Origin of the sequence: Chitinophaga solisilvae (genome assembly GCF_009928525.1) — a bacterium.
Classification (GTDB): domain Bacteria; phylum Bacteroidota; class Bacteroidia; order Chitinophagales; family Chitinophagaceae; genus Chitinophaga; species Chitinophaga solisilvae.
Genome location: NZ_JAABOK010000004.1, coordinates 346,029 through 403,699 on the forward strand (window position 1 = coordinate 346,029; position 57,671 = coordinate 403,699).

A 57,671-nucleotide genomic window follows, 5' to 3' on the forward strand; every position below is an offset into this window, starting at 1 on the left:
TTCCACCGGCTGGTGGCTGATGAACTGAAAGAGCAGATCGAACACCGGGTTGCGGCTGGGATCTCTTTTCAGCTGCAGCGATTCTACCAGTTCTTCAAAAGGATAATCCTGGTTTTCGAAAGCTGCCAACGCTGTTGTTTTTATCTCCAGCAGGAAATCTTCAAATGTTTTTTCTGCAGATGGATAGCTGCGGATAGCCAGCGTGTTGACGAACATGCCGATTACCTGTTCGAGGTCGGCATGGGTACGACCAGCTACCGGCGTGCCTATCACGATGTCTTCCAGCGAAGTGTATTTGGATACGAGTATATTGTACACCGCCAGCATCAGCATGTTCATGGTAATACCACGTGCAGCGATAAAGCCGGTCGCCTGTGTTACCAGATCCTCGCTGAGTTCCAGGACATGTACATTGCCGTCAAATGTCTGCGCAAGTGGCCTCGGCGCGTCAGATGGCAGGTCAATCACCGGCAGTTCGCCCTGCAGCTGCTGTAGCCAGTATTGTTTCTGTTTCGCTATAAGACCGTTGCCGGAAAGGGTTTGCTGCCAGGCTACATAGTCCTTGTATTGAACAGACAATGCGGGTAAGGCTGTATGGTTGTATAGCGCCCACAGTTCACGGAAGAAATTGCCGGTAGATACTTCATCGCTGATGATGTGATGTATATCATACAGCAGCAGATGATCTTCAGCAGATATTTCCATTACGGCGGCACGCAGCAGCGGCGCTTCTGCGAGGTTAAAGCTGCGGATGAAGGCAGCGGTGGCTGCTGAAGTATCTGCCTCGCTGCCGCGGGTACGTTCCAGGTGGAAGTTCACATGGTCGTGGATTACCTGTACCGGTTCGTCATTGACGAGTACGAAAGCGGTACGGAGACTTTCATGCCTGTCTGTCATCGCCTGGAAAGCTGCTTCCAGCCTGTCTGCATCCAATGGCCCCTGTATGCGTAAGCCACCGCAGATGTTATGGCTGATCTCTGCGCCCTTGAAATGACTGATGACAAACACTCTTTTCTGTGCAGAAGAGAGCGGGTAGTATTCCTGTACCGGCGCTTTCGGAATAGGTGTATAACTGCCGGCAACTGCCTGGTCGATATACGCTGCCAGCTTGCTGATAGTAGGATACCTGAATATATCTTTCAGAGAGATATTGGCTGCAGTAGCCTTGCGGATACGGGAAACCAGTACCATCGCGCGGAGCGACTGTCCGCCCATCTCGAAGAAATTATCATGCACGCCGATTTTATTTCTTTTCAGTATATCCTGCCAGATGGCCAGCAGCATCGTTTCTGCAGGTGTGGCAGGTACATCGTTTACGGCGCGTTGCTGATCGATATGGGAGAGCGGGTCCTGCAGTGCTTTTCTGTCTACCTTCCCGTTATGCGTTACCGGCAGCTGTTCCAGCGGAATGAACCAGGAAGGTATCATATGTTCCGGTAACTGCTGCTGCAACCTGTTTTTGATGTCTGTGGCGGGATTGCCGGAATGGCTGACATACCAGCACACCAGCTCTTTTTCCTGTTCAGCTCCGTATACGGTTACTACCACTTCTCTGATCTCCGGATCGCGGAGCAGCGCATTTTCAATTTCCTGCAGTTCTATCCGGAAACCGCGCACCTTCACCTGGTTATCGCTGCGGCCGATGAATTCGAGGTTGCCGTCCGGCAGCCATCGCGCAAGATCTCCGGTTCTGTAAACCCGTTCCCGGGTGTACGGATCGGTGATGAATTTCTGTGCCGTAATTTCCGGCTTGTTGATATAGCCTCTGGCCACACCTGTTCCGCCTATCCACAGCTCGCCCGCCTGCCCCGGTAAGGCACGTTGCTGCAGCGCATTGCTGATGAAATAGCTGTAGTTGACCAGCGGTTTACCCACCGGGGTATTACCTGCTGCCGGCAGCGCTGCAGAGGTAGTTTCATAGAAACCGGCGTCGATACAGGTTTCCGTAACACCGTAGCTGTTAAGTACGCGGATGCCGGGAGAAAGATGATCCACCAGTTTTTTGAAGGCAGGCAGAGAAATAGTGTCTGACCCTACAATCAGCAGCTTCAGCAGGGGGAGGTCCAGCCGTTCTTCGATGATGTAGTCCATCAACGGCATGACCAGTGCCGGCGTGGACTCCAGCACATTGATACCGTGCGTGGAAAGGAGGTCGTATACAGAAGCGGGATCCAGCCGGGTTTCAGCCGGACAGATCACCAGGCAACCACCGTTGCTGAGGATGCGTACCACATCGCCGGTGAATACGTCGAAGGAGAAACCAGCCATCTGCAACAGGCGCGGCGTAAACGTATCCAGCTGATATGCCATCCGCCAGGCGTGGTCAATATTGCTTAATGCACGATGTTCTACCATGACGCCTTTGGGATTGCCGGTAGTGCCGGAAGTATAGATCACATAGGCCAGCTGCTCCGGTAGAATAGTGACAGGCGCAGGCCGTGCACCGGTAGCGGAAATATCTTCTATCAGCACGGATGAAGGATGCATGGATGTCCAGGCAGACTGTGTCAGCAAAACTTTTGTTGCACAATCCTCCAGCATGTACCGGATTCTTTCCGGCGGATAGGAGGTGTCTATCGGCAGGTAGGCTGCTCCGGCCTTCAGTACGCCGAGTACTCCGACAATCATCCACTCGGAACGATCCACCATGATACCGACGATGTCTCCGGCTGTAATGCCCTGCTGCTGCAGGTATGCGGCTACTGCATCCGTGGCTTTGTCCAGCGCGGCGTAGGTGAGTTGTTGCTCTTTAAAAACTACTGCCACATTATCCGGATGCCGTTTTACCTGTGCGGCAAACAATTCAGGAATGTTCTTGTCTGTCTTACTGCCGTTGTGTATACCCATTTCATGAAGCTGCTGCAGCTCTGCTGTATGCAGGTATTGTACCTCTCGCAGCGGCATATCTGTCTGCAGTACCTGACTGAAGATATGTTGCAGGCGGTGAAGAAATCCTGCCCCGCTGAATATTTTTTCGTTGTAATCTAGTTTGAGCGTAAATCCGTCTGGCAGCTCCAGTACCCTTAACTCCAGCTGATTATCCAGTATGTGATAGACGCCACGGATAACGCCTGTTTTACTTGCTGTATCCGGTACTATGAAATGCTGATAGTTATAGTAGAAAGATAATTTCTCCTGCCCGATGATACTATTCTGTAATCCCAGGGAGATAAATCTCATATGGCCGGACGCCTTTTTCTGCTGATACAGATGGGCACATAGTTCCGGGAAAGTAGCGGTGTCCGTGAAAAAGGACCGTTCTATCAGCAACGGATATACGAAGGAGTGGGTTCCTGATCTGTTCATCTCCTCCTTGTTACGGCCTGCAATGTTCTCCCGGATACAGAAATCATAATCGGCTCCGCAGTAGTACCGGGTCAGCAGCGTAAAGGCTGCCTTGAAGAAGAGATGCGGCTGAATGCCGTGCTGTGCACAGTATTGCGATATCTGCCGTGCCGTGGCGCCGTTGACTTCCAGCTGCTCGTTGATGATGTTGTCTTCCGTTGCCAGCGCCCCGTTGTAGGTAAGCGGTTGCACGGCAGACAACCGCTGACGCCAGTAGGTTTCTACCGCTGCAGTATCAAATTTTGCCAGCTGTTCCATCACGCTGACGCGGAAAGGCGCCTGTGGTGTAAGGCTGACAGGCAATCCGGCCTGCAGCTCCTGATACGTTTTGTACGCTTTCTCAAACATCAGCCTGATAGTGATACCATCTGTAAATACGTGGTGCGCACTCATTAAAGCGATGTAATGCTGGTCGCTCACTTTAAGCAGGTAATGCTTAAAATACGGCAGCTCCAGGTCCTGGCTTTCGCCGTATTGCTCTACGACAGACAGTATACTGTTTTCAGCTGTTATTTTTCCGCTGATATCATCATACTGAAAATGCAGGGGCCCTTCCCTGAGCACGGCCTGATAGATAGTGCTCTCTTTGGTGATGAGCGCGGAACGCATGGTCACTTCCTGTTGTGTAATGGTTTTCATGGCTGCTTCCCATGCGGCAGCAGCTACCGGCTCATATATATCGAAGTAATAGAGCATGCGGAGCCGGTAGTTTTCCGGATCCAGCAGGCTGCTGATGGCAACATCGCGTTGTGTGGCATTCAGCGGATAGGCATCTTCATAGATGTTTTCATCCAGTTCCAGGTAGCGAAGCATCGCCTGGCTGTCTTCTACCGGCGGCGCATCCTGGCTGGCAGTATCTACTGCAGCGCTGATGGCTGCGATGGTTTGTGACGGCGCTGTGGCTATCGTACGGAGGATAGCGATGAAATTTTCCGCCATCTTTTCAATGGTGGATAATCTGAACAGGCTTTTGGCATAGCTGAAGATGAGCGCTATTTCTTCTCCGTCGGTAACAACGGATGCAGAGATGTCTGCTTTCACGCCTATATCGCTCCAGCCCATATCCACGGGATGAAGGGAGATATTGCCCGTCGCGGCCGGATGCGGCTCTGCATTGCGGTAACTGAAGAGGGTGCCGAACAGCGGATTGGCGTCTGTTGTCCGCACCAGTTCCAGCTTTTCCGCCAGTTCATCCATCGGGTACAGCTGATGATCCAGCGCGGTGAAGAAAGTATTCCGGAGCTGTTCCAGGAAAGCCGTGAAAGGTTGCTGCGGATCCAGGCTGGATTTAACCGGCAGCGTATTCACGAACATGCCCAGCAGATGATCCAGGTCAGGGTGAATACGGCCAGCCACCGGAGTGCCCACCACTATGTTCTGTTTGCCTGAATAGCTTGACAGCAGCAGGTTGTAGGCTGCCAGCGTCAGCAGGAAAAGAGAACTGCCCTGTTCGTTGACGAATTGTTTCAGCTGTGCAGCCAGGGTTTTATCTATATGTGTCAGGTGCAGACCGCCTTCCAGATTTTTTTCTTTGGAACGGGGATAGTCTGCAGGCAGTTCCAGCGACGTATCTTTATCTGCAAATAATTCCATCCAGTACTGCCGGTTCTTTTCAAAAGCATGGCTGCGGCTGTACTGCTGTAACCAGGCGGCATAATCGTGGAACTGTATTTTCAGCGGCTGGAGGGCCTCCCCGTGATACAGCGCCATCAGTTCCTGGAGGAAAACTTCCATGGAAATACCATCGCAGATGATATGGTGCGTGTCCAGCAGGAGGAAGCCCGCGTTGTTGCTTTGCTGAATGAACAGGCCCCGCAGCAATGGCGCCTGACTTAACTCAAACGGACGTACGAAATTATTGAAGTACTGCCGGGGATCAGGATGTGCATCCTGTATCACGGAGAGTGAGAAGGCGGCATCTGTAGTAATGTGCTGGCGGATGGTTTCATCCGTAAAGCTGAAACTGGTTCTGAGTACGGCATGTCTGGCGATCAGCTGCTGCAGTGCAGCTTCCAGTTTACCGGTATCCACTTCGCCTTTTACCTGCAGGATAGATGGCACGTTATAGTTGGTGGCGGCAGGATTCAGCATGTAACTGAGATACAGACCCGTTTGTGCAAAGGATGCGGGCGCCTGTGTGGCATCAGCAGCCACGGGGATTTCCAGCTGAACGGCTTTTTCTGTCTGCCTGATAAAGGCTGCCAGCTGCCGGATGCTGTTGTTGACGAACATCTGCCGTAACGGAATTTCTACCTGCAGTTCGCGGAGTATGATGGTGATGAGCCTGGCAGCTTTGAGGGAATGTCCGCCCAGCTGAAAGAAGTTATCCTTCACGCTGACAGGAGAAACATGCAAGAGCTCCTGCCAGATGGCCAGCAGCCTTTCTTCCAGGGCATCTGCGGGCATATCTTCGGCAGTAAGCACACGTATTTCTTCTTCCGGCCGTGGTAATCTGCGCATATCGGTTTTGCCGTTGGCAGTGACGGGTATGTCCTTCAGCAGCATAAACCTGGCGGGAATCATGTATTCCGGCAGGATACCGGCCAGGTAGGTATGCAGTTCTGTCATAACAACGGGCCCGGCAGGAACGATCCAGGCGCAGAGATATTTATTGCTGTATTCATCTTCCAGTGGCCCTACTACTACTTTATCCACCGCAGGATGATTCAGTAGTACGCTGGCTATTTCTCCCGGCTCTATGCGGTAACCGCGGATTTTTACCTGGTTATCTTTTCTGCCGATGAAGATGATATTACCATCCTGCGTCCATCTGCCCAGATCTCCGGAGCGGTACATCTTTTGTCCGCTATGGAAAGGATCTGCTACAAATTTCTCTGCCGTCAGCGCTTCGTTGTTAAGATAGCCGGAAGCGACGCCTGCACCAGCAATACATATTTCGCCCGGAACACCGGCAGGAACGGGTTGCAGGGCATCGTTCAGGATATATACCCGCTGATTGCCCACCGGTTTGCCGATGGATACATTTTCGCCGGAAGGAGGAAGGGGCTCATACCTGAGTGCGCTGCAGAAAACGGTGGTCTCTGCAGGACCATACGCATTGAGGATTTCCAGACCCGGAATAAGTGTGCAGTAGTTATACAGCAGCGTGTCTTTGATCGCTTCCACTCCCACGAATAATTTGTTGAGGGCAATGGGGGTATTGTTCTGCTGCAGCTGATCGTAGAGATCTTTCAGCAATACCGGTGGAATATAGGCATGGGTGATCTGCTGCTTTTTCAGGAATGCGGCCAGGCGGCCGGCATCAAACAGATCGTCTTCATCCAGCACTACCAGGGTAGCACCGCTGGTGAGCGTCATGAAGAATTCGACGATGCTGGCGTCAAAGGAGATGTTGGCAAGTGCCAGCACGCGGTCGGTGATGTTAATACCGGACCGGAAATGCTGCTGGTAGGTCAGTACCAGGTTAGCAGCGCTGCCCTGTTTTATCGCAATGCCTTTAGGACGGCCGGTGGAACCGGAGGAGTAGATGATATAGGCGGTATCATCCGGAGTATGCGCTACCGTGAAATCCGCCAGGGTATCATCGCCGGTAATACTGTCCAGCAGCAGGATGCGGCTGCTGTCGTTACGAAAGCAATCTGCTTTCTGCTGCATCACCTGCTGCGTGGTGAGGATCATTTTTGCCTGGCTGTCCTGCAATATAAAATGGATGCGGTCATCCGGGTAATTAGCATCCACGGGCAGGTAGGCTGCGCCGGATTTGAGAATACCCAGCATACCGGTAATCATCTTTTCAGAGCGGTCGCATACGAGTGCAACTACATCTCCTTTACCTATATTTCTTTCTTTCAGCAGGGTGGCTACCTGTAGCGCCTGAAGCTGTAGTTCGCTGTAGGAAAGGGTTTTGTTGCCATATACTACGGCCGGCTGTGCAGGATGCAGTGCTGCCTGTTTTTCGAACAACTGTGAAACAGTGAGATGCTGCTCCGGATAATCAACGGCAGTATCATTGAATGTTTCCAGCAACAACTGTTTTTCCGCGGCAGACAGAAAATCGATTCCTGCAACCGTGATGGCTGGTTGTGCGGTGATGACCTGCAGGATACTTTCCATATGCGTAGCCATCTGTGTAATAAACCAGGGAGCATAACTGCCGGCACCCTGTATTTCCAGCGCAAAGGAATTTTCTGTACGCCTGAAATCAAATGCCAGCAAAGATTGTGGCTGATAAATATTTTTTCCTGTCAGCGGCAGATAGGAAAATGAATAATTAAAAAGGGATGATACCGGACCTGTCAGGGTTTCGTACCGCTCCGTAAATTTCTCAAACGGATAATCCCTGTGACGGTATGCTGCTTTAAGTTCTTCCTGGAAAGACTGCAGTAGTTGTCTGACCGTACTGGAGGGCAGCACCTGTGCGCTGAGGAACAGCGGTGATACTGACGGGCTTCCACCGGATAACACAGGAGCCGGACCAGCAGCCAGCAGGGAATCAGCGCCGGTATATTTATGCAGCAGCAGGAATAGTCCCGTAGCCAGGAACGCATAGATGGCAGTATCCTGGTCGTTGCAGACTTTCTTCAGCGCAGCGGCGGTAGGGTCCTGAAATATTAAAGTGTATGCATGACGTGTTTCCGTTGCCGCAGGCGTATTAACGGGGCTGACTGCAATCAGCTCCTGCCTGCCGGCTTTTTCCACCCAGTAATCAGTGGCAATTTTTAATTGAAGAGAGGTGTTCATAATTAAACAAGGTTTTTTGCGGGACGAGACATGTTTCCGTTTAAAAATTAAAGGCAAAATTCAGATCATCTGCTTCCTGGGTATTTTCTTCCGGAAGCTTGAATGAAAATTCATGGATATGGTATGCCGGATGTTGCAGTATATCCTGCAACAGCGCCATGAACCGCTCTTTTATCAGTAGTATGGATTCTTCTTCAAACAACATGGTATTGTATTCCAGCTTTACCGGCCAGTTGCCGGCTTTTTCGTTGACCTCCATCGTAAGGTCGAACTGTGCGGTGGCAGTATTCAGCGGATAAGGCGTTACCGTGATATTATCCAGGCGCATGGCCGGAATATCGATATTCTGCAATACGAATACTGCATCAAACAACGGGTTCCGTGATGGTTCCGTTACCGGATTCAGTTTTTCCACCAGTCTGGCAAAAGGATAATCCTGGTGTTCATATGCATTCAGGGAATTTTCCTTTACTTCTGCCAGGAACTGCATAAAAGTTTTATCTGCTGCCGGCCTGTTTCTTAATACCAGCGTATTGACGAACATCCCGATCACATTGTCCAGATCGCTGTGGGAGCGGCCTGCAATAGGAGAGCCTACGATGATCTCTTCCTGTCCGCTGTATTTATGCAGCATAATGTTATAGGCTGCCAGCAACACCATAAAAGGTGTAGTGCCTGTAGATGCAGAGAGGGCCTGTACCTGTTGCACTACTTCAGCAGGAATATCGAAATGTAATTTAGCGCCGGCGAATGCCTGTACAGTCCCGCGGGGCTTATCCACGGGCAGCTGTAACACCGGCAGGTTGCCGGAGAGCTGCTGCAGCCAGAACTGCTCCGGTGCAGCGAGTGCACCGTTGTTGAATAATTCATGCTGCCACATCACAAAATCCTTGTACTGTATTTTCAGTGGCGAAGGCGTCTGGCGGTGATACAGCTGTATCAGTTCTGACAGCAGCACGCCGAGTGACAGTCCGTCTGAAATGATATGGTGCATGTCGAACAGCAGCAGGTGTCTGTTGTCTGAAAGTGTGGCTACACCTGCCCGCAGCAGCGGCGCCTGGGTGAGATCAAACGGCTGTACGAAGGCGTCTCTGATAGCTTCCGGCGACTCGTGGCTGTTGATGGCCTGCAGCTTGAATTGTACAGCAGGTTGGATGACCTGTACGGGTGTTGCATTTTTTTCATGGAAGCTGGTACGCAGACTTTCATGCCGGTCGCATAGCGCCTGGAAGGCGGCTTCCAGCCGGCCGAAGTCAGGTGCGCCATCCAGCTGCCAGACAGCAGGCAGGTTATACACCAGCGTGTCGCTGTAGTTCTGCTGTATTAACCAGAGGCGCAGCTGCGCTTCTGCCAGCGGGTAATGTTCCTGCGGCGCCGCAGGACGTATAGCCTTATACGTTATCCGCTGCGTGCCGTTGGCAACCAGCTCGTCCACGCTGGCAGCAAGGGTTTTGACAGTAGCAAAGGCAAATATGTCTTTGAAGATCAGTTTCAGCCCGAATTCTTTTTCGATAATGGAAATAACACGGGTGGCCATCAGGGAGTGGCCGCCCAGGCGGAAGAAATCATCCTGGAGGGAAAGTGATTCCAGCTTTAATACGTCAATCCAGATGGCGGCGATCTTCTTCTCGGTAGGCGTCCAGTCATCACGCAGGATAGCCTGTACCACAGCGGGATCTGTTGTTGCGGAAGACATAGCTGTTGGCTGGGCGGGAGCTACGGGGGCCGTTACATCGGGAAGGATATTTTCCTGTGGTAACAGCTCTCTCAGCCAGCAGCGCAGTTTTTCAAACTGATAGGCAGGCAGTATAGCCTTACGGCCTTTTTCTGCTGCTGCATATTTTTGCCAGTCTGCCTCAAACTGCTGGAGGTATAGCGTTTGTGCTATCTCCAGCGGGGAGGTATTTACGCAGGCTACCTGATAGAGGAATGCCTTATCCGGATAGTTGATGGTACGGAGTCCGGCAGACAGGCATCCTTCCGGTCCCAGCTCCAGGAACAGCACGCGGGAGTCTGCCGTTTCCCTTTCGATCAGCCCTGTCAGTTTCTGTTCCAGGGAGGAGAAGGTAGTGTCGGCGGAATTGCATTGCTGCAGGGCTTCTTCGAGGGTAAGTTCCTGAAGGGCTACCGCCACAACAAGGTCGCCGGTGCCTACGCCCAGCAGGTCAGAGGTAATCAGTCCTCTTTCTTCAGCGAAGCGGTACAGGGCATACTGCAATACAAATCTGCGGATGGCGTCTGTAGCGGTGGTATAATATGGTGCGCATTCGTCTGCATATTTTTTTATCTCCGGGTAAGTGCCGGTGATTTCCGTCAGCAGCTGTGTGCTGACCACTGCATCTCCGGAGAAAAGGAATATGATCTTCTTCACCGGTTCTTTCACCGTGGTGATGGCGGCGGCAGAGAGCTGACGCCACAGCGATGCTTTTGAGTCGGCTATCAGGGAAACCCGGTAAGGGTAATGATTGCGGCCGGTACTTAACGTATAGCTGATGTCGGGTAATGCGGCGCTGCCAGGCTCTGACAGGTAGCTGCCGAATTTATGCAGGTATGTCTGCAGGCTTTTTTCCGTGCGGGCAGAGAAACTGAATATATGCATACCGGTATCTTCATCCTGGCTGCCGGTTGCCGGCGCTTCTTCCAGCAGTATGTGGCAGTTGGTGCCGCTGAGGCCGAAGGAGCTGACGCCCGCTCTTCTCGGAAAGGGAGCGTCCCAGGCAGTATAGGCCGCGTTGACGTAGGTCACTGAATTTTTAAAGTCAATGAACGGATTGGGCTGATGGAAATGTACCGAAGGATACAGTTCCTTATGCTGGAGGGAGAGCACTGCTTTTATCAGGCCGGAAATGCCCGCTGCGCTTCCGGTATGGCCGATATTACTTTTGATGGAAGACACTGCGCAGCAGTGTTTTTCCGCTGTATGTCCCCTGAAGGCGATGTCAATACCGGATATCTCAATAGGATCGCCGAGCTTGGTGCCGCTGCCATGTGCTTCTATATACGAAACGCTGGCAGGAGCTATACCGGCTTTAGTCCATACCTTGCGGATCACTTCTGACTGTGCCTGGCTGCTGGGGGCGGTGAGGCTGCCGGACAGCTGTGCGTCCTGGTTAGCCGCGCTGCCTTTGATGATGGCGTAAATAATATCATTATCTGCCAGCGCTTTGTCCAGGGGCTTCAGGAGTACGCAACCCACTGCTTCGCCGGCGCCGGCGCCATCTGCATCTGCAGCAAAGCTGCGGGTTTTGCCATCGCGGGACATGATACCGAGATCCGGATTACCGGTTTTTTCTTCGGGGAAAAGTATCAGGCGTACACCACAGGCCAGCGCGTAGGAGGCATCGCCGCTATGCAGTTCATTGCAGGCCATGTGCACCGCCAGCAGGGAAGAAGAGCAGGCGGTATCCAGCATAAGGGCGTTGCCCCTGAAGTTGAAGAAGCGCGCAATACGGCCGGCAGTGGTGGCATTGGTATTACCGGTGATGATGGTAGGGTCAAAGCGTTCTGCCAGCTGTGCGTATTCCTGTTCGGTATCTCCGATGAATACAGCAGTATCGGTGCCATGGAAGTAGTCGGCCGCATAGCCGGAACTGTCAATGGTTTCATACACCACTTCCAGCAGCAGCCGCTGATGAGGGTCCATATATTCTGCTTCGGCGCGGGAGATATTGAAAAACCGGTAGTCGAATTTATCGATGTCTTCCAGGTAACCTATTTCCATAAAGGATTTACCGGGAGCCATGGTGGTGGCGGATCTCCTTTCAGCGGAAAATTCGCGTACGCTGTCTCTTCCTGCTGTCAGGTTCCTGCGCAGTTCGGCAATATTGCCAGCTTCGGGGAATCGTCCCGCCATTCCGATGATTGCAATATCTTTCATGATGTATGTGTTGACAGTTTTATATAGTCAGGATAACTAACATTATCATTCAGGGGGTGTGTCAGGATTACGCCGCCGTTGTCCAGCTTACCGGACTCGGTGAAGCCTGCAAATTTGTAGGTGATGTACATGACCCGGTTCCGGTCTGTAGGCAGGAATTCCGCTTCCAGGCGGAAACCCTTTTCCCGTGCGGAGTTCATGATATAGTGCAGCAGTACGGTGCCTACGCCGCGGGACATGACGCGGCAGGACATGAGCAGTAGTTTCAGTGTCCAGGTATCTCCGTTGCGTTCCACCATAGCCACACCGATTTTGCCGTAAGAGCCGTATTTGTCTGTCAGCTCTGCTACAAACAGCTGATGGTCCGGGGACTTCAGCAGGGCTTCCAGTTCCTCATAAGAGTAGGAGTAGCCGGTGGCATTCAGCTGGTTGGTGCGGATGGTTAATTCTTCTACTCTTTGCAGATCGTTGACGGTAGCGGGTTGTATGGAGAATGCCAGTTGCAGCGATTCCAGGAACTGGCGGTTGTTGCCGATTTCCTGTTCTTCCAGGTTTCTGATATCGTCGTCGATATACATTTTTCTTCTGAGGGAAGATTCATCTGTAATGAAGCGGGGTTTGAACTCCTGCAGGATGTTGCCGATAACGTCTACATCGAGGCAGCGTACCTGTTCATGTACAAAGGCTACCTCGTCGCGTTCAAAGGGCTGGTCATCGATAAAAACGATGGCATCCATGCCGATGTTGAGCTTCTCCCTGATTCTGCCAATGGAGCCGGATTTCAGGTCCCAGTTAATCTGCGGGTACAGAAAATATTCACGGATACCAAATTCTTCCAGCATCCGGATGGCATCTTCATGATTGTTTTTGCTGGCGATGGAGTTGATGATACCCCAGCTGTCCAACGTTTTCAGAATGTCCGTAATATCCTTTCTCAATGTCAGCTGATCATTTTCAGAAAGGATACCGTGCCAGATGGTATGATCGAGATCCCATACTACGCACTTGACCGGTTTTTTCCGGTTATTGGCTGAGGGAGTGCCTGCTATGCGGTTAACTGTGTTTTCCATAAACGGTTTTGTTGCTGTTGTTTACACTTCAATCAGGACGCTGCTCCAGGCAGCTACCGGACTGTTGTTCATAATGAGCACTTTTTCGCCTTTCTGAAAAAGGCCTGCGTTGATGCCGGTCTGGTAGTTGAGAAAAATATCGCCTGCACCCAGGTGACCATATTGCGCCAGATTCATGGCACAAACCGGTGAGATCTGTATGTCAAAGGCAGACTGATAATATTCATATGCCCTGGCGGAAATGTTCTGCATCAGGTAGTGATGCACCTCCTGCGGGGCAATGCCCTGGCGGCTCAGCAGTGTTTCATTGATTTCGCGGAACCTGTTTTTACTTTCGATGGCCAGCTCGAAGCCATATCTTCGTACGTCCGTACACGTTTCCCTGTACTGGTCAGGCGTCAGGTGCTGGTATTCCAGTTTAAACAGATCCCAGTAGCGGCCGTTGGTCTGAATGTCGGCGGCCACTATTTTGTTTTCACTGTTCCTGGTAACCAGTGCTGCCACGCCGCCGTCGCCCATAATGGTAACGGGGTTCCGGAAGCGGTAGCGGGAGATGAGTTTGTTGCCATAACAGATCAGTACATTGGATGCGCTGCGGTTGGCTGCCAGGTGGTCTTTTGCGAGCTTCAGCGCCATAGAGCTGTCAGCGCATCCCAGGTTGGAGATGGCAAAGCTGATGGCATTATGCGCACCGATATCCTGTTGCAGGCGTGTACTTTCAGAACTGATAAACTGTTCCGGCATACGGCTCTGCAGGTAAATGATAAGATCGATGGAAGCCGGACTGATGCCGGTTTCCTGCAGCAGTTTTTCGCTGGCGCCCAGCGCCAGTGCATAGCTGCTGATGCTGCCTGCATCGTATACGGTGTTGATACCGCAGGTATTGAAGTAGGTTAGTTCGTTTTCTCCCAGGCTGTTTTTCTCTTCCAGGGACTGAACAGAAACGGGCGTACCGGGTGTATAGATGGCAATGGAATGAATACCTGTCATAATGATGAATTATAAAATCGTGTCTAATCCGGCGATGCTGTGGTCTGCGATCAGTATCTGCTGTATTTCTGTGGAGCCTTCAATGATTTCCATCACTCTGGCATCGCGGAAATAGCGTTGAATGGAGAGACTGTCGTGGCACCCGAGCGCGCCATGCAACTGTACGGCGTCTGCGGCAACGGTGTTGGCTATACGCGAAGCGTGGTACTTGGCCAGCGATGTCTGGATAATGCTGTCAGGATCCTTTTTGTCGCGCAGGAAGCCGGCATTGCGGCAGAGCAGGGTGGCGGCCTTCACTTCTGTGACCATATTGGTGATCTTCTGTTTGGTCAGCTGATGATCTTTCAGCAGCTGTCCGTACTGCTGGCGGGTTCTGGCGTACTGAATACTGTCTTCCAGGCAGGCGCGGGCTATACCCAGCGAGCCGCAGGCTACGCTGTAGCGGCCGTTGTCCAGCGCAGTATTCACAATCTGCGGAAGGCCCCAGCCTTTGCGGCCGAGGATATTCTCTGCCGGCACCACACAATGCTTCAGGTGTATCTCTGCTATCATGGAAGCGCGCGTACCCAGGATGCCCTCCATGGGTTTGATGGTCAGCCCCGGTGTGTTACGTTCTACCAGAAAGGCGGTGATGCCCTGTTCTCCCCGTGCAACGATGACATACAGGTCTGCAATCTGCGCAAACGTGATCCATTTCTTTACACCATTCAGCTCATAGCTGCCGTTCTGCTCCGTGTAGCTGGTTTTGATACCGGCGGTATCGCTGCCGGCATCCGGTTCGGATAGTCCGAAGGCTGCCAGTTTAAGCCCTCTGGCCAGCAACGGCAGCCAGTGTTCCTTCTGCCCTTTGGTACCCCAGCGCAGGATGGTTTCCGCAGTGAGTGAAGTATGTACTGTAATCAGACTACGGGTAGAAGAACAGGCGCGGCCTATCTCTTCATTCAGCAATCCGTAAGACAGCTGATCCATGCCTCTGCCGCCGTATTCAACCGGGAGGGTAGCGCCCAGGTAACCCTGTTCACCCAGCTGCTGAATAAGTTCCAGCGGAATATAGCCTTCCTTGTCATATGCATTGGCATACGGCAGCAGCTCGGTATCCACAAAGCTCCGGAACTCTTTGCGGAGTGCCTGCTGTGTTGCGGTTAATTCCAGGTTCATCTGTTATTTATCTTTCTTTTTAAGAATAAATGCTTCCAGGTTTTCTACCGTGCTGAAATTTTGCAGGTTCAGGTCTTCATTCTCCACGGTGATATCGAAAGACTGTTCGAGGAATACGACCAGTTCCAGTGCAAAGAGAGAGTTGACAAGTCCTGCCGCGAAAATATCTTCGGCGTCATTGAACTGGATATCCTGTCCTACACGTTTACGGAGAAATTCCCTGATGATTGTTCTGGCGCCGGCCTGTGTTGTTGTGTCCATGTAATAATTGCTTTTGTGTGATGAAGTATTTTGTTGGATGACTGCTTAGTATTTATAAAAACCTTCCTTACTTTTTCTGCCGTGTAAACCTGCGTCCACCATCTTTTTGAGGAGGGGAGCGGGACGGAATTTCGGGTCGTTGTAGCTGGCGAAGAGTACATCGAGGGTATAGAGGATGGTATCCAGGCCAATGAGGTCGGCAGTTTCGAGTGGCCCCATTTTATGGCCGAAGCACTCCCGGAATATTTTGTCAATATCCGGAACAGTGGCAACGCCGTCCTGCAGGGTAAATACGGCCTCATTCACGGTGAGCATCAATACCCTGTTGGAAACAAATCCGGGGTAATCGTTCACCACCACGCCGGTCATCTTTACAGACTGCAGCAGCTCCTGTGTGATGCTGATGGTAGCTTCGGTGGTGTGATAGCCACGGATCACTTCCACGGTAGGTTTCAGGTGCACCGGATTCATGAAGTGGATACCGTTGACCTGCTGCGGATGTTGCAGGAAGGAGGCCAGCCGGGTTACAGAAACAGCGGAGGTATTTACAGCGAGAATCGCATGATCTGCCAGGATACCGTTCAGCTGCCGGTATAAATTTTCTTTGAGGGAAATATTCTCCGTAATATTTTCAATGATGTAATCTGCCGCAGATACGGACTGCAGGTCAGCGGTAAACGTGATTTTGTCGAGCACGTTTACGGTACTGGCGGATTTGTGCAGCATTCTGTCCAGTCTTTCGATATTACGGATCTCCTTTCTGGCATGCTCCAGTGCTGCTTCGGAGTTGTCGGTCAGTAACACGGGGTAGCCGTATTTGGCAAACTGGTAGGCAACGCCCTGGCCCATTACGCCCGCTCCGATTACAGCAATTGTTTTGATAGTGGTCATGTACGGTTTTATTGTTGGTGTTTAGAATTCAACTCTTTTGGCTTTTGACGGCTGTCTGGAATTTTTATGCATGCTTCTGTTTACGGCAGCTGCCTGTTCCCGGATAGTGGGTTTGTCGAACAGGTCACTGACTTTCAGCGCGTCGCCGAACGACTGCTGCAGAAGGCTGAGCATATTGATGATTTTAAGACTGTTGCCGCCTATGGTGAAGAAGTTATCGGTGGTGCTGATCTGATCGGATTCCAGGATCGTCTGCCAGATGTGCAGCAGCTTTGATTCGGTGGCATCTTCCGGTAAGGTCAGGCCAGCACCGTTGCCTGCGTTTATTTCCGGCTCCGGCAGCGCTTTGCGGTCTATCTTTTCGTTGCTGGTCAGCGGGAATTTTTCCATCACTATAAAGAAAGACGGAATCATGTACGCCGGCAGCGAAGCGCCGAGATGAGCGCGCAGCAGTGCGGGATCCAGCTGACGGGCGCTGATGACGTAGGCGCAGAGATACTTATTGCCGCCATTGTCTGTTTTGTCAATTACCAGCGCCTGCTTTATTTCCGGATGTTCCATCAGTTTGTTTTCTATCTCTCCCGGTTCAATTCTGAATCCACGGATTTTTACCTGATGATCTTTCCTGCCGGAGAAGAAGATATTACCATCCGGCAGCCATTTGGCGAGATCTCCGGTTCTATACAGCTTCCGGCCGGGTTCAAACGGATTATCTACAAATTTCTCTGCTGTCAGGGCCGGGTTGTGAAGGTAGCCTCTGGCCAGTCCTTCTCCGGCGATGCAGAGTTCTCCGGGTACGCCGGCAGGCTGCAGCTGCATATGTTCATTGACAATATACAGGCGCGCATTACGCAGCGGCTTACCGATAGGAATATAAACCCCTCTGGGCTGCCCCGGCTGATAACGGTACCAGGAGCAGGATACAGCCGCTTCCGTTGGTCCGTAGGCGTTAACGATTTCCATTTTTTCGTTGAGCGAAATATATTGCTGCAGGGTGGTGTCCTTGATCGGTTCCACACCCACAAACAGTTTATTGACAGATACCGGTGTATTACCCCTGAGCGTTTTATACAGCGGCTGCAGCAGAGACGGCGGTATATAACAGAAGGTAACGCCTTTGGCGGTAATAACGGCTGCGAGCGATTTTACATCGTATACATGTTCCCTGTTTACCAGCACCAGCCTGGCGCCGTGTACCAGCGGAATAAATATTTCCAGTACGCTGGCATCGAAGGAAATGTTGCTCAGGCTGAGACACACATCCGCTGCGCTGAATCCGTTCCGATAGTTGCCGGCATTGGATAATACACTGTTGTAGAAAGAATGATGCTCTATCAGCACCCCTTTGGGTTTACCGGTAGAACCGGACGTATAGATTACATAGGCCAGGCTCTCCGGCGAACGTTTTACCGGCGGCATTGCTGTGACGGCAGCCGGCAGGGCGTCGATGAAAATTTTATTTGCGGCGTAGGACAGGTTGTCGCTCAGCTGCTGCTGCGTGAGTACCAGCAGTGCGCCGCTGTTGTCCAGCATATAGCGTACACGCTCTTCCGGATAATCCGGATCTACGGGAAGATAGGCTGCGCCTGCCTTCAGAATTGCCAGCATGCCTGTAATCATGTCCACGGAACGCTCCGTACATAATGCTATTATTTTGTCGGGGCCTGCACCTGCGGCCTGCAATACTGCCGCCACGCGGCTTACACGAGCTTCGAGCTCCCGGTAGGTGACAGTGCCTTTTTCAGTGTCTACGGCTATATGATCCGGGTATTGTGCTGCACGCTTTTCAAACAGGGTATAAATATCTTTTTCTCCTTCCGGGAATGGCGTATATGCGTTACCGGTAGCATGACTGAACTGCAGGATCTGTTCTTTTTCTGCCGCGCTGATAATGCTGATGTGTTGCAGCTGTATCTCCGGATTGGCGGCTATCTGCGCCAGTACTTCCAGGTAGTGTGCCGCGAAGCGGGTGATGGTGTCTGGTGCAAAAATCCTGGTGGCATATTCAATGCCGCCGGATAATTCACCGTCTTCCGTTTCATGGATTTCCAGCGTCAGGTCCATTTTGGAAATGGTGCGGGGCACAGGAACGGGGCTGACTTCCACATCTGCCAGCTGCAGGAACTGACCCTGGTCGGCACGGTAGGTGAACATATAATCGAAGAGCGGGTTACGGCTCATGTCGCGCGTGATGTCGAGATCATCCAGCAGGGCTTCAAAAGGGTAGTCCTGGTGCTCAAAAGCGCGGAGCGACAGTTCCTTTATCTCCCGCAGAAAATCAGGGAATCGCTTTTCCGCAGCTGGTGCGGTTCTCATCGGGAGTGTGTTCACGAACATGCCCAGCAGTTCCTGTACATCCGCATGGGAGCGGCCGGCAACGGGTGTACCGGTGATGATATCTTCCTGTCCGCTGTACCTGGATAACAGGATGTTATAGGCCGCCAGCATTAGCATGAAGCTGGTAGCTCCGTTGGCACGGCTGATTTCCTTGATGGCGGTGCTGAGCGTTGCAGGTATGGAAAAGGTATACCAGGCCCCGTCATATGATTTTACAGGCGGGCGTACATAATCTACCGGCATATTGAGCAAGGTGGTTTCTTCTTCAAACTGCGCTTTCCAGAATGCTCTGGCAGAGCGGGCTTCAGCGGACTGCAACCATTGCTGCTGCCATACGGCGTAGTCTTTGGTTTGTACTGCCAATACCGGCAGCGCGTCGCCGTTATAGGCGGCGCTGAGTTCCTGCAACAGGTTGCTGACAGCTACTCCGTCTGCAATGATATGGTGAAGGTCCAGCAGCAGGTAATACCGGTCGCTGTCCGTTTTCACGATGGCGGCCCGCAGCAGCGGTGCTGCTGTCAGCGGAAACGGCTGAATGAATGCATTGATAAAATCAGGTAGCTTGTCTGCCGGGCATTCGTGCAGCGGTATGTCTGTCAGCACATCTTCCTGTACCACCTGTATCACTTCGTTATCCCGTATATCGAAAGCGGTGCGCAATATTTCATGCCTGCTGACCAGCAGGTGCAGGGCATCTGTCAGGCGCTTCAGATCCGGTTGGCCGGTAAGGGCGTATACGACGGGTATATTATAGGAGATACCTGCGCCATCAATCTGGTTGATGATATACAACCTCTTTTCTGCCGATGATGCCGGATACCATGCCTGTGGTGTGGCCGGAACAATATGATGATGTGCAGAGCGCACGCCCTTCGCGATACGCGCTGCCATATCCCGGAAGGCAGGGGCCGCGAATATTTCGCGCAGCGGCAGTTCCACATGGAATTGTTTATGGATGAGGGCCGACAGCTGTGCTGCTTTAAGGGAGTGACCGCCCAGTTCAAAGAAGTGATGATGGAGGCTCACGTTTGGTACATGCAATACTTTGCTCCATAGCGCGGCTAATTGCAGCTCTGTATCCGTTACAGGGGCCTCGTAGCCCGCAGCAGCGATCGCTGCTGCCTGGGGCTCAGGCAGCCGTTTACGGTCAATCTTGCCATTGCCGGTCAGCGGGAAGCTGTCCATCAGCAGGAAGAAGGCCGGCACCATATAATCGGGGAGGAAGGCGGAGAGATGCTGACGTAGATCCGTTGGCGTTATGTTCTCCTGTGTGGCTACATAAGCGCAGAGGTATTTATCGCCGGCGGGGTCTTCGCGGTCAATTACCAGTACGTCACTGACCGCAGGATGCGCGAGCAGTTTGCTTTCAATTTCGCCCAGCTCAATACGGAATCCCCTGATTTTTACCTGGTGGTCTATTCTGCCGAGGTACTCGAAATCCGCGTCTGGCAACATTTTAGCGAGGTCGCCGGTGCGGTACAGTTTTTCTCCGGGGATATAGGGGTGGGGGATGAACCTTTCTGCAGTGAGTGCGGAGCGGTTGAGGTATCCTCTGGCGAGGCCGGCGCCGCCAACGCATAATTCGCCTGCACTGCCGCGTGGCATAAGACGGCCGTCTCTGTCCAGTATCACCATCGAGAGTGTAGGGATCGGCTTGCCGATGTTGCTGGCGTTACTGTCGATTTCTTTTGATGTAATTTCCTTGTAAGTCACATGCACGGTAGTTTCTGTGATGCCGTACATGTTTATCAGCCGGCATGCCGGATATTGCTGCTGCCATGCCTTTAGCTTGCCGGGTTTGAGCGCTTCGCCGCCGAAGATGACATACCGCAGCTGCAACGGCATATGGTGTTCCTGCGCCGCTGCGGCGAGGTTGTAGAATGCGCCGGGCGTCTGGTTGAGCACTGTCACCCGTTGCTGCTGAAGCAGCTGCAGAAAGTCGCCTGCATGCTGTGCTACTGCTTTGGACACAATGACGAGCCTGCCGCCGAAGAGCAGTGCGCCGTACATCTCCCAGACAGAGAAGTCAAAACAATAGGAGTGGAACAGCGTCCAGGTATCAGCTGCAGAGAAATCAAAGAGATCTTTTTCGTTGAAGAACAGGCGCACCACGTTGCGATGTTCTATCATCACGCCTTTGGGCTTTCCGGTGGAGCCGGAAGTATAGATGATATAAGCCAGGTCCTGCGGTTTTACGGCTACCGGACGGAAAGCAGCAGCTGCCGGCAGCTGGTCGGTGCAGATGGTATGACCGTTGTAATAGGGCAATGCGGGAATATCAGAGCGGGTCATCAGCACGGCCGCGCCGCTGTCTTCCAGCATGTATTGAATCCTGTCTGCCGGATAATCGGGATCTATGGGGAGGTATGCTGCGCCTGCCTTGAGAATGCCCAGCAATGCCGCTATCATATCCGGACTTCTGTCCAGCAGCACGGCAATAATCCGGTCCCGCGTATCCGGCATCACAGCCTGTATGTTGGCAGCTACCTGGTTGGCTTTCGCCTGTAATACGCCGTAGGTCATCTCTTCGTTATTCCATATCAGCGCAGTATTATCGGGAAATGCATTCGCCTGTTCATCGAAGAAGTGATGTATGCATTTATCTTCCGGATAAGCTGCGAGGGTATCATTGCATTCCGTGAGCAGCCATTGTTCTTCTGCGGGGCTGAGCATGGGGATGGCAGCCAGCGGCTGATCCGGCTGCGTCAGCACGGTAGTCAGTATCTGCAGGTAGTGCTGTAGCAGGGTTTGCACAGTATCCGGCAGAAATAAGCCGGTGCTGTATTCCAGGCTGAGGGTGAGGGACTGATCTGATTGCATGGCTTCCAGCAACAGATCAAATTTGCTGACATGATAGGCTGGCTGTAATGCTTGTGCGGAGCCTGTTTCCACCGGCAGCATTATTTTCTCTTCCTGCAGGAAGGAGAACATAATATCGAACAGCGGATGCCTGCTCAGATCTCTTTTCAGCTGCAGCTTGTCAATCAGTTGCTCAAACGGATAGTCCTGATGTCTTAGTCCGGCAGCGCTGGTCTGGCTGATGGCGGAGAGCAGTTCGCGGAAAGTCTGTTGTCCGGACGGGAAAGTTCTGATAGCGAGGGTGTTGATAAATGCGCCCATCACATTTTCCAGTTCTGCGCGGGTACGTCCTGCGGCAGGAACGCCGATAACAATATCGCTGTTGCCGGAGTATTTATACAGCAGGGTGCTGAAAGCAGCCATGAGCAACTGATGCAGGGTAGTGCCCCATTGTTCGCAGCTTTGTGTCAGCTGGCGGTATACTTCCGCAGGGAGCGTCAGCTGTTCTCTTTTGCCGTGGAAGGATTGCTGTGCGGGCCGGGGGAAATCTGCCGGCAGACTGAGCGCCGGTACTTCGTCTGCAAACTGTTGCAGCCAGTAGTTTTCCTGTTCCTGCAACAAAGCGGTATCCGGACGGTTTTGCTGCCATACGGCGAAGTCTTTATACTGAAGTGTTACAGGAGGCAGCGGTGTGCCCTGATACAGCTGCAGCAATTCTGTGGTGAACAGTTCATTGGACACGGCGTCTGATACGATGTGATGCATGTCGAACAAAAACAGTCCGTTGTCATGGCCATAATCGTAATAATGCGCGCGCAGCAGCGGCGGACTGGCCAGATCGAACGTACGGATGAATGCTGCTGAGTATTGCGCTTCATCTGCTATATCGATTTTTGTATAGCCCACAGCAAAGGGAACTTCTTTTTGAATCACCTGTACCGGCAGGCCGTCGTGCAATACGAAAGCGGTTCTTAGTATTTCATGACGACGGATCATAGCCTGTATCGCCGCTTCCAGGCGTTGTATATCGATATGGCCCTGTACGCGGAATGCTTTGGGCAGGTTGTAGCTGAGAGCAGCGCCTTCCAGCTGGTGCAGGAGATAGAAGCGTTGCTGTGAAGAGGAGAGCGGATAGTAATCCTGTTCCGGTGCAGCAGGAATCAGCGCAGCAGGCTGTTGCTGCAATTGCGCAATCAATGCCGCCTGTTCCTTTAATACCGCATGGCGGAAGAAAAGCGGCAGCGGTATACTGACGCCGAAAGTGCGGAGTATTGCATTGATAGCCTTGACTGCTTTGAGGGAATGGCCGCCCAGTTCAAAGAAATGATGATGACGGCCAGCCTGCGGCACATGCAGTATCTCCATCCACAGGGCCGCTAATTGCAGCTCTGTATCCGTTACAGGGGCCTCGTAGCCCAAAGCGGCGATCGTTGCTTCCCGGGGCTCCGGCAGTCGTTTACGGTCAATCTTGCCATTGCCGGTCAGCGGGAAGCTGTCCATCAGCAGGAAGAAGGCCGGTACCATGTAATCGGGGAGGAAGGCGGAGAGATGCTGACGTAGGTCCGTTGGCGTTATGTTCACCTGTGTGGCTACATAAGCGCAGAGGTATTTATCGCCGGCGGGGTCTTCGCGGTCAATTACCAGCACGTCACTGACTGCAGGATGCGCGAGCAGTTTGCTTTCAATTTCGCCCAGCTCAATACGGAATCCCCTGATTTTTACCTGGTGGTCTATTCTGCCGAGGTACTCGAAATCCGCGTCCGGCAACATTTTAGCGAGGTCGCCGGTGCGGTACAGTTTTTCTCCGGGGATATAGGGATGGGGGATGAACCTTTCTGCGGTGAGTGCGGAGCGGTTGAGATATCCTCTGGCGAGGCCGGCGCCGCCAACGCATAATTCGCCTGCACTGCCGCGTGGCATAAGACGGCCGTCTCTGTCCAGTATCACCATGGACAGCGTAGGGATCGGCTTGCCGATATTGCTGGCATTACTGTCGATTTCTTTTGATGTAATTTCCTTGTAAGTCACATGCACGGTAGTTTCTGTGATGCCGTACATGTTTATCAGCCGGCATGCCGGATATTGCTGTTGCCATGCCTTTAGCTTGCCGGGTTTGAGCGCTTCGCCGCCGAAGATGACATACCGCAGCTGCAACGGCATATGGTGTTCCAGCGCCGCTGCGGCGAGGTTGTAGAATGCGCCGGGCGTCTGGTTGAGTACTGTCACCCGTTGCTGCCGCAGCAGCTGCAGGAAGTCGCCTGCATGCTGTGCTACTGCTTTGGACACGATGACGAGTCTGCCACCGAAGAGCAGCGCGCCGTACATCTCCCAGACAGAGAAGTCGAAACAATAGGAGTGGAACAGCGTCCAGGTGTCAGCTGCAGAGAAATCAAAGAGATCTTTTTCGTTGAAGAGCAGGCGCACCACATTGCGATGTTCTATCATCACGCCTTTGGGCTTTCCGGTGGAGCCGGAAGTATAGATGATATAAGCCAGATCCTGCGGCTGTATAGCTACCTGCCGGAAGGGCATGGCTTCTTTCAGCTGATCGGTGCAGATGGTATGACCGTTATAATAAGGCAATGCAGGAATATCAGAGCGTGTCATCAACACAGCAGCGCCGCTGTCTTCCAGCATGTATTGAATCCTGTCTGCCGGATAATCGGGATCTATGGGGAGGTATGCTGCGCCTGCCTTGAGAATGCCCAGCAATGCCGCTATCATATCCGGACTTCTGTCCAGCAGCACGGCAATAATCCGGTCCCGCGTATCCGGCATCACAGCCTGTATGCTGGCAGCTACCTGGTTGGCTTTCGCCTGTAATACGCCGTAGGTCATCTCTTCGTTATTCCATATCAGCGCAGTATTATCGGGAAATGCATTCGCCTGTTCATCGAAGAAGTGATGTATGCATTTATCTTCCGGGTAAGCTGCAAGGGTATCGTTACATGTTGTGAGCAGCCATTGTTCTTCTGCGGGGCTGAGCATGGGGATGGCAGCCAGCGGCTGCTCCGGCAGTGCCAGTGCGGCAGTCAGGATGTTAGTATAATGCTGCAGCAGGCTTCCGGCGGTAGCCGGCAGGAAGAGGTCTGTGTTATAGGTGAGCTGCAGGCTGGAGTAGTCTGTTTCCAGCAATACGTCACAATAGCCATAATCCTGTGCAGCAGGAAGTGATGCTCCAACGGCGAACATCACATCGAAGAGCGGATGCTGCGGGCGGAGTTTATCTGTGAGTTGGTCAAATGGATAATCTTTATGACGGAGTGCCTGTCCGCAGGTATAGCTGACGTTGGCGAGCAGTTCACTGAAAGCAGTTTTGCCGGAAGGGAAGGCCCTTACGGGAAGGAGGTTGACAAAGGTGTTATTTGCGGCAGCAGGTGTTGCGCCGGCGCCTGCAGCTGCAGGAACGCCCACTACGATATCTTCCTGTCCGGTATATTTATATAAAGCAGCGAATAGGGCGGTAAGCATAATAGCATCCGGGCTGGCATGCTGTTGCAGTTGTTTGCGGCATGTTTCCGGAATGGCCAGATGTACAGTCTGCCGCTGAAAGGAAGGCTGTGCGGGTTGGGGAAAGTCGTTGGGCAGAGACAGTACAGGGGCTTCTGCCGGGAATTGTTCCAGCCAGTATGTTTCCTGTGCAGGCACGTACATGTCTCCTGCGGGGGAGGCGCCTGACAGCAGGTTTTCATACAATGCGCGGAGGCGGCTGACGGAGATGCCGGTGTTTCCTGTGTAGAGGTAGTATGATGTGGAGGATTGTTCCAGAAGGATACACACATGTGACGGGTTTCCGGATGCCAGTTGCAGTAGCTGAACAGGGTAGTCATCCTGACTGTCTGTCGTTGCTGCAGTTGTCAGGGTGAGCGGGTTTGTCTGTTGTGCTGTGAGTATGTCAAAGGCTTTCCGGAGAAGTTGTTTGTCGATATGTCCTTTTATATACGTATAGCCGATACCGTTATTAACTGCCGGCGCCGGAAATAGTTGTCGTTCAAACCAGATTGTACTTTGGTTAGCAGAAATGGGAAACATAGTTTAATATTTGACGCAATGACTTTAATGGTATAACCCGGAAGCTGCAGAATAGGCGAAAAGTGCAGCCTGGGTTAAGTTTGAGAATTATAGTTGTTTTATTCTTATTGTTGGCATTCGCTCAAAAAGAGGAACTCATAAACAATTTCATCATCTAACAGCATCATTTGAAAAACAGGTCATAGGTGCAAAGGAAAACAGGATTACGCGGGAAGTCGTCCGGTTTGCCGGCCGCAGCGTATTGTACGCTGAAGTAAGGCCGCGATGGAATACGGCAATGCTTGCAGCATCATGCAGCGATATGCTACGGGAATGTTCGCTGTTCGGTTGTACAATAAATGAACAGTGCACTACATGACTATCCGCCTGATTATTGAATTTGAATCGATAGCGCAGACATTCGCACATTGTTAAATAAGAGACAGGCTAATCCCTGGGCAGCAGCGGTCGGGCAAACCGTTATTTAGCAGGAACAGCAGTGTCGTGACTAGAAAGAGAAATAGGGCACCGCAGTTCCCGGATTTTCGGGCATTTTTTTCATTTCGTTGTGATTTTTTTCGATAAAAGTTTTCAATATTAAGTTGATCATATGTTCGTGGCAAAGTTGGGCAACAATAATCAACCGGGCATGTTCCGTTTAAAATAAAAAACGCACGCTTTGCGTGGATAGTATTCCGATAATTGAAGGTATAATTTTTTTTGTTGAAAAAAAATATTTCGCCGGGATCATTTTTGAGAACCGGTGGCAATAGTATGGCAAATAGTTATGCCACCTTTATGCAGACTGCATTTCAGAAGATTGTAAAAATTATTGTCAGCGCAGACTAAGTAATTGTTGTTATAATTTTAACGAAAGAGATAGATCAGACCGTTGATGCAGAGGCCCTTTTTTATGTAACAGGGATACAGTTGTTGTAACATGTATGACTGTATCCCCGGTTGTCTGTTACAGGGATTAAAGGCGGGGATATTTCCCCGGGGAAATAACTGCTGTAGTATTGCATTGAGTTGGTGTATGGGCTATCAGCAGCCTGATGAAGCGGCCGTGTATCTAGGACTGTACTTCCCCTGTCATAAAGAAGCCATGATTCAGGAGGGTCCCTGCATCATGGGAGCAGCCGAGAGGATAAAGCGACCCGGGAGCAAGTACTATATCATAGTAAGTGGTATTGATGAGGGTAGCGCCTTTATAGTCTTCCTGTCTTATTGTAACTGTAAAGGTACGGGTAGGGTCCGGATTTTTGATGTAGGTGAACTTGCCGTAAACCCCGAACAGGCATCCGTTGGTAAAGTAATACTGGCATACAAAGAGCGGCCGCGCTGCTAAAGTGTTTGCCTTTACGGCGGGGAGTGAATTATCCTGAATATGACGTTGGTTACCTGGCAGACATAAACCTGCGGCAAGCGCCAGGCTGATGGAAATTCTGGTCAGCATAAAAATGATTTTGAGGGATGAACAATAATTATTTCAAAATAGAGCTAATGTAAAGATAGGGTTATTACGAATTACGAATTACGAATGACAAATTACGAATGCTGTACGAAGATATAAGCGAAAAATGTAGCTGCCGTTATCCGCTTATATCTTCGTACAGCATTCGTAATTTGCCATTCGTAATTCGTAATTCCTAAATGAGTGCCTCTCAAATAAGAGGGGTTTTTGCTATATTAGCACCAACGCCATGCACCGTATTGATTTTCAGCAGCCAGCCAGATAGTTTAATGTACGATAGTATCTATACAGACCGATCATTGTTTCAGCGCATTAGTGAAGGCGATGAAGAAGCCTTTGGTATCCTTTTCAACAGTTCCCTGCAAACCCTGGAACCTTTTATCAGAAAGCTGGTAAAGAAGCAGGAAGATGTGAAGGAAGTGATACAGGCTACCTTTATGCGGGTATGGCTCAGCAGGGATAAGCTGGCGGCAATAGAGCAGCCGCGTGCCTGGCTCACCAGGGTAGCCGCCAATGAATGCTATACCCTGCTCAGGAAGGAAGCCACTGAATTCAGGTTGCGGCAGGCCGCGCAGGAGTCTGTAATGCCTGATACGGATACCGGTCAGTTCAGTTTCAGGGAGCTGCAGCATATCATTGAAGAAGCTGTCATGCAGCTGTCGCCCCAGCGGCGGCGTATATTCCAGATGAGCCGTAACCAGGGGATGAAGATCCCTGAAATAGCCGAAGCACTTGATCTTTCTCCTCATACCGTTAAAAATGCCCTCGTCGCTTCCCTGAAATTCATAAGGGAGTATCTGCAGCGTTACGGGCATACTTTCCCCCTCATTTTCCTGATGATGATCTGCCGGTAAAAATTTTTTTTTATCCGGATAGGTCCTTTTCTTTTTCAGCTGATTCATATTAAGGAGAGGAATCTCTTTTTAATACGATCAATATGCAGGAACAAAGGATCAGGTATTTATTGCAGCAACGCCTGTCGGGCGCCGCCACCACTGAAGAAGAGGCCGCCTTGTATGCCTTGCTGGAAGATGACGGCAACCGGGATCTGTTCATGGATGCGCTGACAGAGCTGATGTGGGAGTCTCCTGCGGGGGAAGCCGGGAAGGATACGGATGTATGGCTGCAGGAAGTCATCACAGCGGATAAATCAATCTCAGTTCCCGGATCACCGCGTTTACGCAGGCTGCAGGGCTATAGCGGGCTGCTGGCCGCTGCTGTGCTGACGGGCATATTGTTCATCACCGGCTGGTGGTGGTTACGCCATGCTGCCTCAGTGCCCGGGCAGGCATTGCCCGTTGCCCAGCGCTACAGGAACGATGTGGCCCCCGGCAGTAACCGGGCTACGCTGACGCTGGCGGACGGCTCACAGATACCGCTGGACGATGCAATACCCGATACGCTGGCCAGGCAGGGAAATACGCATATTATCAAAACACGGCAGGGCAGCGTTGTATACAAAGCGGGTGGTACTGCCGCCGCCGTTGCCTGGAATACCCTCACTACGCCCCGCGGAGGGCAGTATCAGCTGACGCTGCCCGATGGCTCCGTTGCATGGCTGAATGCAGCCAGCTCCCTGCGGTTTCCGGCGGTATTCACCGGAAACAGGCGCGTGGTGGAACTCAGCGGCGAAGGGTATTTCGAAATAGCGCCGCATCCGCAGCAACCCTTCTTTGTAAAAGTTAACCAGACGGAAATAGCTGTACTGGGAACACAGTTTAACGTGATGGCCTATACGAACGAGCCGGCGATGGCGGTAACCCTGCTGGAAGGTGCGGTGAATGTGAGCCACCACGGCACGGTGAAAAAGCTGCTGCCAGGCCAGCAGGCTGCCATCAGCCAGGATCAGATCAGCGTTGCCGCCGCAGACGCTGCAGGGGCCGTAGCCTGGAAAAACGGCTACTTTATATTTGAGCAGGCGGATGTGGTAACGGTCATGCGACAGCTGGAACGCTGGTATGACATCGAAGTGGTATACGAAGGGAAGCCTTCTGCCATGCGCTTCGGAGGAGGTATGCAGCGCAACCTGCCGCTTTCGGCCGTACTTAAAATACTGGAAAAGAATCAACTGCAGTTTACGATAGAAGGACGCAGGATTACTGTTTTAAAGTAATTCATGGAACCTGATTATTAACATTAAAAACCAACCGTTATCTGATGTAAGCAAAACCAGCAAATGCCGCCATTAAAAAACCAGTGATGGGCAAACATCACTGGTTACAGGCAATAAACTTTTAGTGTAAACTCATTTTATCACCGAAATCAAAGGTATGATTTTAATCGCTTTGTTACAAAACAAGGAGCGGGATACGCATGCCATCACGCGCCAGTCACATCTTTATCACCACCGTCACAGAGAGCATCACCACCAATGCAGATCTTATACGCCGGTTAACACCGGCACAATGAAAAAAAATAATCATCCAACCAAAATTTGGAGGGTCATGAAGTTATCTGCTCTACTATTAATGACCGGCCTGTTGCAGGTCAGCGCCAAAGGTTCCGCCCAGCGGATTACCATGGCTGTCAGAAATACACCGTTATCAACGGTATTCAATAACATCCACCGGCAGACAGGGTACATCGTTTTCTTTAATTATGATGCCCTGCAGCATACCCGCCCGGTTACGCTGGACGTGCGCAACGCTACCATACAGGAGCTGCTGCATGCCTCGCTGATGGGGCAGGACCTGGAATACGTCATCGAGGATAAAACCATTACGGTAACCCGTATGATCTCCAGGATGCCTGCAGTGCCCACCCAGCCAGCGGTTCCGACGCCTGTCATTATCACGGGCCGCATCACGGATGAAAACGGCGTGCCGCTGCCCGGTGTATCGGTAGTCGTCAAAGGTACCACCAAAGGAGCGCTCACCAACAGCAACGGAGAGTACAGCGTTGCGGTGAAAGATGAAAATGCGGTGCTGACGTTTTCCTATGTCGGATACGACAGACAGGAACTGGTAGTGGGTAAAAGCGGCGTTATCAGCCTGCAGCTGAAACTGTCCAACAATAAACTCTCCGGTATTGATGTCATCAACACAGGCTACCAGACGATCTCCAGGGAAAGAGCCACCGGTTCCTTCTCGGTAATTGATCCCTATCGCCTGCGGAGTAAACTGAAACCGGATATTAAATCCGCACTGGAAGGGCAGGCCACCGGCGTTGTGCTCACCAAGGAAGGTAACGTGGAAATACGCGGTGTATCCACCCTGTTGGGAACCAGCGCCAGCGCCCCGCTGCTGGTAATAGACGGCTATCCTACCAACGCAGGGCTGGAATCCCTGAACATCGATAACATCGAATCCATCACCGTGCTCAAAGATGCGGTGGCGGCCTCGATCTACGGTGCGCGCTCTTCCAACGGCGTAATTGTCATCGCTACCAGGCAAGGCAGGAAAGGCGCGCTGCAGGTAGAATACAAAGGCTCTACGGGCATCACGCTGAAACCTGAGCTGAAATACCTGAACCGCTCTTCTTCCGCCGACTATGTTGATGCCGAGATAGAACTCTACAACCAGGACCCTAACAGCTTCCTGACGGACTACAATAACTACTACAGCACTTCCCGTGTCAACTACCTGCTCATCGCCAAATCACAGGGCTGGATGAATGAAAAGGATGTCAATACGGAACTGGAAGCCCTGAAGAAAAACGACGGCCTGGCACAGCTGGAGAAATACTACTTCAGAAACCAGTTCACCCAGCAGCACAATATCTCCCTGACGGGAGGAGGGGAGAAGAACCTGCTGAATGCAGCGGTGCGTTATATCTCCAATCAGAATAATACTATTGCCAACTCAGACAACCGCCTCATCTTCGATGTGAAGAACGACTGGCAACCCCGCAAGGGCGTGAACCTGCGGCTGTTCTCCAACGTGAACTACGCCACGTCGGTAGCGCCTATGAGGTCCTGGAACACCATGCTCGCCTATACCAACACTTCCCTGATTCAGCCTTATACGCTGATAGCAGATCCGGTTACCGGCGAGCCTTTGAGAGTGCCCACCAAAAACCAGAAGAAGGAAGACCGATATGCCGCTATCCCGGGACTGAAGCCGCTGTACTATAATCCGCTGGCTGAACTGCCGCTGGAACTGACAACCGGTAAAACGCTGCAGGTAAGGCTGGGTGGCAGTATCAACATAAAACTGCTGGAAGGACTTAACATAGAAGCCGGCGGAACCTGGAGCCGCGGAGATCTCGTGAGTAAGTCACTGCAGGATAAGTCAACCTATACGGTCCGCTCTTATTACAATGACAACACCTCCATCTCCAACCGTTCCAAACATTACCTGCCCGATGGCGCTATTGTCAACGAGTCCCGCAATTTCAACCAGAGCTATATGTTCCGTACGCAGCTGAACTTCAACCGTACCATCGGCAGAAAGCACCGTGTTACTTCCATTGCCGGAAATGAAATCAGCCGCAATACGGTGGATAACAATACGCTGCCTACCCGCTTCGGCTATAATGACCTGGCCGGTACGTTTGCTACCTTCAACTATGCAGATTATAACGCAGGGGTGTATAATGCAGATATGCTCGGCACCAGCAGGCCCGCTGCCAGCATCGGGAACTATGCCTACCAGGATAACCGCTTTGTTTCCTGGTATGCCAACGGCTCCTATGAATATGATTACCGCTTTATCCTGAGCGGCAGCATACGCCTGGACCAGACCAACTTCTTCGGTACAGATCCCCGCTACCGCTATAAACCGTTATGGTCTGCCGGCGGTACCTATAAACTGGCACAGGAGAAATTCTTCCGGGTACGGGCTATCGACCGGCTGGACCTGCGCGCCTCCTATGGCATCAACGGCAACATTTCCCTCAATTCAGGGCCTTTCCTCATTATTACACCAGGCAGCTTCAGCAATTATACCGGAGATGTTTCCTACGGCATCACTTCTCCGCCCAACAATTCCCTGCGATGGGAAAAAACCAAAAGCACCAACATCGGTGCAGACCTCTCGCTGCTGAACAGGCGTATCAATGTAACGCTGGACTATTACCTGCGCAGCAGCAGCGACCTGCTGGCCTCGGATGCCATTGATCCTACCCGCGGCTTCAGTTCGCTGACGAAGAATACAGGAGAAGTGAGAAACAGGGGATATGAAATTTCTGTCAACGCAGACGTGGTACGCAGTACCGGCCTTGTCTGGAATACCTTTCTCAACTTCAGTTACAACGATAACAAGGTAGTGGCCTATAACGTCACTTACCAGTATCCTTCTTCCGTTACCTCCGGCGCTATCAAGCGGGCCGGCGATCCTGTGGATGCGCTGTACAGCTACCGCTTTGCAGGACTGGACAATAACGGCGTAGCGCAGTTTTATACCGCGAAGGGAGAGAAAGCCGGCGGTGGTAATGTGAATATAAACGACCTGGTATACAGTGGCACGCTGCGCCCCAAATATGCTATCAGCTGGATGAACTCCTTCCGGGTAAAAGGTTTTGACCTTTCCTTCATGCTGATTGCCAAAATGGGTAATGTACTCAGAAGGGATGCCTTCAGCGGATCCAATATCCTGAACAAACATGTTGCGGAAAGATGGAGAAAACCAGGAGATGAAGCCGGCACCATCTATCCTAAACTCAGCAGCTGGAATATGGATATGTTTTATTTCCCGTATTCAGATATACTGGTGGAAAGCGCCAGCTATATGAAGCTCCGGGATGTTACGCTCACCTACGATATTCATCCGCGCCTGCTGAAACAGATAGGGCTTAATAATGCCAGGGTTTACTTCCAGTCCAGGAATCTGTTTATGATTACTGCCAACAGCGACAGGCGGGATCCTGAAATTTCGGAACTGAATACCGGCGGTACGGGCGCCTTTACGGAACAGGGCTTCACCTCCCTGCCGCTGCGGCCGGAGTTCTACGTTGGCTTATCCTTCAGTCTTTAATCTCAAATTCACCACATCATGAATCCGTATATACGATTACTTACCCTGGGAGCGCTTTTTACCGCAGTAAGTTCCTGCAGTAAATTCCTCGATGTAAAACCGAAAGGGAAGCTGATTCCGTCGGAAGTAGCAGATTTCGATCATCTGCTCGATAACAGCAATATTGCACAATGGGTATTCCTGGATAATAACAGCGGATGTAACCTCGGATACCTGACAGATAACCTGTATCTCTCAGATGGTATCGGTAACGTAAACTATAAGGGCAACAATCATCCGAACATAGACCGTTACTGGGCTTATGTTTTCCGGCAGCCTTACAAGAACCCCGCTACCTCCGACTACTTCTGGGACTGGGGTACTTACCGCTCCATGGCATACTTCAACAATGTGATAGAAGGTGTACGCGGTATACCGCAACTGAGCCCGGAAGATCAGCAATACGCCCGGCGTGTGATAGCGCAGGCGCGTGTTAACAGAGCCTGGTCCTATTTCATTACCACCCTGGTGTACGGGCCGGTGTATAAGCCCGGTACTCCCAATGATACCCGCACCATTCCCTATGTTACCAGCGCGGATGTAGGTGCTGCGATGCCGGATCTATCCACGCAGGCGCAGGTTTTCAGTCAGGTAGCGAACGATGTATATGCTGCGCTGCCGGATGTTCCGGAGGTAACCAACTGGCCTTCGCGGCCCACAAAGGTGGCGGCGCAGACCCTGCTGGCCTATTACCACCTGTTTACCCAGCGGTATGACAGCGTGGTATACTATGCCAACCTGGCCTGGACGGCCGCCAGCGCCGGCGGCACAGACAAGCTGATATATGATTATAATACCTTCTCGTGGACAGACAACACCAACGTCATTAACAGTACGATCAAAGCGCCGGATAATTTTTTGTCTGCCGCAAACAGCAGGGAGCATATCTTCTACCGGAATACAGATGGCGGCGCCGGCCGATCCTCCATATCTTATCCGTCGCCGGAAGTGATTGCCCTGTTTGATCAGCAGCGGGATCTGCGCTTTAAATATTTCTTCCTGACAGCGCCCGGCTATAAAACCGTGTACAATGGGGTTACGTACGATGACGGTAACCGCATACAATATTACCGGGGTTCCAAAACCACGATGACAGCAGGTTTTAGCTATCCTGAACTGTTGCTGATGCGTGCAGAGGGCTATGCGCGCACGAATCAGCTGGCTGCCGCCATCAGTGACTTAAATACGTTACGGAAGTACCGTTATGTGACAGGAACACCTTTACTGTCGGGAGGTACGCAGGATGAAGTCATTCAGCAGGTGCTGGACGAAAGACGGCGCGAGCTGCCGCTGGGCGGTTTCAAGCGCTTCCTGGATCTGAAGCGCCTCTGCCTGGATGCGGGCAAACCCTGGGCCAAAGCCACCGTGCGGCATCAGCTGGGAAATACGTTCTATGAGGGCCGCGTGGATTCCAGAGATTTTATACTTACCATTTCCAATGTCATTTTAAAATTCAATCCGCAGTGGAATATACCGCTGGACGGAAGACCTTTTTAACACAGTAAACAAATGCATATGAAACACATTGTTATGGCTTTGCTGGCGGCTATGCCAGCTACGCTGCTGGCACAGGAAAGCAGCTTTGTGCTGAAAGGCAGAATCGGCAGTCTGAATGCACCGGCGAAACTGTTTTTATATTACCGCGCCAACGGGCAGTCCGTCAGCGATTCCGCCACCCTGCAGCAAGGTGTATTTGCATTCAAAGGCAACATCACCGATCCGCTGTCAGCCACGCTGATATTGCGTCATACCGAACCAGGCGCGATGCGATCCTTTAAGTCGGACATGCTGCGGATATACCTGGAGAAGGGCACTATTACCCTGAACAGTGCGGACTCCGTATCTAAAGCGGTCATAAAAGGTTCGCGGCTGAACGACGATCAGCAGCGCCTGCAGGCCCTCCTGAAAGATACGCGCGCACAGCAGGACGCATTAACCGCAGCATATATTGCCGCCAGCGAGGAAACCCGTAAATCGGCGGACTTCAGCAAGGTCATGGAAGAGAAGAATTCGGCTATCAGGAAAGAAGAAAAGCTGCAATACCGGTCTTTCATTCAGCAAAACCCGAAATCGCAGGTAAGCCTGGATGCCCTGCAATCCTTTGCGGGTGGCATACCCGATAATGTAGCAGATATCGAAACGCTTTTCAACGGCCTTTCATCCGCAGTAAAAGACAGCAAAAGAGGTAAAGAGGTAGCCGCTACCATCGATGGCTGGAAGAAGACAGCCGTAGGCGCGATAGCGCCTGCATTCACCCAGAACGATACACTGGGCAGGCCGGTGAGCCTCAGCGACTTCCGTGGCAAATACGTACTGATTGATTTCTGGGCCAGCTGGTGTGGCCCGTGCCGTGCAGAAAATCCGCATGTAGTAGCCGCTTTCAACAAATTCAAAGACAAGCCCTTCACCATTCTCGGCGTATCCCTGGATCAGGCCAACGGCCGCGATGCCTGGCTGAAAGCCATCCACACAGACAACCTCACCTGGACCCACGTGTCCGACCTGAAATACTGGGAAAATGAAGTAGCCCGGCTATACGGTGTCCGCGCCGTTCCGCAGAACTTCCTGGTGGACCCCGAAGGGAAGATTATAGCGAAGAATCTGAGAGGAGATAAGTTGGAGGAGAAGCTGAAGGAAGTTGTGAAATAGGTTAATTACAAATTACGAATTGCGAATTACGAATGTAAAAGCGAAGACCGAAGCAGATACTTAATAGTATATCGCTTCGGTCTTCGCTTTTATCTTCTCGTCTGCATTCGTAATTCGTAATTCGCAATTCGTAATTTAAGATTTATGCAAACGTTTGAATTTTCCATTCATTTTTCCCTATATTTGATCTGAACAGATAAAGTGAACAATGCCTGCCGGTTGCATCTGCAACAGATTTTGTGTCTGTAATATCTATGACCCTTTACGCCTGTAACCTGTAATCATCAGAAATAATCATCCTGTTACCAAAAATTCTACGTATGCACATGAACGTTACAAAGCTCTGTATGTTGTGCTGCCTGATCTGGGTGGGCAGCTGTTATAGTGTTATGGCTGCTTTCCGGGGGAAGGCAGACAGTATCCCTACCGTGAATGATTCCATTATGAACAATATCCGGCAGCTGCAGTGGGCAGGTGTGAAGGATACGGCGGCGCTGAGGAGTGTGGTGGACGGGCTGCTGGCAACCATGCAGCCGGATGGATCCTGGAGTGATATTAATTACGCCGGCAGGGATCAGACGAACTGGCAACCCGTGACTCACCTGGACCGGCTCCGGCAGATGGCGCTGGCATATACGAAGACCGGTAATTACTACTATCAGCGCGGGGCGCTGCAGCAACGTATTGCAGACGGGCTGACATACTGGTATAATGCGCATCCCACCAGCACCAACTGGTGGTATCAGCAGATTGCCTGCCCGCAACGGGTGGGAGTGATATTAATATTAATGCGTGCCGGCGCGGTACCGCTGCCGGCTACTGTCGGCAGTCAGCTGTTGTCACGGATGGCAACAGAAGGCGGGCGGCCCGACCAGCCCGGATCGCAGGGCTCTGGCGCGAATAAGCTGGATATAGCCACCCACTGGATTTACAGAGGATCCCTTACGGCCGACAGCGCCGTACTGGCCTTCGGGGTAGCGCAGGCATATTACCCGATTTTTATGACTACCGGAGAAGGACTGCAATATGACCTTGCCTATAAACAACACGGCATGCAGCTGTACATCGGCGGCTACGGCAGCGTGTTCCTCAGCGGTGAAGTGAATGTAGCCCTGTTCACCGCCGGCACCACCTATGCGCTGGCCGGCAGCCGCCTGGATCTGCTCAGCCGTTTCATCCGCGAAACCTATTTCAAAACCATCCGGGGAAAATATATGCACTTCGATGTGCTGGGACGAGGCGTCAGCAGATCCAACGCCCTCAGCCAGGGCGGGCTGGCAGGGCTTGCCGCTAACATGAAAATACTCGACCCCGCGAATGCCGGCGCCTATGATGCCGCCATCAGCCGGGTGAATGAAACTCAGCCCGCATCCTATGGCGTTGCCGCAGGACATACCCACTATCACAGTGCCGACTATACGTTGCATACCCGCCCCGCCTACAGCGTGGATGTAAGAACCGTATCTTCCCGCACCCTGCGTAATGAAAACGGCAACGGTGAAAACCTGAAAGGCTATTTCCTGGCAGATGGCGCCACTCATATCACCACTGCCGGTAATGAATACTTCAACATCTTTCCGGTATGGGACTGGGCGCGGATTCCGGGTGTAACAGCGCCGCTGGTAACCACCATTCCACTGCCGGCAGCCTGGGGTACCTACGGTACATCCACTTTCACCGGCGGTGTGTCCGACAGCCTGTACGGCGTTTCTACCTATGCCTATACAGATAATGGCTTCAACATTAACACCACTGCCAGAAAATCATGGTTCTTCTTTGAAGAAGAAGTAGTATGCCTGGGCGCAGGTATCAGCTCTACCCATGCACAGCCGGTGAATACCACGCTGGACCAGTCCCTGCTGAACGGGCCGGTGACAGTAGCTTCCGGCGGAACGGTGCAGACAGTCACCGGTGGTCAGTATACCTATAACGGTACCCAGCAGTGGATACTGCATAACGGTACCGGTTATACGTTTCCGCAGGGAGGCAAAGCCGTTTTATCCGCTGCTGTGCAGACAGGCTCCTGGAAATCCATTAACAGCAGCGAGGCAGCCGATACGGTAAGCCGGGCGGTGTTCAAACTCTGGCTGGACCACGGGGTACAACCTGTCAATAACAGCTACGCCTATACGATAGTTCCCGGAAAGGATGCCGCAGGTATGGCTGCCTACAATGCCGCACAGGTGCAGATTGCAGCCAATACAGATTCCGTGCAGGCGGTGTACCATGCCGGGCTTGACCTATGGGGGCTGGTATTTTTCAGGCCCGCCACCTTCCGGCACGATTCCATCACCATACAGGCCGATGCGGGCTGTGTGTTACTGCTGAAGCATATCGGCACGCCGCAGGTGACCGTACATGCCGCTGATCCTTCGCAGGCAAAACGCCAGCTGACGCTCCGGCTGAAACTGCCTGCCATCACAGGAGAGAAGGCGCTGGTATGCCAGCTGCCGGTATCGCCATACGCCGGCGCTACGGTCAGGTATACAGTGGATCATAACACGCCCGGCTATACGCCGCCGGCGCCCGTATATACCCGTTCGCTGTTTCCGGTAGCAGACGCCTATGTGAATGATGGCAGCAGTGCGGCAGTCAACTACGGCGCAGCTACCGGCCTGGTCATCAAAAAGGATAATGCCTCCTATAACCGGGAAGTATTCCTGAAATTTGATGTCAGCCAGCTGGATACCGCTCAGATAGAAAAAGCAACGCTGGAGCTGAAGGTGAAGTCAGCCAACACTTCCATCACCACTACCACGTGGCAGACAAAATTCGTTTCAGATAACAGCTGGCAGGAGATGAGTATCAACTGGAACAATCGTCCGGCTTCCGCGGGCATACTGGATACTTTTCCCGGCAGCCCCGCAGGCACAACGGCCGTATTTAATATTACCGGTCAGCTGAAAGCCAGCGCCGGCAGCAACAGCGGGCTGTTGTCCCTGCACGTGGTGTCAACGCTTCGCGGCGATGCCAAAACAGATGCAGCGTTTCACTCGCGCGAGACAGCTGACAGCGCGCTGCGTCCCCGGCTGGTGATTTACCTGAAAGCACCGGCTGCCGCCAATGCCCGCAGTATGGCCGCCATGCAGCCGGACATGAAAATGGCAGTCAATAAAAGCGGCGCGCCGGAAGTCATGCCTAATCCCACTTCGCACAACGTATACATCCGGAGCAACAGAACGGAGCTGATGATACTGACGGATAACCGCGGACAGGAGCAGCGCCGGGTGCAGGTAACAGCCGGCTCCCGGCATCAGCTGGATGTAAGTGCTTTGCCGCCCGGCGTATATTATCTGCGGGGCAGCATCAGCCGGACGGTGCAACGGCTGCTGATAGTGAGATAATATATGAAAGCGGGCAGGCTTGCCGTGATGAGCAGGAATATTTGTAAATTCGGTATCCAAACAAGCCTGTCCGCATATGAAAATAGCTACCTACAATGTGAATGGTGTGAACAGCCGCCTGCCGGTATTACTTCGCTGGTTAGCGGAAACAGCGCCGGATGTGGCGTGCCTGCAGGAACTAAAGGCGCCGCAGGAAAAGTTTCCGGAGCAGGCCATCCGCGATGCGGGTTATGACGTCTGCTGGCATGGACAGAAAAGCTGGAACGGCGTAGCCATGTTGTCAAAGGCCGGACCTATAAAGGAAGTCAGGCGCGCATTGCCCGGTGATCCGGAAGATGTGAACAGCCGTTACCTGGAAGCAGAAGTGAATGGCATGCTGATAGGCTGCCTCTATCTCCCTAATGGCAACCCTGCACCAGGGCCGAAGTTCGATTATAAACTCAGCTGGTTTAAGCGCCTGACGGATCATGCGGCCGCTTTGCTGGCGCAGCAGATACCTGTGGTACTGACCGGTGATTATAATGTGATGCCTGCCGAACTGGATGTGTATAAGCCGGAGCGCTGGGTAGACGATGCACTGTTCCGTCCGGAAACAAGGGCTGCCTTCCACCAGCTGGTAGCGCAGGGTTGGACAGACGCTATCCGTACGCTTTATCCGGATCAGAAAATATATACCTTCTGGGATTATTTCCGTAACGCCTACGGCCGCGATGCCGGACTGCGTATAGATCATTTCCTGCTCAGCCCCCAGGTGGCCCCCCGCCTCACTGCGGGCGGCGTTGACCGCCACGTACGCGGCTGGGAAAAATCCAGCGACCACGCACCCGTATGGATCGAACTGAAAAAATAAAAGCAAAAACATCTCCCGTTATCTTCATATAAATCTCCGCCCGCATCTCCGCGGCAATCTCCCTGTATATCTTTATATAAATCTCCGCCCACATCTCCGCTGCATTTCAAATAACCAAATCTCAAATAACCAAATCTCAAATAATTTGATTTTTAAAAAGTTTGTGATACTTTAGCGCGGCTAAACCAGCCGTGTTCAACTATTGCGAGTAAGGGGATATACTTTATCTGATGAAGGGCAGCCAATATAATGAGAGGGAGATTATTGCCCGTATTGCCGATGGGGATGAATCAGCGTTTGCTGATTTCTTCCGGCAACATTACCGGAAAATTTATGAAGTAGGACTGATGCTCACACAAACTACATCTGTAGCGGAGGAGCTGGTTCAGGATGTGTTCATGAAAGTATGGATGCAGAAGCAGGTATTGCCTGAGATCAACGACGTACCTTCCTGGTTGTTTATTATTGCCCGCAACGATGCCTTCAGGGCGCTGCGGAAAAGTCTGCGCCTGAAAACGGTGCTGGCAGGGCTGGATGATATGCCCGATGTTTCCAATGAAACCACCGATGAAATTATCTACCGTAATTATCATGAACTGGTAAATAAGGCCGTGAGCCACCTGCCTGCGCGGCAGCAGATGGCGTGGCGCCTCAGCCGGGAGCAAGGGTTGAACCGCGAGGAAATAGCTGCCAGGATGCAGATCCGGCCGGATACTGTCAAAGAGCACCTGCAGCTGGCTATCAAAAATATCCGCCAGTTCCTGCAAACACAGGACCCGCTTATATTAGGAGCAGAAATTATTTTCGTCTGGAGTCTTCACTCCCTGAACTAAAATTTTTTTTTCAGACACCCCCCCACATCTTTCCCGACAGGTATCTTCATTTATAGCGGGATCATCACACCAGCCATTTTCTCCCGTAAACAAGCATGATGACGAACCAAAATCGATTGGAATATTTATTCAGCAGGTATACTGCCGGTATAGCTACACCGGAGGAGATCGCTGAATTCAGCCGGCTGGCGATACAGCCGGAACAGGAAGCAGCTATCAAAGAGCAGATTGCGCATTTGCTGCATCAGGCAGCGGGGGAGGCGGTGATGCCTGAAAGCGTGATTCAGTCTACTTTACAACATATTACCGGGCAACCGCAGAAGTCCGGGTTGCGCCTGTCAGCTGTTCGCTGGTGGGCTGCCGCCGCCGCCGTACTGGTGCTGCTGGGAGCGGGGCTGTATTTTTTCATTCCCCGCAATACTACTGTTGTGCTGACAGATAAAGCGCCGGGTGGCGACAGGGCTGTGCTGACGCTGGCTGATGGCACCCGTATCCAGCTCGACAGCAACGGCCGTCAGGAAATCAGGCAGGGCGCCACCGCCATCCGGCAGGCTGGCGGCGGATTGCAATATGTGGCCGCACATACCCCTGCCATGATGGAATATAATGTGCTGACAACGCCGCGGGGCGGGCAGTTCAGGATTGTGTTGCCCGATGGTACCGGCGTGTGGCTGAATACCGCCTCTTCCCTTCGTTATCCCACCGCGTTTACGGGGGCAGACAGAACAGTGGAGCTGCAGGGAGAAGCCTATTTTGAAGTGGCCGCCAACGCCGGCCAGCCGTTTCATGTTATCACCGACCATCAGGATATACAGGTGCTGGGCACACATTTTAACGTAAATGCCTATACGAACGAAATACAGACAATAACCACTTTATTGGAAGGCCGTGTAAAAGTAAGCGTACCGGGTAGCAGTAATGCCGTGGTGCTGCAACCGGGGCAGCAGGCCGCAGTACTGAACCGCAGCGGAGAACAGCCGGTATCAGTAACCGCAGGCGCACTCCCGGATGTAACCGCCTGGAAGAATGGCATCTTCTTTTTTGATAATGCCAGCCTGGAAGCAGTCATGCGTATCATAGCACGGTGGTACGATACAGATATACAGTATGAAGGAACGCCGGATATTCATTATACCGGACAAATCAGCAGAAATCAGCCATTATCGAAAGTGATTACTATGCTGGAACAAACAGGCAGCGCGCGCTTCAGGCTTGTCAGAACAGGAGCGGGCGATCATGCGAAGGATGCTATCGTAGTATTAAAACAGTAACGGGAGAGGAGGACCGTTCAGTCAGTAACAATAAAAATTAATTCAACAGATTATTCTGACCAGATCAACCATGTAAAAAAAACCGGAAACGTTGGCGCGTTCCCGGTAACGTACGGATCAACCAGCCTGGTAAGACTTGCAATCAGCGCCAGGCATGGATAATGATTTTTTGCGAAAACCACCATCGTAAATCCAAGCAACGAAGATATGAGAGAATCTTTATACTCCCAAGGGGGATCGGCCCCCTGTGGTATAACATTAACAGCAACCAAATCGCCGGTAGCTCCCACCACCAGCCATGGCTACCGGAGGTATCTTAAAAAACTGATACTAATGACCAAATTAACAGGAGTCCTGCTGGTCATATGTCTGCAGGTAAGCGCCAGGGTATTTTCCCAGAAGGTGACACTGTCAGAACATAATGCGGCTGTACAGCAGGTATTCACCAACATCCGGCAACAAACAGGATATATGTTCCTGTACAGCAACGAGACGATGAAAAATACGCATCCGGTGAATGTACGCCTGACAGATGTACCGCTCAGGGAAGCACTGGACCGTATTACTATCAACCAGCCTATTACCTACAGTATTGAAGAGAACAATACTATTCTGATCAAACCGAAGACCGTCACCGCTGAAGTGGTAACAGCGCCGCCGGCAGCGCTCAGCGGCACTGTTACCGACAGTAAGGGACAACCCCTGATTGGCGTTACCGTGGTGGTGAAAGGCACCACCATCGGCGCCATCACCAATGAACAGGGTATCTGGCACCTGACCATCCCTGATAATACGGTGCCGCTCATATTTTCCTTTATCGGCTACCGCAGCCATGAAGAAAAAATTAATGGACGCACCACTATCCATGTAGTGCTGCAGCAGGAAGACAGAAGTATGGGAGAAGTAGTGGTGACCGGCTACCAGAAAGTAGAACGCAGGTCGCTGACCTCCTCCATCACTTCCATCAAAACTGAAAACCTGAAAACCATCAACCAGCCTAACATAGATAAGCTGCTGCAGGGACAGGTACCCGGTATGGTGGTGATGAGCACTTCCGGCGCACCCGGCGCGGTGCCGCAGATACGTATCCGCGGTACGTCCACGCTGAGCGGCAACACGCAGCCCTTATGGGTGGTAGACGGTATCATCCTGGACGATCCTATCAGCGCATCTGTGGACGATATCATGACTAACCGCAACCTGATCGCCTCCGGTATCGGCGGTATCAACGTAGAAGATATTGAATCCATCAACGTACTGAAAGACGCCGCCGCCACCGCCATCTATGGTACCAGGGCCGCCAACGGCGTAATTGTGCTCACCTCCAAGAAAGGTCAGGCCGGCAAAACACGTATTAACTTCAGCAGCTTCGTTACCGCCGCCATGCGCCCCCGCATAGAGGACGCCTATATGATGAACTCGAAGGAGAGAGTCGGCGTAAACCTGGAAATGATGCGCCGCGGCGTACTCGGTGCAACATCGCCTAAAACCGGCGACTATGGCACTGCTACCGATTTTGAACGCGCACTGGTAGATGTACACGATCATAAAATATCCTGGGCCGACTTTGAAAAGAAAGTCAACCAGCTGGAACAGGTAAACACCGACTGGTTTGAATACCTGTTCCGCAATTCCATTACACACCGGCAGAACATCAACATCTCCGGCGGTAATGAGAAAACCACTTTCTACCTCTCCGGCAGCTATATGGACGAGCAGGCCACCGCGATGAAGACAGGCATGAAAACATACACCGGCTCACTGAAAGTGTATACCAAACTGTTTCCTACCCTGCGGCTTGGCGGTATGCTGGATGTGAACAGGCGCGATAACAAGAGCTTCTTTGCCACCGACTCACGGGAAAACCCCTACGAATGGGCCATATATACCACGCGCGCCCAGAACGCATATAACGAGGCCGGGAATTATAATCATCTCTACTACGGAGGATTGAAATATAACTTTATCGAAAACAGGGACTACGGATGGCGCAACTCCGGCAGCTTCGGTATCAGAGGTACTGTAGACCTGGAATGGAAGCCGCTGAACAGCCTTATCTTCAGCAGCCTGTTCTCCTTCGCCAACCAGAATACCACCGATGTAGACATCGCTACAGAAAACAGCTATTTTGTAAAAAGAAGACAGCAGGATGTTATCACCGTTATCGACTATACAGCTGTAAACCTGTGGGAACAGGGCGGTTACCGCAAAGGCAAGAACACCAACAACAACTCCATCACCTTCCGTAACCAGGTGTCCTGGATGCCAGTCATCAATGCCAGTCACCGCTTCGATGTAATGGCCGGTCAGGAAGTCAGAACCACTAGATATACGGATGAAGCAACAGAGATCTACGGGTATGTACATGAACGCGGACAACAGCAGATACCGCAGTTTGCCCTGATGCAGAAAATGGGGCTTCCCTACTGGAGAGGTAACCTGAACCAGACCGCCGCCGTATCTTATTTCGGTGTTACCGGCTATACCTTTAAAAACAGGTATACGGTGAGCTTCAACGCCCGTACAGATGGCTCCAACCGTTTCGGTCTGAAAACCAACCAGCTGTTCCAGCCGTTATGGGCTGTAGGACTGAACTATCAGCTGAAGGAAGAAAACTTCTTTGCCAACAAGGACTGGCTCAGCTACCTGACGCTGCGCGCTTCCTATGGCAGCCAGGGAAATGTGGCTTCACAGGCGTATTCCAACCTGGTGGCAAGTATCGGTAAACCGGATCTGGCGAATAAGGATAATTACCTGCAGATCACCGCACCGATGAACCCCAACCTGAAATGGGAGAAAAACTATACTACCAACGTAGCACTGGAACTGGGATTGTGGAAACGCCGCTTCGTAGCTACCATCGAATACTACAATAAGAAAGGCATGGACCTGCTGGGCAGCAAACGCGTATCGCAGGTGTCAGGTTTCAGCACCATTCAGGTAAACTGGGCTTCCATGAAGAACACCGGACTGGAAGTATCTTTCAGTACCATCAATATCGATAATAAGAATTTCCGCTGGTCTACCAACCTCAATGCCGGCTACAACAAGAACGTAGTACTGGATGTGTATTCACTGCCGACCGTGGATTTGCTCACCAATGCGCAGCGTTCCGACTTTGCCTCTGCAGCGGTAGTAGGCAAGCCTATCAACGGCCTGTGGTCATACCGCTTCGCGGGCCTCGATAAAAGCGGACGCGCTACCTTCTACAACGAGAAGCCGGGTAAGACCGTCTACAGTGGTATGCGTTCGCTCGACGGGCTGGAATATTCCGGTACTACCATGCCGATTGTACAGGCAGGTTTCACGAATACCATCTCCTATAAAAAATTCACTTTATCCGCTTTATTCATCGGCAGCTTCGGGAACGTGATCCGTTTGCGTAACCTGTCGCAGGGATATGTCTTCAACTTCCCGGAACCAACGCAGAATATGTCCGCCGAATGGGTGAACAGGTGGCAGTATCCGGGTGATGAAACAAGCACCAACGTGCCGGTACTGGAACCGGAGAGCAATGTTCCTGGTCTTTCCGACGCCATGCCGTACAATGCGCAGATGTATGATAACAGTGACCTGAGAACCGTGAAGGGCGACTTCGTTCGTTTGCAGAACCTGTCGCTGAGCTATGATCTGTACAACGCCGCGCTGCGTAAAAAAGGTATTCAGAATATACGTTTCATGCTGCAGGGCAACAACCTGCATGTATGGAAGAACAGCGCGCTCAAAGGGCAGGATCCCGAAGCCACCGGCTCTATGATGAAATACGGTGACACCAACCGCGCGAATGTTTCCTTCGGTAACACCTTCCTGCCATTGCCGCGTTCCTATTCTTTCTCCTTTTCCTTACAGTTCTAAACAGATGCCATCATGAAATATAAATACCTGACACCTGTGTTGCTGATGATAGCTGTACTGACAGGCAGCTGCAACAAACTACTGGATATAAAGCCGGTCAACAGTATGATGCCGGTCAGCATAGCCGATTATGAATCGGTACTGCTGGGCGGATATCCGCGGACTGATTTTTTCATGCGGACAGAAATGATGACGGACAACGTATATGCGAACCTCGGCACCACGTATACAGCTCCCCGAGATCAGGAGCTGTGGTTCACCTGGGCGCCCTACAAGCAGCTGCCCGGCGTGGAAGATGATCCCTGCTGGGGACAGCTGTATTCGTCCATCTTTTACGCCAATACCGTACTGGATGAATTCAGCAGCCGTACGCCTGCAAAGGATGAACAGGAATTGTTTGAAACCGTGAAAGGAGAAGCCTATGCACTGCGCGCGTTCTCTTACTTTTACCTGGTTAACTTTTATGCAGAGCCATACAGCGAAGCCACGCGTACCGCACATGGCGTGCCTATGCCGCTGACAGCCAAGGATGTACACCAGCACACGCAACAGAATGTGCGGGAACCGCTGGAAAAAGTATACCGGCAGATTATTGCGGATATGGACCAGGCAGCGTCGCTGCTGGCTGGAAAGAAGAGCCGCAGCAAATTCCGGTTTGATGCGAGCGCCCTGCAGCTGCTGCGTGCCCGCGTATACCTTTTCATGGGAGAAAATGAAAAGGCGGTAGCCGCAGCTTCCGACGTGATTACCACCAAGCCGCTCTCTGATATGAATACGCTGCAGGCGCACATCGATGCCGCCAAAAGCGATGTCAGCTCCTTCTCCGGCAACTTCGGCGTTATTGACGGAGATTATAAAAATGAAGTACTGTTTTATATGGGCGGTACTGCCAATACAAACATCTTCCACTATCCGCAGTATATGTTCAAGCCAACACAGGAGCTGCTGAACCTGACGCTGCGCCAGGATAGTACCAGCGACTACCGTCGTTACATCTTCTCCTCTTTTTATGCCCTGAATACTGCCGATGGCGTAAGTGTGGGCCCCACCGTGTATTACATGTATGCGCGGCAGGAGAACCCTTCCTATTACATCGGGCTGAAAGTAAGCGAGGCGTATGTTATCCGTGCAGAAGCCAATATCAAACTGAAACAGCCGGCCAAAGCCATTACCGACCTTAACAACCTGCTGGTACGCCGCATGAAGAAAGGACGTTTCACGCCATTGCAGGCGGGCGATTTTGCGGATGATGCCGCGCTGATGCGCCGCGTACTGGAGGAGCGCAGGGTGGAGCTGGCATTTGAAGGTGGTATGCGCTGGATGGACCTGCGCCGCCTCGGTAAGCCTGCACTGACGCATGTTTACAAGAACGGACAGGTGTATGAGCTGAAACAGGGCGATCCCCGTTACCTGCTGCAGATACCGATGTCAGAACAGAATAACAGTCCTGATATGCCGCTTAATCCTTTCTGATTCTAATCTAAAACCAACAACATGAAAGCAAGATATTTTTCCTGGTTATTACTGGCGGCCGTCAGCCTGAGCAGCTGCAGCAAGGAAGATAACCCCGGTTTCACACCGGATCTGGGCATAGCAAAAAAGTATATGCCTCCGGCAGATGCGCCGGCAGAAATAAAAGCCATGTATGAACACTACGGCGTGTGGATGCGCATGGATTTTAACGACTGGAAAGAAGTGACCAACGGGGTGCTGGCTACCGATCCTATCAACCGCTGGGGCGTAGGCAAGATAGAGCCGGCATATCGCAGCAGCGCTACCATATATGCGCAAACGCTGCTGTCGCAGGTGACGGAAACATTCGCCAAACGCTTCTTCCCGCTGGAATTATTTTTCGTTAAATCCTACAGCGGCAGTTTCTGGAAAAAGGATATTACCACCATCGGCCGCAGCCGGCTTATCATCTGCTGGCCCAACGAAATGTACGGCGCACTGCCTGTCACCGATCCGGAGCGCCATTACTTTATGGATACCGTACTGACACGCAGGGTATGGCAGGAGCTGGGTGGTCAGATCGCCGGCAGAATGGAACAGCCGATTACAGCATTTGTGCTGGGCGGAAAGGCATACGACAACGGAGAAGCCTATGATAAAATTCTGAAACAGTACCAGCAGGACGGCGACCAGGTGGCCCGTGATGCTGCCAATGCTGAACTGGCGCGCAACGGAGGCTATATCTCAGCCAACGGTTCACGGAGTTTTGAAAGCGACTTCCCTGACTGGCTCTCCCTGATTGCCACCGAGTCGTATGAAAATATCAAGGTAAAGTACCTGGATAACAGCCCTGCCAGGGCCAGGAAGTATGAAGTCATCATCCGTCATTTCAACAGCTACGGATGGGATATTCAGAAAATAGGCAATGAATACAGACAGAAAACAGGTAACTGATTCATATATCATACATCAGAAAAAAATAAGACTACATGAAAAAACTGACACTGGCAGCCTCCCTGCTGCTACCTGTCCTGGCCCATGCACAGGAAGCGAAGTATACCATCACCGGGCAGCTCGGAAAGGATAACACCTTCCCGAAAGCCTACCTGTATGGCAGTAATGGCAAAGGGCGTATCATCGACTCTGCCGCCATCGTTGACGGCCGCTTCACTTTTACCGGTACTACGGAAGCGCCTTCCCGCGCCTTCCTGTTCACCGGCAGCACCCTCACGGGTTCCTTCACGGCTAACCGCCTGACCTTTTACCTGGAGCCGGCTGCTATCGCTGTCAACAGTGCCGACTCTATCATGAATGCCGTTGTTAACGGCGGCGCCGCCAACAAAGACCATCAGGCCTATAAAGCGGCCTCCCGCGACGTGAACAAACGCTCCGATGACCTGAGCCGTAAATACTACGCCAAAACGCCGGACGAAAGGGAAGAGGCTGCATTTAAAAAATCATACCAGGAAGAAAATAAAGCGATCAATGCAGCACAGAAAAAGGTCCTGGAAAAATTCATTGCCGCGCATCCCAATACGGGCGTGAGTCTGGATGCACTGACGGAATGGGCGGGCTACGACCCGGATCCGGAAACAGCAGAACCTGTCTTCAACCGGTTATCGCCTGCCGTGCGTAAAAGTAAGTCAGGCCAACAGTTTGCCAGTCTGCTCGCCTCACAGCGCAAAACCGCTATCGGTGTGATGGCGCCAGAGTTCACACAGAACGATACCCTGAATCATCCGGTATCGCTGAAAGATTTCCGTGGCAAATATGTACTGATTGATTTCTGGGCCAGCTGGTGCGGTCCCTGCCGCGCAGAGAACCCTAATGTGGTGGCGGCCTGGAAAAAATTCAAGGATAAAAACTTCACGATCCTCGGTGTTTCCCTGGATAATGAAAACGGAAGATCCTTCTGGATGCAGGCCATTCATGATGACGGCCTGCAATGGACACAGGTGTCCGACCTTAAAGGATGGAAAAACGAAGCCGCTAAAATGTACGGTGTACAAGGTATTCCAGCCAATTTTCTCATCGGCCCCGACGGTAAAATAGTAGCTAAAAACCTGCGCGGGGAAACCCTTGAGAAGAAGCTGGAGGCGCTCCTGCAATAAAGATCAGATTTACGGATTTTGGAATTTTTTGATTTTGAAATTTATAAATGCAGCGAAGATTATCTGAAAGTCGTCGCTGCATTTATAAATTTCAAAATCAAAAAATTCCAAAATCCGTAAATCAAATATTTCTGTTTTTGCTTCCCCACACACTCAGTTGTTTTAATATCGGTCCCAGTTCTATAGCGCTTTTTGTTAGCTCGTATTCTACTCTTGGAGGTACTTCTGCATATACGGTTCTTTTCACCAGGCCGTCCTGTTCCAGGGCGCGTAGCTGGAGGGTGAGCATGCGTTCGGTGATGTAGGGGAATTCTTTTTTCAGTTCGCTGAACCGGAGCTTGCGGGCAGCCAGCTTGTCCAGTATCAGCAGTTTCCAGCGGCCTCCCAGCTTTTGTACAGCATAGGTAAGGTCGCAGTCAATGATGCATTGTTCGTTGCGTGAAAAAGTGGAGTTTGGCTTTCTGGTGCTCATTACTTACAAATTTGTATGTACCACACAATTGGTAGCATAGGCTGTAAAATTAGCCGCTGCCCTTTACTTTTACAAAAGAAATTTTAAGCAGCAATATTCAGCAAAACGTTATCAAAATTAATAGTATATGGATTTGTATTTAAAAGGGAAAACGGCAGTGGTATCCGGCGCCAGCCAGGGTTTTGGAAGGGCGATCACAAAAGAGCTGGCATTGGAAGGGGTGAAGGTACTGGCAACCGCCAGGAATGAAGCGTTGCTGAGCAGCCTGAAAGAAGAGATTGCAACATCTGGCGGCGTAGAGCCGTTAACGTTTGTATATGATTTTACCGCACAGGATGCTCCGCAGCAGATTGCAGCAGCAGCCTTGTCGGGGCTGGGACATGTAGATATCCTGGTGAATAACGCCGGACGGAGTCAGCCGCTGGAAGTGGTGTCGCCTGACGAACTGTGGGAAGCCTCCTTTACCCTGGATTTCAACCGCCACCGGCAGCTGACGCAGGCACTGCTGCCGCAGATGATGGAAAGAAAAGAAGGGGTTATCCTGAATATATCCAGCACCTATGAGCTGCGTACCCTGAATGCTTCCGCCATCGCCAAAGCCAGCGTGGTGGCATGGGCCAAGCAGCTGGCCTCAGAGCTGGGCCCTCATGGCATCCGCGTGAACAGTATCCAACCCGGCCTGATCGATACAAACAACATCCGCCGCTTTTTCCCCGGCGATGAACGCAGACAGTTTGCGGAGCGCGAAATTCCCCTGGGCGATTTCGGAGAACCACAGGACATCGCCAATATGGCGGTATTCCTGGCCTCCCCCCGGGCACGCTACATCACCGGTACAGTAGCCGTAGTGGATGGTGGGATGAGACGCTACCCCTTTTAGATTTTTTTATTTGGTTATTTGAGATTTGGTTATTTGAAATGCAGCGGAGATAGAAGTGAAGATATAAGCGGAGATATAAGCGGAGATTATCTGAAATAATGCCCCGGGTTTTTACATGGTAAGCAACCGGGGCATATGTATGTCAGCTATGCCTCAAAGGCATATGGGGGTAGTGGTGACCGGAACGCAGGCCGGATCTGCTGTATTCGGGAAGCATGTTCTGCCGATGGTGGTCAGGCGCCCGCCTTTCACAGCGGCCATCCATGCAGCGGATTCCTGTTTCGGCAGCAGTGTGCCTACCGTTTCTTTCTTTAAAGACAGTTTCTGGTTTAACGAGATTTTTTTCTTCATAACATGATGGTTTAAATGATGATGTTCCCTTGTCTTCACCCTGAAAGGTAGCGCCATAGGGAATTTTCAGCGCTGTTGCTTTTCGGTAAAGGAATGCCGGACAGTTATTTGTCATATATCTTCGTCATCAACATCGTTATAATCTTCGCCACAATCTTCTTCATAATTATCGCTTCATGCTTCGCTGCATTTCAAATAACCAAATCTCAAATAACCAAATCTCAAATGAAATGGGGGCGCAGTGTAAATAGTGGCTATATTGTGTGCTGATTAACAGTTTCATCTGATGAAAAAAAACAGTGTAGCTTTTATCTTCAATATCTTTCTGGGTATAGGTCTGGTGATGTTGTGCGTTGTCATCTATCTTACCTGGAACATCCGCAAGTTTGAAAATGCCGCCACCAGAACGGAAGGTGTAGTAGTAGATCTGATAGAAAGACGCAAGGCTTCCGGCAGCCGTCGTTCGGTGACCTGGTCGCCGGTGGTGACCTATTATGATTCCGCCGGCGTGAAACACCGCTATATTCCTGATTATTCTTCCAAACCACCCGCCTGGAAAACAGGAGAACAGGTACGGGTATACTACAACCCTGAAAATCCGGATGAAGCGAAAATAGGCGGCTGGGGAGAATACATGGGCGTACTCATCACAGGCGGACTGGGTTTGATATTCACCCTGATTGGCGGAGGCTATTATATGGCAGTGCAAATGCAACGCTCCCGCCGCAACCGGTTGATGCAGACCGGCATGCAGGTACAGGCCGGCGCTATAAAAGTAGATGTAAACAGAAATATCACCGTCAACCGCCAACACCCCTACTTTATCCGTTGTGAATGGAAAGATACACTGACAGGACAAACCCATTCCTTCAAAAGCGGATTTATATGGCAGGACCCTTCTCCGTTGCTGCGTGCAGATACCAGGATTAACGTGTACATAGACCGTAACCATCCCCGGAAATATTATGTGGATATTACTCCCTTCGAAACCAGGGGAGGGATTTGAGATTTTTTATTTGAGATTTGGTTATTTGAAATGCAGTGGAGATATATGGGAAGATAAGTACGGAGATAGGAGTGGAGATAGGAGGATAACTCGTGAGATAACCCGCATTTTTATGTGTTGCTGATAACTGTTGTGTGGATGCGGTTATATAGGGTAGATAAATATTTGTTGGTGAAATGCTTTGTGGTGGCTGTTTTGGTCGTGTGTGTGGGTGTTTGGTTCTGTTAAAATAATCTTAAAATACCCGGTGTTGGCATGAAAGAGGAACCATTTTTGTTTTACTACTACCGAACTAAAAATTTTAACCATGGCAAAGAATAACATCGGAGTAGTAAAACAGGAAATACAGAAACTGGCCATCGGCAATTACAAAAGCTATCCGGAAGAATATGAAAAGGCGCCGGTGGATGTAGCTAGAAATATTCAGTCTCTCGCACGCGGTTACTGGGACTGCAGGGAATATAAAGAAGTGGTACGCGATGAAAAACTGGGCATCAGCCTGGAAGATTACCAGCAGTGGACCAAAGAAGCATACAGCGCTTTTATGACAGCGCAATCCATGAACTAGTAATTTGATTCAGGGATTTTGAAATTTTTTGATTGACGGATTTTAAATGCAGCGGATAAAACAGCAAAGATCATGTTGTTTTATCCGCTGCATTTTTAAATCCATAAATCTCAAAATCCGTCAATTTTAAATTGGTTTTTATCAGGCGGAATTGCTACATTCGGTATGTTCATCCCAAAGTAATAATTTTTGAATAATAGCAGTAACTCAGACCAGTATTCCGGTAATGTTTTTCAGATAATATAGTTCGCCCCGATGATTGTCCGGATGGCCTGTACATAGTATGCAGGAAGATACTATTCCCCGAAATACCATTTATATCAAACCAAAATGTTTAACCTCATGAAAGTTCGAACAATTGCATCATGTATTGTATTCCTGACAGTATCCGTAACTGCGGGTCAGGCGCAGACAGCCCCGCAGCTTTTTAACCGGGAAACCCTGGAATATCCGGGAGATAAGGAACAGCAGGCGAAGCTGCTGTTGCGGAAGCCGGTCCTGTGGGGAAAAATAAAAGAGAAATCAGCGGTCATTGATACCGCATTTATCATCTTCCTGAAAACAGATCCCGGTATTTCAAAAGACAGGCTGAAGCAATACCTGGATGAAAAGCATATCCGTGAAGCAGAAGTAGGGGGAAGTATAGCTAAACCTTTGTCCGGTGTGACGAAAAACGGCAAGCATACCCTGGCACGCTACTTCGTCATACATGATATGAGCACTCCCTCCATACCGCACCGCTTTCCGGATAATATCAATGATGCTACCTGGGGATATAACCGGTTGTCACACTGGAAATGGAATGCCGGTAAACAGCCGCCTTCCCACACGATGATTACCAGGCTGGGAACTTCCAAAACCATGATAGATTTTTCTGAGAAGAAAAAGGCGACCAAATTTGAGAGGGACATCCTGGGGCCGTCTTACTACGGTTTGTTTCTGCATGTGGAAATGCTGCAACCCAGGGTATATCCTCCCGGTACGGCGAAAAGCGCGCCGGTAGCGCCTGATCCGGGATTTACCGATGCGCAGTATGAAAGACTGGCCCTGATGTATATATGTGCCGGTATCAGAAAAGGGGAATGGCTGGTGCCTGCATTCCACGTGGATGTGGATGAACTGCTGAACGACGGCCATGATGATCCGCAACATTTTGAGCTGAAGAAATTCACAGACTATGTTTTGAAAATTACAGGCGACCTTAAATCTGAATAGCATGAAGCGTATCATACTGCTGATATCAGCGCTTATCCCTTTGTGGGCTGCTGCACAAACTACCTTCAACAAACCCTGGGATGACCCGGGAAAACCACTGCTGATCGACGTGTATAAAGATAACACCTACCGTATCAGCAGGTTGACGGCTGATAAAAGAATCAAAGGAATCATCCACAAAATGTCTGAAGAAGATGCTGCTGCCTACTACGAAAGAAGAGCCGAAGCTACGGCGGCGGGGCTCCTGTTTGGCTCCTACTGGCTGCCTAAATATGATACAGGCGGTGTGGCTCAGGCTGACGCCTATCTGAAAATGGTGGGAGATTCTTTCGTGCATAAGGAACTACTGGCCCTGGACTTTGAAATGCATAAGAAAACAAAACAGTTTATTTCTCCTTACAACGCCTCCCTTTTTGCAGAGCGTATCTACGAAAAGACAGGACGCTATCCCTACATTTACTGCGGCCTGAATAACCTTTCCAGGCTGACTGCCTCTCCGTACCGGGAAACGTTCAGAAAATGCAAGCTGTGGATCATTGCCCTCACAAAAGATGGTAATGTAGCGAAGGTCTTTAAAAAGCATACCTTATGGCCCACCTATACTTTGTGGCAGTTTGGCTGTGAAATCAACTGTTGTAGGGATAAACCGGACAGACCCTGTTTTTACCGCATCAAAGGTCTGGAATGTGGTATCGATTACGATATTTATAACGGAACCACGGAAGAGCTGATGGCACATTGGGCTGACTAAGCCGGTGAGCCTGAAATGATCTCCGCTATTGTTCCCTCCGGAAATGAGAGGTAACACGCGGAGATCATTTATCAGCTTCGCCGGGTAATCAACGATAACCTAACATCCATATTTTTGCTCCCGCAGTGGGTTGGTATTACAGGTTAAACAGGAATAAATTAATACATTTTAACACACCCGAATAGTACAAACACGACATCTTTCGGGAATGCTTCGTGTAGCAGGCGGCATTTTGAGGTAAGGAACAAAAAAAGCCATGTAGTGATTTTTAAAAGGTTGATGGAATAAATCACCTTCAAAACTGCCGGGTAGCATTGAGGTTAACAAATCGATGTGGTTGATAGCAGCAACGGAAATGCTCAGATACCTATCCCATTATACGCGGGGATAAGAATAAAAATGCAATAGTATAGCCTTGGCGGCTATGATAAGATAATCTGACCTGATCGGCTGATGTGGAAGGAGTGAAAGAAAATTTTTTGGGTCTGTATTTCAGATCTGTTTTCTACATTGGTTATTGTAGGCAGTACTGTTTTTTTGCGTTGAAACAATGATGGAGCCTCTGCTGAAATTCTCTTAACTATTATGTTTTCCGGTTAAGATACTTTTTGTTTCTGCCATAGCGTGAATCCGGTTCCTGTTTATAAATTTCGGTGGTCCTGTATTCTGCTTTCAATTAAAGAAAAAAAAACAGCAATGAAGCGGGCCGGAGGGTGTACGATAGCCGTAGATATTGTTCCCGTTGACATTTCTACGGACCAGTAGCGATGCCCCTTAATCCGTTCATCACTTCGTAGTGCGGTCCAGGCGTAATGCAGGTGCTGGTTGTCATACCTGTTCATTGAGTGACTGTTGTGCTGAAAATCTCTGCTATGTTAACAAATAGTAGCAACATTAGTCTTTTTTTCTGGATGCTGCTTTTATACTGCAGTATGCTGTTTATACAATGTTTTCTTGTGTATTGATGTATACAGATTTATTTTTTCAGCTGATAAAATTTATTAATATTGTTACTGTTAACTGCTGACTGACAGAAGCCCTGATACCCGAATGAATAAGTTTGTTTGTGTTTAACCTGATCGTAAAAAAGAACCCGAAGCCGATTCATGCCTCAGTCAATTCTCCATCTGTAAAACCCGATGTATGAAACCCTTTGTACTATTGCCGTTCATGGCGTTAAACTTATCTGTTGCCGCACAGGATGTCCGCGAGCCAGGTATATTGCAGGCACCTGCTACTCCCATGCAGCAGGAATTGCATGAGCTGGGGCAATCGCTCCGCCTGGCGGCGCACCGTATATCCCTGCCCGTTACCGCCGACCCTGCCGCGTTATCGCTGGTGCAGGGTGAAGATTATTTCCCCGCAGCGGGATTTGTTGATAATACCGGCAAACCATCCGGTGCGGATGTTCCGCATCGTACAACTGTTGAACGTTATACAGGAACAGCCATCCTGCTCGACGGACAAAAGTCGGACGATGTCACCTGTTACAGAATAACAGATGAATATACGCTGAAAGGCAAGCTGAATCCTGCCAAGGATTTCAACTACAGCAATATTTATTTTCTTTTCAAAGACAAGGAAGGGAAGCCGGTAGCAACTGCCTATTATATCAGGATGACGGTTGATTTTTTAAGTACAGAACACCGGTTTGTCATGCGTGAATCAGGCAGTCTGCATTCCGCGGCCGTCAGCCACCTGGAAGTAGCGCCTAATCCTGCAGGGAAAAATATCAGTATCCGGTTCCAGGCAGCACATGCCACAACTTACACCATCCGGATCGTTGATATGAACGGCCGTATTATGCAGACTATCCTGCAAAACCGGCGTACAGAGCCAGGCGCGCATATTGTTAACGCCAATCTGGACCTGCCTTCCGGCGCTTACCTGGTAAGAATTGAATCCGCATCCGGTGCGCCTGTTACACAAAAACTGATCATCCGTTAAACCCCTGTACCCATGAAGAAGATATTATTATGGCTGGTGGCCGCATTTGCCTGCTACAGCACCAATGCCCAGTGTCCCAACGGGGATGCAGAAATGAACAGCTTTACTAACTGGCAGGGCTATACGGGAGTAAGACCGGTGCTGTCATCAGTATTTGATCCTACTGGTTATGCGCCCGGCATCGTTCCCGGACGCCATACCATCGTTGCTACGGGCAATGATCCGATAGTAGGCGCCGCCCTGCCAATGGTAGCAGAAGGCAACTATGCCATCCGGCTGGGCAATACCGGTACGATGCGGGAAGCGGAAGTGCTTTCCTATACCTTCACCGTACCTGCGGGCTTCTCTTTCCGCTATGCCATGGTATTGCAGGACCCTCAGAACCATGTAACAGGGAATAAACCGTTTTTTTCCTATTGGGTGAGCAGATCTTCCGCTATTGCCACCAGCCTGACTCCCGGCAATTATATTGATGGCAGGGTGTTTATGTCCGACGCCACCAGTTCTTTTTTCCATGCGATGAGTTACAACGGGGAAGCATTGGCTTATAAGGAATGGCAGACAGAATGCGTGCCTGCGCTGAGCAGTATGGTAGGACAGACAGTTACCATCTATTTCGCCACCGGAGATTGTTCCGAAAATTCACATTTCGGGTATGCGTATATAGACGGGTTATGTAAACCTAGTCCGCCGGTTCCGCAGCTGACAGGTCCTGCTTTAACATGCAGCAACCTGGATCCCCTGTTTTTTGATGGCAGTGGTTCACAGAATGAGTCAGAGCATTACTGGATTGTTACCGAATGTGATGCCAGCGGTAATCCTATCGGTAATCCCACTGCAATGCTGCCAACTGCTGCCCCTGCAGGCCAGCTGAATGTACGTTCGCTGATACCGTTTGCAAATGGCCTGCATTACTATAAAGTGACACTGGGCATTAAGAATTGCTCCAGCGGCTGGGTGTATACTTCCCGTATCTTTCAGGCCAATATTCCTGATCTCAGGGTAGGTAACAAGGTAGTCTGTTGCGGCGCGGGTACTGTGCTGACGGCAGGTATCGGAAAAACAAGTCCATTCTCCTATCCGGCCGGTACCTTCAAATGGTATAATGAAGCCGGTACCTTCATCGGTAACGGTACAATGGTAGACAGAGGCTTTGCCGGTTTCCCCAACTGGGTGAATGAGATACTGGTTTCCAGCAACCGGTCCACCAAATACAGGGTCGTATTTGATAATGGCTGCAGGAATGAGCAG

The 57,671-nt window shown here is 51.1% G+C and carries 31 protein-coding genes and 2 pseudogenes (2 of these 33 cut by a window edge); 20 read left to right on the forward strand and 13 right to left on the reverse strand.

Annotation, left to right across the window (positions count from 1 at the left end):
- The 11 genes and pseudogenes from GWG06_RS10065 to GWG06_RS10105 all read right to left on the reverse strand — a co-directional run.
- Positions 1-8,046: the 5' portion of a non-ribosomal peptide synthetase gene (locus tag GWG06_RS10065; RefSeq protein ID WP_160712988.1), read on the reverse strand. 2,748 nt of this gene lie to the left of the window's left edge; only the first 8,046 of its 10,794 coding nucleotides appear in the window; it begins with the start codon at positions 8,044-8,046; its stop codon lies off the left edge, out of view.
- A gap of 40 nt (positions 8,047-8,086) precedes the next feature.
- The gene (locus tag GWG06_RS10070) at positions 8,087-11,923 is read right to left on the reverse strand and encodes a condensation domain-containing protein (RefSeq protein ID WP_160712990.1); all 3,837 of its coding nucleotides are present in this window, start codon (positions 11,921-11,923) and stop codon (positions 8,087-8,089) included.
- Positions 11,920-12,993 (reverse strand): HAD-IIIC family phosphatase, encoded by a 1,074-nt coding sequence (locus GWG06_RS10075; protein WP_160712992.1) that lies wholly within the window; start codon positions 12,991-12,993, stop codon positions 11,920-11,922. The genes GWG06_RS10070 and GWG06_RS10075 overlap by 4 nt, the downstream gene beginning before the upstream one ends.
- Positions 12,994-13,014: 21 nt before the next feature.
- Positions 13,015-13,983, reverse strand: a complete 969-nt coding sequence (locus GWG06_RS10080) for a 3-oxoacyl-[acyl-carrier-protein] synthase III C-terminal domain-containing protein (protein ID WP_160712994.1) — start codon at positions 13,981-13,983, stop codon at positions 13,015-13,017.
- A 9-nt stretch (positions 13,984-13,992) separates the two neighbouring features.
- Positions 13,993-15,141: an acyl-CoA dehydrogenase family protein gene (locus GWG06_RS10085; protein ID WP_160712996.1), complete on the reverse strand. Its 1,149-nt coding sequence runs from the start codon at positions 15,139-15,141 to the stop codon at positions 13,993-13,995.
- 3 nt (positions 15,142-15,144) lie between these two features.
- On the reverse strand, positions 15,145-15,402 hold the full coding sequence (locus tag GWG06_RS10090) for an acyl carrier protein (protein ID WP_160712998.1): 258 nt from the start codon (positions 15,400-15,402) through the stop codon (positions 15,145-15,147).
- A 45-nt stretch (positions 15,403-15,447) separates the two neighbouring features.
- Positions 15,448-16,293: a 3-hydroxyacyl-CoA dehydrogenase family protein gene (locus tag GWG06_RS10095; RefSeq protein WP_160713000.1), complete on the reverse strand. Its 846-nt coding sequence runs from the start codon at positions 16,291-16,293 to the stop codon at positions 15,448-15,450.
- 21 nt (positions 16,294-16,314) lie between these two features.
- On the reverse strand, positions 16,315-19,815 hold the full coding sequence (locus GWG06_RS30825; protein WP_420826296.1) for a non-ribosomal peptide synthetase: 3,501 nt from the start codon (positions 19,813-19,815) through the stop codon (positions 16,315-16,317).
- A pseudogene (locus GWG06_RS30830) lies at positions 19,795-21,303 on the reverse strand (non-ribosomal peptide synthetase); the annotation flags it as partial. The pseudogene GWG06_RS30830 and the gene GWG06_RS30825, both read right to left, overlap by 21 nt.
- Positions 21,286-25,461, reverse strand: a pseudogene (locus GWG06_RS30835) (amino acid adenylation domain-containing protein); the annotation flags it as partial. The pseudogenes GWG06_RS30830 and GWG06_RS30835, both read right to left, overlap by 18 nt.
- 1,051 nt (positions 25,462-26,512) lie before the next feature.
- Entirely contained in the window at positions 26,513-26,896 is a 384-nt protein-coding gene (locus tag GWG06_RS10105) for a hypothetical protein (protein WP_160713004.1), read from the reverse strand.
- A gap of 317 nt (positions 26,897-27,213) precedes the next feature.
- Between GWG06_RS10105 and GWG06_RS10110 the strand changes: the two genes are divergently transcribed.
- The 13 genes from GWG06_RS10110 to GWG06_RS10170 all read left to right on the forward strand — a co-directional run bounded on the left by GWG06_RS10110 (position 27,214) and on the right by GWG06_RS10170 (position 49,230).
- A complete protein-coding gene (locus tag GWG06_RS10110) occupies positions 27,214-27,768 on the forward strand; it encodes an RNA polymerase sigma factor (protein ID WP_158631344.1) in 555 nt (184 codons plus the stop codon).
- Between the two features lie 83 nt (positions 27,769-27,851).
- The gene (locus GWG06_RS10115; protein WP_160713006.1) at positions 27,852-29,027 is read left to right on the forward strand and encodes a FecR family protein; all 1,176 of its coding nucleotides are present in this window, start codon (positions 27,852-27,854) and stop codon (positions 29,025-29,027) included.
- Between the two features lie 331 nt (positions 29,028-29,358).
- Positions 29,359-32,826 carry a SusC/RagA family TonB-linked outer membrane protein gene (locus GWG06_RS10120; protein WP_160713008.1) on the forward strand — a complete coding sequence of 1,156 codons (3,468 nt, stop codon included), beginning with the start codon at positions 29,359-29,361 and terminating at the stop codon, positions 32,824-32,826.
- An 18-nt stretch (positions 32,827-32,844) separates the two neighbouring features.
- Positions 32,845-34,362 (forward strand): RagB/SusD family nutrient uptake outer membrane protein, encoded by a 1,518-nt coding sequence (locus tag GWG06_RS10125; protein ID WP_160713010.1) that lies wholly within the window; start codon positions 32,845-32,847, stop codon positions 34,360-34,362.
- Positions 34,363-34,380: 18 nt separating this feature from the next.
- Positions 34,381-35,514 carry a TlpA disulfide reductase family protein gene (locus GWG06_RS10130; RefSeq protein WP_160713012.1) on the forward strand — a complete coding sequence of 378 codons (1,134 nt, stop codon included), beginning with the start codon at positions 34,381-34,383 and terminating at the stop codon, positions 35,512-35,514.
- Positions 35,515-35,840: 326 nt separating this feature from the next.
- On the forward strand, positions 35,841-38,858 hold the full coding sequence (locus tag GWG06_RS10135) for a polysaccharide lyase family 8 super-sandwich domain-containing protein (protein WP_160713014.1): 3,018 nt from the start codon (positions 35,841-35,843) through the stop codon (positions 38,856-38,858).
- 76 nt (positions 38,859-38,934) lie between these two features.
- On the forward strand, positions 38,935-39,708 hold the full coding sequence (gene xth / locus GWG06_RS10140) for an exodeoxyribonuclease III (protein WP_160713016.1): 774 nt from the start codon (positions 38,935-38,937) through the stop codon (positions 39,706-39,708).
- 230 nt (positions 39,709-39,938) lie between these two features.
- Positions 39,939-40,541, forward strand: a complete 603-nt coding sequence (locus GWG06_RS10145; protein WP_127035407.1) for an RNA polymerase sigma factor — start codon at positions 39,939-39,941, stop codon at positions 40,539-40,541.
- Between the two features lie 116 nt (positions 40,542-40,657).
- On the forward strand, positions 40,658-41,812 hold the full coding sequence (locus tag GWG06_RS10150; RefSeq protein WP_160713018.1) for a FecR family protein: 1,155 nt from the start codon (positions 40,658-40,660) through the stop codon (positions 41,810-41,812).
- 333 nt (positions 41,813-42,145) lie between these two features.
- The gene (locus GWG06_RS10155; RefSeq protein WP_160713020.1) at positions 42,146-45,667 is read left to right on the forward strand and encodes a SusC/RagA family TonB-linked outer membrane protein; all 3,522 of its coding nucleotides are present in this window, start codon (positions 42,146-42,148) and stop codon (positions 45,665-45,667) included.
- Between the two features lie 12 nt (positions 45,668-45,679).
- Complete coding sequence (locus GWG06_RS10160) at positions 45,680-47,140, forward strand: RagB/SusD family nutrient uptake outer membrane protein (RefSeq protein WP_160713022.1); 1,461 nt, start codon at positions 45,680-45,682, stop codon at positions 47,138-47,140.
- 21 nt (positions 47,141-47,161) lie between these two features.
- Positions 47,162-48,073 carry a hypothetical protein gene (locus GWG06_RS10165; RefSeq protein ID WP_160713023.1) on the forward strand — a complete coding sequence of 304 codons (912 nt, stop codon included), beginning with the start codon at positions 47,162-47,164 and terminating at the stop codon, positions 48,071-48,073.
- Positions 48,074-48,108: 35 nt separating this feature from the next.
- Positions 48,109-49,230 (forward strand): redoxin domain-containing protein, encoded by a 1,122-nt coding sequence (locus GWG06_RS10170; RefSeq protein ID WP_160713024.1) that lies wholly within the window; start codon positions 48,109-48,111, stop codon positions 49,228-49,230.
- A 121-nt stretch (positions 49,231-49,351) separates the two neighbouring features.
- Here GWG06_RS10170 and GWG06_RS10175 read toward each other — a convergent pair whose 3' ends face one another.
- Positions 49,352-49,702, reverse strand: a complete 351-nt coding sequence (locus GWG06_RS10175) for a winged helix-turn-helix transcriptional regulator (protein WP_160713025.1) — start codon at positions 49,700-49,702, stop codon at positions 49,352-49,354.
- A 127-nt stretch (positions 49,703-49,829) separates the two neighbouring features.
- On the opposite strand from GWG06_RS10175, the gene GWG06_RS10180 reads away from it, so the two are divergent.
- Positions 49,830-50,582, forward strand: coding sequence for an SDR family NAD(P)-dependent oxidoreductase (locus GWG06_RS10180; RefSeq protein ID WP_160713026.1), 753 nt, complete (start codon positions 49,830-49,832; stop codon positions 50,580-50,582).
- A 153-nt stretch (positions 50,583-50,735) separates the two neighbouring features.
- On the opposite strand, the gene GWG06_RS10185 is transcribed toward GWG06_RS10180, so the two are convergent.
- Positions 50,736-50,933 carry a class I lanthipeptide gene (locus GWG06_RS10185; RefSeq protein WP_127035394.1) on the reverse strand — a complete coding sequence of 66 codons (198 nt, stop codon included), beginning with the start codon at positions 50,931-50,933 and terminating at the stop codon, positions 50,736-50,738.
- Positions 50,934-51,219: 286 nt separating this feature from the next.
- Between GWG06_RS10185 and GWG06_RS10190 the strand changes: the two genes are divergently transcribed.
- The 6 genes from GWG06_RS10190 to GWG06_RS10215 all read left to right on the forward strand — a co-directional run.
- Positions 51,220-51,939, forward strand: a complete 720-nt coding sequence (locus tag GWG06_RS10190; RefSeq protein ID WP_160713027.1) for a DUF3592 domain-containing protein — start codon at positions 51,220-51,222, stop codon at positions 51,937-51,939.
- 307 nt (positions 51,940-52,246) lie between these two features.
- A complete protein-coding gene (locus tag GWG06_RS10195) occupies positions 52,247-52,507 on the forward strand; it encodes a hypothetical protein (protein WP_127035390.1) in 261 nt (86 codons plus the stop codon).
- 342 nt (positions 52,508-52,849) lie between these two features.
- A complete protein-coding gene (locus GWG06_RS10200; protein WP_160713029.1) occupies positions 52,850-53,722 on the forward strand; it encodes a hypothetical protein in 873 nt (290 codons plus the stop codon).
- 1 nt (position 53,723) lies between these two features.
- Positions 53,724-54,473 (forward strand): GH25 family lysozyme, encoded by a 750-nt coding sequence (locus tag GWG06_RS10205; RefSeq protein ID WP_160713031.1) that lies wholly within the window; start codon positions 53,724-53,726, stop codon positions 54,471-54,473.
- 1,143 nt (positions 54,474-55,616) lie between these two features.
- Entirely contained in the window at positions 55,617-56,420 is an 804-nt protein-coding gene (locus GWG06_RS10210; protein ID WP_160713033.1) for a T9SS type A sorting domain-containing protein, read from the forward strand.
- 12 nt (positions 56,421-56,432) lie between these two features.
- Positions 56,433-57,671 carry the 5' portion of a hypothetical protein gene (locus GWG06_RS10215; protein ID WP_160713035.1) on the forward strand. The gene runs 627 nt beyond the window's last position, so the window shows 1,239 of its 1,866 coding nt (coding positions 1-1,239); the start codon lies at positions 56,433-56,435; its stop codon lies off the right edge, out of view.

Excerpts from the sequence above, each read along its gene's own strand:
- GWG06_RS10190 (WP_160713027.1), top strand. The coding sequence starts at position 51,220 with ATGAAAAAAAACAGTGTAGCTTTTATCTTCAATATCTTTCTGGGTATA.
- GWG06_RS30825 (WP_420826296.1), bottom strand. The coding sequence starts at position 19,815 with ATGGACAGCTTCCCGCTGACCGGCAATGGCAAGATTGACCGTAAACGG.
- GWG06_RS10165 (WP_160713023.1), top strand. The coding sequence starts at position 47,162 with ATGAAAGCAAGATATTTTTCCTGGTTATTACTGGCGGCCGTCAGCCTG.
- GWG06_RS10135 (WP_160713014.1), top strand. The coding sequence starts at position 35,841 with ATGAACGTTACAAAGCTCTGTATGTTGTGCTGCCTGATCTGGGTGGGC.
- GWG06_RS10085 (WP_160712996.1), bottom strand. The coding sequence starts at position 15,141 with ATGAACCTGGAATTAACCGCAACACAGCAGGCACTCCGCAAAGAGTTC.
- GWG06_RS10180 (WP_160713026.1), top strand. The coding sequence starts at position 49,830 with ATGGATTTGTATTTAAAAGGGAAAACGGCAGTGGTATCCGGCGCCAGC.
- GWG06_RS10120 (WP_160713008.1), top strand. The coding sequence starts at position 29,359 with ATGAAGTTATCTGCTCTACTATTAATGACCGGCCTGTTGCAGGTCAGC.
- GWG06_RS10075 (WP_160712992.1), bottom strand. The coding sequence starts at position 12,993 with ATGGAAAACACAGTTAACCGCATAGCAGGCACTCCCTCAGCCAATAAC.
- GWG06_RS10145 (WP_127035407.1), top strand. The coding sequence starts at position 39,939 with ATGAAGGGCAGCCAATATAATGAGAGGGAGATTATTGCCCGTATTGCC.
- GWG06_RS10070 (WP_160712990.1), bottom strand. The coding sequence starts at position 11,923 with ATGAAAGATATTGCAATCATCGGAATGGCGGGACGATTCCCCGAAGCT.
- GWG06_RS10205 (WP_160713031.1), top strand. The coding sequence starts at position 53,724 with ATGAAGCGTATCATACTGCTGATATCAGCGCTTATCCCTTTGTGGGCT.
- GWG06_RS10200 (WP_160713029.1), top strand. The coding sequence starts at position 52,850 with ATGAAAGTTCGAACAATTGCATCATGTATTGTATTCCTGACAGTATCC.
- GWG06_RS10195 (WP_127035390.1), top strand. The coding sequence starts at position 52,247 with ATGGCAAAGAATAACATCGGAGTAGTAAAACAGGAAATACAGAAACTG.
- GWG06_RS10130 (WP_160713012.1), top strand. The coding sequence starts at position 34,381 with ATGAAACACATTGTTATGGCTTTGCTGGCGGCTATGCCAGCTACGCTG.
- xth (WP_160713016.1), top strand. The coding sequence starts at position 38,935 with ATGAAAATAGCTACCTACAATGTGAATGGTGTGAACAGCCGCCTGCCG.
- GWG06_RS10090 (WP_160712998.1), bottom strand. The coding sequence starts at position 15,402 with ATGGACACAACAACACAGGCCGGCGCCAGAACAATCATCAGGGAATTT.
- GWG06_RS10115 (WP_160713006.1), top strand. The coding sequence starts at position 27,852 with ATGCAGGAACAAAGGATCAGGTATTTATTGCAGCAACGCCTGTCGGGC.
- GWG06_RS10105 (WP_160713004.1), bottom strand. The coding sequence starts at position 26,896 with ATGCTGACCAGAATTTCCATCAGCCTGGCGCTTGCCGCAGGTTTATGT.
- GWG06_RS10175 (WP_160713025.1), bottom strand. The coding sequence starts at position 49,702 with ATGAGCACCAGAAAGCCAAACTCCACTTTTTCACGCAACGAACAATGC.
- GWG06_RS10160 (WP_160713022.1), top strand. The coding sequence starts at position 45,680 with ATGAAATATAAATACCTGACACCTGTGTTGCTGATGATAGCTGTACTG.
- GWG06_RS10080 (WP_160712994.1), bottom strand. The coding sequence starts at position 13,983 with ATGACAGGTATTCATTCCATTGCCATCTATACACCCGGTACGCCCGTT.
- GWG06_RS10125 (WP_160713010.1), top strand. The coding sequence starts at position 32,845 with ATGAATCCGTATATACGATTACTTACCCTGGGAGCGCTTTTTACCGCA.
- GWG06_RS10155 (WP_160713020.1), top strand. The coding sequence starts at position 42,146 with ATGACCAAATTAACAGGAGTCCTGCTGGTCATATGTCTGCAGGTAAGC.
- GWG06_RS10210 (WP_160713033.1), top strand. The coding sequence starts at position 55,617 with ATGAAACCCTTTGTACTATTGCCGTTCATGGCGTTAAACTTATCTGTT.
- GWG06_RS10185 (WP_127035394.1), bottom strand. The coding sequence starts at position 50,933 with ATGAAGAAAAAAATCTCGTTAAACCAGAAACTGTCTTTAAAGAAAGAA.
- GWG06_RS10170 (WP_160713024.1), top strand. The coding sequence starts at position 48,109 with ATGAAAAAACTGACACTGGCAGCCTCCCTGCTGCTACCTGTCCTGGCC.
- GWG06_RS10095 (WP_160713000.1), bottom strand. The coding sequence starts at position 16,293 with ATGACCACTATCAAAACAATTGCTGTAATCGGAGCGGGCGTAATGGGC.